This is a genomic window from Tsukamurella sp. 1534 (assembly GCF_000312385.1).
In the GTDB taxonomy this organism is placed as follows: domain Bacteria; phylum Actinomycetota; class Actinomycetes; order Mycobacteriales; family Mycobacteriaceae; genus Tsukamurella.
This window is the reverse complement of record NZ_HE997626.1, coordinates 1,538,711-1,596,381: the sequence shown is the minus strand read 5'-3', so window position 1 is coordinate 1,596,381 and position 57,671 is coordinate 1,538,711. Positions and strand designations below refer to the sequence as shown.

General features: G+C 71.9%; 48 protein-coding genes and 2 pseudogenes (1 of these 50 cut by a window edge). 27 read left to right on the top strand and 23 right to left on the bottom strand.

Going from position 1 to position 57,671, the window contains the following annotated elements; all coding sequences use genetic code 11:
* The 8 genes from BN39_RS07740 to BN39_RS07705 form a co-directional block, all read left to right on the top strand.
* Window positions 1-32 carry the 3' end of a penicillin-binding transpeptidase domain-containing protein gene (locus BN39_RS07740; RefSeq protein ID WP_019201809.1) on the top strand. Its footprint begins 1,717 nt before the window's first position, so only the last 32 of its 1,749 coding nucleotides appear in the window; its start codon lies off the left edge, out of view; its stop codon occupies window positions 30-32.
* A gap of 65 nt (window positions 33-97) precedes the next feature.
* Window positions 98-373, top strand: a complete 276-nt coding sequence (locus BN39_RS07735; RefSeq protein WP_148281435.1) for a hypothetical protein — start codon at window positions 98-100, stop codon at window positions 371-373.
* Between the two features lie 34 nt (window positions 374-407).
* Complete coding sequence (locus BN39_RS07730) at window positions 408-1,010, top strand: phosphoribosylanthranilate isomerase (RefSeq protein WP_019201807.1); 603 nt, start codon at window positions 408-410, stop codon at window positions 1,008-1,010.
* Between the two features lie 60 nt (window positions 1,011-1,070).
* Window positions 1,071-1,766, top strand: a complete 696-nt coding sequence (locus BN39_RS22170) for a hypothetical protein (RefSeq protein ID WP_019201806.1) — start codon at window positions 1,071-1,073, stop codon at window positions 1,764-1,766.
* Window positions 1,767-1,836: 70 nt separating this feature from the next.
* On the top strand, window positions 1,837-3,288 hold the full coding sequence (locus tag BN39_RS07720; protein WP_040766010.1) for a PepSY domain-containing protein: 1,452 nt from the start codon (window positions 1,837-1,839) through the stop codon (window positions 3,286-3,288).
* 63 nt (window positions 3,289-3,351) lie between these two features.
* Entirely contained in the window at window positions 3,352-3,861 is a 510-nt protein-coding gene (locus BN39_RS07715; protein WP_019201804.1) for a ferritin, read from the top strand.
* 121 nt (window positions 3,862-3,982) lie between these two features.
* Window positions 3,983-4,630, top strand: coding sequence for a TetR/AcrR family transcriptional regulator (locus BN39_RS07710; protein WP_019201803.1), 648 nt, complete (start codon window positions 3,983-3,985; stop codon window positions 4,628-4,630).
* On the top strand, window positions 4,623-6,146 hold the full coding sequence (locus BN39_RS07705; protein ID WP_019201802.1) for a glycosyltransferase family 39 protein: 1,524 nt from the start codon (window positions 4,623-4,625) through the stop codon (window positions 6,144-6,146). Before BN39_RS07710 ends, BN39_RS07705 begins: the two co-directional genes overlap by 8 nt.
* A gap of 7 nt (window positions 6,147-6,153) precedes the next feature.
* On the opposite strand, the gene BN39_RS07700 is transcribed toward BN39_RS07705, so the two are convergent.
* The 3 genes from BN39_RS07700 to BN39_RS07690 all read right to left on the bottom strand — a co-directional run bounded on the left by BN39_RS07700 (window position 6,154) and on the right by BN39_RS07690 (window position 9,481).
* Entirely contained in the window at window positions 6,154-7,581 is a 1,428-nt protein-coding gene (locus BN39_RS07700; protein WP_081586061.1) for an amino acid permease, read from the bottom strand.
* Between the two features lie 11 nt (window positions 7,582-7,592).
* Window positions 7,593-8,819 carry a Glu/Leu/Phe/Val dehydrogenase dimerization domain-containing protein gene (locus BN39_RS07695; RefSeq protein ID WP_019201800.1) on the bottom strand — a complete coding sequence of 409 codons (1,227 nt, stop codon included), beginning with the start codon at window positions 8,817-8,819 and terminating at the stop codon, window positions 7,593-7,595.
* 152 nt (window positions 8,820-8,971) lie between these two features.
* On the bottom strand, window positions 8,972-9,481 hold the full coding sequence (locus BN39_RS07690) for an Lrp/AsnC family transcriptional regulator (RefSeq protein WP_019201799.1): 510 nt from the start codon (window positions 9,479-9,481) through the stop codon (window positions 8,972-8,974).
* 186 nt (window positions 9,482-9,667) lie between these two features.
* Between BN39_RS07690 and hppD the strand changes: the two are divergent.
* The 4 genes and pseudogenes from hppD to fahA form a co-directional block, all read left to right on the top strand.
* Window positions 9,668-10,882, top strand: a pseudogene (hppD, locus tag BN39_RS07685) (4-hydroxyphenylpyruvate dioxygenase); the annotation flags it as partial.
* Window positions 10,883-10,908: 26 nt separating this feature from the next.
* Window positions 10,909-12,105, top strand: a complete 1,197-nt coding sequence (locus BN39_RS07680; protein WP_019201797.1) for a homogentisate 1,2-dioxygenase — start codon at window positions 10,909-10,911, stop codon at window positions 12,103-12,105.
* Entirely contained in the window at window positions 12,102-12,965 is an 864-nt protein-coding gene (locus BN39_RS07675; protein ID WP_019201796.1) for a hypothetical protein, read from the top strand. The genes BN39_RS07680 and BN39_RS07675 overlap by 4 nt, the downstream gene beginning before the upstream one ends.
* A gap of 28 nt (window positions 12,966-12,993) precedes the next feature.
* A complete protein-coding gene (gene fahA, locus BN39_RS07670) occupies window positions 12,994-14,190 on the top strand; it encodes a fumarylacetoacetase (RefSeq protein WP_019201795.1) in 1,197 nt (398 codons plus the stop codon).
* A 59-nt stretch (window positions 14,191-14,249) separates the two neighbouring features.
* Here the strand turns inward: fahA and BN39_RS07665 are convergent, their stop codons facing one another.
* Window positions 14,250-15,275 (bottom strand): aspartate-semialdehyde dehydrogenase, encoded by a 1,026-nt coding sequence (locus BN39_RS07665; RefSeq protein WP_040766007.1) that lies wholly within the window; start codon window positions 15,273-15,275, stop codon window positions 14,250-14,252.
* A 3-nt stretch (window positions 15,276-15,278) separates the two neighbouring features.
* A complete protein-coding gene (locus tag BN39_RS07660) occupies window positions 15,279-16,544 on the bottom strand; it encodes an aspartate kinase (protein ID WP_019201793.1) in 1,266 nt (421 codons plus the stop codon).
* 207 nt (window positions 16,545-16,751) lie between these two features.
* On the opposite strand from BN39_RS07660, the gene BN39_RS07655 reads away from it, so the two are divergent.
* Both BN39_RS07655 and BN39_RS07650 read left to right on the top strand, forming a co-directional pair.
* Window positions 16,752-17,480, top strand: a complete 729-nt coding sequence (locus BN39_RS07655; protein ID WP_019201792.1) for a hypothetical protein — start codon at window positions 16,752-16,754, stop codon at window positions 17,478-17,480.
* Between the two features lie 50 nt (window positions 17,481-17,530).
* The gene (locus BN39_RS07650) at window positions 17,531-18,763 is read left to right on the top strand and encodes a mannosyltransferase family protein (RefSeq protein ID WP_237741631.1); all 1,233 of its coding nucleotides are present in this window, start codon (window positions 17,531-17,533) and stop codon (window positions 18,761-18,763) included.
* A 149-nt stretch (window positions 18,764-18,912) separates the two neighbouring features.
* Here the strand turns inward: BN39_RS07650 and BN39_RS07645 are convergent, their stop codons facing one another.
* The 3 genes from BN39_RS07645 to BN39_RS07635 are packed head-to-tail and all read right to left on the bottom strand — an operon-like array spanning window position 18,913 to window position 31,413.
* Entirely contained in the window at window positions 18,913-19,116 is a 204-nt protein-coding gene (locus BN39_RS07645; protein ID WP_019201790.1) for an MbtH family protein, read from the bottom strand.
* Between the two features lie 52 nt (window positions 19,117-19,168).
* Window positions 19,169-20,008, bottom strand: coding sequence for an ABC transporter permease (locus BN39_RS07640; RefSeq protein WP_019201789.1), 840 nt, complete (start codon window positions 20,006-20,008; stop codon window positions 19,169-19,171).
* Window positions 20,005-31,413 carry a non-ribosomal peptide synthetase gene (locus BN39_RS07635; protein WP_019201788.1) on the bottom strand — a complete coding sequence of 3,803 codons (11,409 nt, stop codon included), beginning with the start codon at window positions 31,411-31,413 and terminating at the stop codon, window positions 20,005-20,007. The genes BN39_RS07640 and BN39_RS07635 overlap by 4 nt, the downstream gene beginning before the upstream one ends.
* A gap of 534 nt (window positions 31,414-31,947) precedes the next feature.
* Here BN39_RS07635 and leuA point away from each other — a divergent pair.
* Window positions 31,948-33,819 (top strand): 2-isopropylmalate synthase, encoded by a 1,872-nt coding sequence (leuA, locus tag BN39_RS07630; protein ID WP_019201787.1) that lies wholly within the window; start codon window positions 31,948-31,950, stop codon window positions 33,817-33,819.
* A 134-nt stretch (window positions 33,820-33,953) separates the two neighbouring features.
* Here the strand turns inward: leuA and BN39_RS07625 are convergent, their stop codons facing one another.
* The gene (locus BN39_RS07625; protein WP_040766900.1) at window positions 33,954-34,778 is read right to left on the bottom strand and encodes an alpha/beta fold hydrolase; all 825 of its coding nucleotides are present in this window, start codon (window positions 34,776-34,778) and stop codon (window positions 33,954-33,956) included.
* 53 nt (window positions 34,779-34,831) lie between these two features.
* On the opposite strand from BN39_RS07625, the gene BN39_RS07620 reads away from it, so the two are divergent.
* Complete coding sequence (locus BN39_RS07620; protein ID WP_040766003.1) at window positions 34,832-35,452, top strand: TetR/AcrR family transcriptional regulator; 621 nt, start codon at window positions 34,832-34,834, stop codon at window positions 35,450-35,452.
* Window positions 35,449-36,171: a polysaccharide deacetylase family protein gene (locus BN39_RS07615; protein WP_040766894.1), complete on the top strand. Its 723-nt coding sequence runs from the start codon at window positions 35,449-35,451 to the stop codon at window positions 36,169-36,171. The genes BN39_RS07620 and BN39_RS07615 overlap by 4 nt, the downstream gene beginning before the upstream one ends.
* Here the strand turns inward: BN39_RS07615 and BN39_RS07610 are convergent.
* Window positions 36,140-37,105 (bottom strand): DMT family transporter, encoded by a 966-nt coding sequence (locus tag BN39_RS07610; RefSeq protein WP_051158852.1) that lies wholly within the window; start codon window positions 37,103-37,105, stop codon window positions 36,140-36,142. The two genes, BN39_RS07615 and BN39_RS07610, sit on opposite strands and share 32 nt — an antisense overlap.
* Between BN39_RS07610 and BN39_RS07605 the strand changes: the two genes are divergently transcribed.
* Window positions 37,104-38,522, top strand: a complete 1,419-nt coding sequence (locus BN39_RS07605; RefSeq protein WP_040766001.1) for a PLP-dependent aminotransferase family protein — start codon at window positions 37,104-37,106, stop codon at window positions 38,520-38,522. The two genes, BN39_RS07610 and BN39_RS07605, sit on opposite strands and share 2 nt — an antisense overlap.
* On the opposite strand, the gene BN39_RS07600 is transcribed toward BN39_RS07605, so the two are convergent.
* Complete coding sequence (locus BN39_RS07600) at window positions 38,512-39,318, bottom strand: SDR family oxidoreductase (protein ID WP_019201781.1); 807 nt, start codon at window positions 39,316-39,318, stop codon at window positions 38,512-38,514. The two genes, BN39_RS07605 and BN39_RS07600, sit on opposite strands and share 11 nt — an antisense overlap.
* Window positions 39,315-41,030, bottom strand: coding sequence for an FAD-binding dehydrogenase (locus BN39_RS07595; protein WP_019201780.1), 1,716 nt, complete (start codon window positions 41,028-41,030; stop codon window positions 39,315-39,317). Before BN39_RS07595 ends, BN39_RS07600 begins: the two co-directional genes overlap by 4 nt.
* A gap of 101 nt (window positions 41,031-41,131) precedes the next feature.
* On the opposite strand from BN39_RS07595, the gene BN39_RS07590 reads away from it, so the two are divergent.
* Entirely contained in the window at window positions 41,132-41,716 is a 585-nt protein-coding gene (locus tag BN39_RS07590; protein ID WP_019201779.1) for a TetR/AcrR family transcriptional regulator, read from the top strand.
* Between the two features lie 24 nt (window positions 41,717-41,740).
* Window positions 41,741-42,925 carry a winged helix DNA-binding domain-containing protein gene (locus BN39_RS07585; protein WP_019201778.1) on the top strand — a complete coding sequence of 395 codons (1,185 nt, stop codon included), beginning with the start codon at window positions 41,741-41,743 and terminating at the stop codon, window positions 42,923-42,925.
* Here the strand turns inward: BN39_RS07585 and BN39_RS07580 are convergent.
* The gene (locus tag BN39_RS07580; RefSeq protein WP_019201777.1) at window positions 42,912-43,817 is read right to left on the bottom strand and encodes a LysR family transcriptional regulator; all 906 of its coding nucleotides are present in this window, start codon (window positions 43,815-43,817) and stop codon (window positions 42,912-42,914) included. The genes BN39_RS07585 and BN39_RS07580 overlap by 14 nt on opposite strands.
* Window positions 43,818-43,926: 109 nt before the next feature.
* Between BN39_RS07580 and BN39_RS07575 the strand changes: the two genes are divergently transcribed.
* Window positions 43,927-44,907, top strand: a complete 981-nt coding sequence (locus BN39_RS07575) for an EamA family transporter (protein WP_019201776.1) — start codon at window positions 43,927-43,929, stop codon at window positions 44,905-44,907.
* Here the strand turns inward: BN39_RS07575 and BN39_RS07570 are convergent.
* Together BN39_RS07570 and BN39_RS07565 are read right to left on the bottom strand one after the other, a co-directional pair.
* Complete coding sequence (locus BN39_RS07570; RefSeq protein WP_019201775.1) at window positions 44,891-45,640, bottom strand: bifunctional 2-polyprenyl-6-hydroxyphenol methylase/3-demethylubiquinol 3-O-methyltransferase UbiG; 750 nt, start codon at window positions 45,638-45,640, stop codon at window positions 44,891-44,893. The two genes, BN39_RS07575 and BN39_RS07570, sit on opposite strands and share 17 nt — an antisense overlap.
* A gap of 37 nt (window positions 45,641-45,677) precedes the next feature.
* Window positions 45,678-46,370 (bottom strand): metalloregulator ArsR/SmtB family transcription factor, encoded by a 693-nt coding sequence (locus BN39_RS07565; RefSeq protein WP_051158981.1) that lies wholly within the window; start codon window positions 46,368-46,370, stop codon window positions 45,678-45,680.
* A gap of 95 nt (window positions 46,371-46,465) precedes the next feature.
* On the opposite strand from BN39_RS07565, the gene BN39_RS07560 reads away from it, so the two are divergent.
* Genes BN39_RS07560 through BN39_RS07550 form a run of 3 tightly spaced genes read left to right on the top strand, consistent with a single transcriptional unit; the run spans window position 46,466 to window position 48,896 of the window.
* The gene (locus tag BN39_RS07560; protein WP_019201773.1) at window positions 46,466-46,903 is read left to right on the top strand and encodes a DoxX family membrane protein; all 438 of its coding nucleotides are present in this window, start codon (window positions 46,466-46,468) and stop codon (window positions 46,901-46,903) included.
* Window positions 46,904-46,920: 17 nt separating this feature from the next.
* Entirely contained in the window at window positions 46,921-48,162 is a 1,242-nt protein-coding gene (locus tag BN39_RS07555; RefSeq protein WP_019201772.1) for a Mur ligase family protein, read from the top strand.
* A gap of 26 nt (window positions 48,163-48,188) precedes the next feature.
* Entirely contained in the window at window positions 48,189-48,896 is a 708-nt protein-coding gene (locus tag BN39_RS07550; RefSeq protein ID WP_040766874.1) for a type 1 glutamine amidotransferase, read from the top strand.
* Between the two features lie 19 nt (window positions 48,897-48,915).
* On the opposite strand, the gene BN39_RS07545 is transcribed toward BN39_RS07550, so the two are convergent.
* The 5 genes from BN39_RS07545 to BN39_RS07525 are packed head-to-tail and all read right to left on the bottom strand — an operon-like array spanning window position 48,916 to window position 51,507.
* Entirely contained in the window at window positions 48,916-49,443 is a 528-nt protein-coding gene (locus BN39_RS07545; protein ID WP_019201770.1) for a methylated-DNA--[protein]-cysteine S-methyltransferase, read from the bottom strand.
* A complete protein-coding gene (locus BN39_RS07540; protein ID WP_019201769.1) occupies window positions 49,440-49,934 on the bottom strand; it encodes an SRPBCC family protein in 495 nt (164 codons plus the stop codon). The genes BN39_RS07545 and BN39_RS07540 overlap by 4 nt, the downstream gene beginning before the upstream one ends.
* A gap of 51 nt (window positions 49,935-49,985) precedes the next feature.
* Complete coding sequence (locus BN39_RS07535; RefSeq protein ID WP_019201768.1) at window positions 49,986-50,555, bottom strand: uridine kinase; 570 nt, start codon at window positions 50,553-50,555, stop codon at window positions 49,986-49,988.
* Between the two features lie 3 nt (window positions 50,556-50,558).
* Window positions 50,559-51,206 carry a recombination mediator RecR gene (gene recR / locus BN39_RS07530; RefSeq protein WP_019201767.1) on the bottom strand — a complete coding sequence of 216 codons (648 nt, stop codon included), beginning with the start codon at window positions 51,204-51,206 and terminating at the stop codon, window positions 50,559-50,561.
* Window positions 51,207-51,216: 10 nt separating this feature from the next.
* On the bottom strand, window positions 51,217-51,507 hold the full coding sequence (locus BN39_RS07525) for a YbaB/EbfC family nucleoid-associated protein (protein ID WP_086010288.1): 291 nt from the start codon (window positions 51,505-51,507) through the stop codon (window positions 51,217-51,219).
* A 114-nt stretch (window positions 51,508-51,621) separates the two neighbouring features.
* On the opposite strand from BN39_RS07525, the gene BN39_RS07520 reads away from it, so the two are divergent.
* Entirely contained in the window at window positions 51,622-52,440 is an 819-nt protein-coding gene (locus BN39_RS07520; RefSeq protein WP_040766865.1) for an Rv3717 family N-acetylmuramoyl-L-alanine amidase, read from the top strand.
* 32 nt (window positions 52,441-52,472) lie between these two features.
* Here BN39_RS07520 and BN39_RS07515 read toward each other — a convergent pair whose 3' ends face one another.
* Both BN39_RS07515 and BN39_RS07510 read right to left on the bottom strand, forming a co-directional pair.
* Window positions 52,473-53,390: a pseudouridine synthase gene (locus BN39_RS07515; protein WP_019201764.1), complete on the bottom strand. Its 918-nt coding sequence runs from the start codon at window positions 53,388-53,390 to the stop codon at window positions 52,473-52,475.
* 46 nt (window positions 53,391-53,436) lie between these two features.
* Window positions 53,437-53,886, bottom strand: coding sequence for an SRPBCC family protein (locus BN39_RS07510; protein ID WP_019201763.1), 450 nt, complete (start codon window positions 53,884-53,886; stop codon window positions 53,437-53,439).
* A gap of 141 nt (window positions 53,887-54,027) precedes the next feature.
* Between BN39_RS07510 and BN39_RS07505 the strand changes: the two genes are divergently transcribed.
* Window positions 54,028-55,425, top strand: a complete 1,398-nt coding sequence (locus BN39_RS07505; protein WP_040766856.1) for an FAD-binding oxidoreductase — start codon at window positions 54,028-54,030, stop codon at window positions 55,423-55,425.
* A 3-nt stretch (window positions 55,426-55,428) separates the two neighbouring features.
* Window positions 55,429-56,736: a class I SAM-dependent methyltransferase gene (locus tag BN39_RS07500; RefSeq protein WP_019201761.1), complete on the top strand. Its 1,308-nt coding sequence runs from the start codon at window positions 55,429-55,431 to the stop codon at window positions 56,734-56,736.
* On the opposite strand, the pseudogene BN39_RS07495 reads toward BN39_RS07500, so the two are convergent.
* Window positions 56,737-57,671, bottom strand: a pseudogene (locus BN39_RS07495) (DNA polymerase III subunit gamma/tau); the annotation flags it as partial. It lies immediately after the preceding gene.

Here is a 57,671-nt window from a genome sequence, read left to right as displayed (position 1 = left end):
TCCTGCGCGGCGCAGGTGGCGACCTGCCCTGATCCGGTGCGGATGAAAAACTCTCCGAATATCGATACAGTAAAGCGTCGATTTAATGGAGGTGTCCATGTCCACCCGTCTCACCGCCCGCCGCCTCGGCGCCGCGACCGCCGCCGCGTTCGGCCTGATCGGCGCGGGCCTCATCCTTCCGGGCGGCGCCGCGAACGCCCTCGAGCCCTGCCCGCCCGGCCAGACCCCGTTCTGGAACGGCAAGAACTGCGTCATGCAGCTGTGCACGCCGCCGTACAACCCCACGTTCCCGCCGTGCACCATGCCGATCCCCACGGCGCCGCCGGCGCCGGTACCCACGGCCCCGGGCGCGATCCCCGGTACGCCCTTCTGACCGGAGCCTGACCGGAGCACCTAAGCTCACCTGCATGTTCATCAAGGTGTGCGGCCTCCGGACAGCCGACACGGTGGACGCCGCGGTGGGCGCGGGCGTCGACGCCGTGGGCTTCGTGTTCGCGCCCGGCAGCGTCCGCGAGATCACCGCCGGGGCCGCGGCCGCCCTGGTCGCGCGGGTCCCCACCGGCGTGGAGACCGTCGGAGTGTTCCGCAAGCAGCCGATCGACGAGGTGCTGCGCCTGGCCCGCGCGGCGGGGATCGGGACGGTGCAACTGCACGGCGACGAGCCCGACGAGGACTTCGTCCGCGCGGCCGACGCGGGGTTCGCGACGATCCGCGCGGTCTCCGCCGCGCGCTACACCGCGACCCGCGGAACGGCGGGCGACGGGCGGCCGCAACGGCTCCTCATCGATGCCACCCGCCCGGGGTCCGGAGAGCCGTTCGACCCCGCGGACCTCCCCGCGCCGCCCGGAACCTTCTGGCTACTCGCGGGCGGGCTCACCCCCGAGAACGCCGCCGAGGCGATCGCCGCGTTCCACCCGTCCGGCGTGGACGTCTCCAGCGGCGTGGAATCGGCGCGCGGGGTGAAGGATCCGGAACGCATCCGGGCGTTCGTCCGCGCGGCGCGCACCTGACCGTCTGACCAGCCGGTTCCGCGCCGGGAACCGATCCCCTACAGGGAGTAGTATTCGCCCATGCGCACCCCCGCCGGCCCGCCCGCCACGGTTCGTGGCGCGATGGTCGGGCTGGTGTCGTTCGGGGCGAGCCTCGCGGCGCACGCCGCCGCGATGGCGGGCGCGACCGCGGGAGGAACGGCGGGCCATTCGATGCCCGCGGGCACCGGGGATCCCGGCAGCGCGGCGCACGGGACTCACGCCATGCCCGGGCACGCGATGACCGGCGGCGCCATGGATCACGCCGCGATGGGGCACGCGATGGCCGGGCACGCCATGCCGGGGGCGGCGCCGATTCCCGCGGGCCCCGCCTCCACGCTGATCCCTGCGATCCCGTCGACCTCGATCCTCCTGCTCGCCGCCGTCTGCGCCCTCCTCGGGGTTCTCGCGGCCCGCCCCCGTGCCGCCGGCCCCGCCACCGCGGGTGCGCTGGTGCTGGCCGGTCAGGGCGCGGGCCACCTCGCGCTCGGCGTCACGATGGGGCACCTGGGGATCACGCCGGCCATGGCGCTGGCGCACGTCGCCGCCGCGGCGGTGGCCGGGGCGGCGATCGCGGGCGCCGAGGCCGCGCTGCGCCTGGCCCTCGCGGCGCTCCGCCCGATCAGTCGCACCGCAACGGTGGTGCGGCGCACCGTCGTCGAGCGGGACTGGACGTTCCGCGCCGCACCCCTGCCCGTGGTCACCTGCCACGGTGCCCTGCGCGCCCCGCCCGCCTGACCTCACGCATCTCTTCTTCCCGCTCGGACGGCACCGCCGCCCGGGCTCTATCCACGTGAGGTGAAAACTCTTGTCCTTGTTGGAATCCACCGCCGACGATGCGTCGTCGGCGAACGACCCCGGCCCGCCCAGACGCGCGGGCTGGAGGGCCGCGATCATGCGGCTGCACTTCTACGCGGGCCTGTTGGTGGGCCCGTTCATCCTCATCGCGGCGATCAGCGGCGGGCTCTACGCGGCGGCGCCCACCGTCGAGCGGTTCGTGTACGCCGATCAGCTCGAGGCCTCGACGGCCGGTGCGCCGCAACCGCTCACGGCACAGGTCGCCGCCGCTCAACAGTCGCGGCCCGGCCTCCCGGTGGCGGCGGTGCGCACGGGCGACGGGCCCGATCGCACCACGCGGGTGCTGTTCGACGACCCGTCGCTCACCGACGGGCGGCAGCTCGCCGTCTTCGTCGACCCGGCGTCGGCGCGGGTGCAGGGCGCCCTCCCCGTGTACGGCTCGATCGAGGCGCTGCCGATCCGGTTCTGGGTGGACAGGTTGCACGTCGACCTGCACCTGGGCGCGGTGGGCCGCTTCTACAGCGAGCTGGCGGCGTCCTGGCTGTGGGTGGTCGCGCTCGGCGGCCTGTACCTGTGGTGGCGCAGCCGCCGCGGGAACGTGAAACGGATGCTCGCGTACGACCGGCGGGCCGGGGGCCGCGGCGGCCGGATGAGCCGGCACGCCGTGATCGGCACCTGGCTCCTGCTGGGTCTGCTGTTCTTCTCCGCGACGGGGCTCACGTGGTCCAAGTACGCGGGCGAGAACGTCGGGCAGTTGCGGGCGGAGCTCGGGTGGACGAAACCCACGCAGTCCACGTCCCTCTCGCCCGACGGTGCCGGTGGTTCCGCCGACGAGCACGCCGGGCACGGCGCGGCCGCGGCCGCGCCCGAGGTCGAGCCGGCCGTCGCGGACGAGACCCGCGCGCGGAACATCGCGCAGCTCGATCGCGCGGTGGCCGCGGCGACGGCGCGGGGAGTCGACGGGGCGGTGCAGGTTTCGGTACCGGCCGATCCGGGCACGGCGATCACCGTGGCCCAGACGCGGCAACCGTGGCGGTTCGGGATCGATTCGGCGACGGTGGATCCACGCTCCGGCGACGTGGTGTCGGTACTCGCGTTCGCGTCGTGGCCACTCCTGGCGAAGGCGACGGAGCTGTTGATCAACACCCACATGGGATGGCAGTTCGGTCTGATCAACCAGATCGGATTGGTTGCATTCGCAGCACTTCTCACGTCCGTGATCGTGCGGGGCTACCTCATGTGGTGGCAGCGCAGGCCGCGCGGCGGCGGGCTCGCTCCGCCGCCCGCGCGGGGCACGTGGCGGAGGATCGAACCGTCGCAGGCGATTCCGGCCGTACTGGCGGTCGTGTTCGTGGGCTGGTTCCTTCCCGTGCTGGGCGTCTCGCTGCTCGCCTTCGTGGTCCTCGACCTTGCGATAGGCGTGGCTAAGAGGGGTAGGGCTAGCCTAATAAATAGGCCCTGACCTGCACAAAGGGTCGCCTTGCCTGCGTTGCGGGGCAGGTCCCGCGGACTTACAGTCGAAGGCATGAAGCTCACGGACGCCCTCGAAGAGAAGTTCAACGACCAGATCACCCTCGAGTTCGAGGCGTCGCTGGTGTACCGCCAGCTCGCCATCGAGATGGAGATCCGGGACCTGCCCGGCATCGCCGGATGGCTGCGCCATCAGGCCGACGAGGAGATCGTGCACGCCAACAAGTGGATCGACCACCTGTCGGACCGCGGTAACCACCCGAAGATCGGCGCCTCCGCGGCGCCGAAGCTCGACGTGTCCACCGTCCTCGACGTGTTCGAGGCCGCGCTGGAGCACGAGCAGCGCGTCTCGGAGTCGATCCGCGAGCTCTACCGCGCCGCGAACGACGACATCGATTCCAAGGCCCTGATCCAGTGGTTCGTCAACGAGCAGGTCGAGGAGGAGGCGACGGTCAGCGAGATCGTCGGCCGCCTCAAGCTGATCGACGGTGACGGCCCGGGCCTGCTCCGCCTCGACGAGGAGCTGGCGTCCCGCCCCGCGCGGACCACCGAGAACGCGAAGTAGACCACCTCTGCAGCCCGGAACGGGGCCGCTCCCTCCTGGGAGCGGCCCCGTTCTCATGCGGGGACTTCCCAGGAATGACCCGTTGTGCTAATTTCTGACCATGCGGCCAGAAAATGAGACGATGGACCAGCCCCGGTCCTTCATCGAGGAGGCCCGCCGCCGGCAGATCATCGCCGCGGCGGTCGAGGTGCTGGCCGACGAGGGCTACGGCCGCGCGACGCTCGCGCGCATCGCCCGTCACGCCGGGATCTCCAAAGGCGTCATCTCGTACCACTTCGCCGGCAAGGACGAGCTCATGCGCGAGGTGGTCGTGCAGCTGTTCGTCTCGGGCGGGGAGTTCATGGCGCCGCTCCTCGCCGAGGCGCGCTCCTCCACCGACACTCTGCGCACCTACATCGCGGGAAATCTCGAGTACCTCAAGACCAACCGCCGATTCCTCGCCGCCATGATCGAGGTCGTCGTCAACCTGCGCGATCCGGACGGCACCCTGGCCTTCGGCCCGGACGACGGCGAAAAGGCCATGGTCGCACCACTTCTCGATATCCTCCGCGCCGGACAGGAGGCCGGCGAGTTCGGCGAATTCGACCCGTTGATCATGGCGCACCTCATCCGGGACTCGATCGACGGCGCCGCCGGCCACGCCGCGCGCAACCCCGAGCACGATCTGGACGCCCACGCGGAGCAGATGGTCCGCGTCTACCTCTCCGCGGTGAAGACGGCGCCGCCCAGCTCCGAGAACGCCCCCGGGCCGGAGGATCACGATGACTGAGACCGCACCCCACACCCCGTCCGCCCCGCCCGTCGAATCGCCCGGGCGGGACGGCCCCGCGCCCGTCGCCTGGTCGCTGGTCGTTCCGGTGATGATCCTCAGTGCCGTCGCCGCCGCGTTCGGCGCGAGCCGCTACCACCTGTTCGGCGACGAGCTGTACTTCATCGGCGCGGGGCACCACCTCTCGGTGAGCTACGCCGATCAGGGCCCCATCCTGCCGCTGCTCGCGCTCCTCGGCGACGCGATGCCGGGCGACTCCCTGATCCTGTTCCGGCTCCCGTCCCTCCTCGTCACCGTCGTCGGCGTCCTGCTCGCCGCACTCATCGCGCGGGAGCTGGGCGGCGGGCGGTTCGCACAGACGCTCACGGCGGCCGCGTACGCCACGTCGACGTTCCTGCTCCTGCAGTCCTCGCTGCTCGCGACGAACGCGATCGACACCCCGCTGTGGGTGGCCACCACCTGGCTGGTGGTGCGCTGGGTGCGCACCCGGCAGGACTGGCTGCTGTTCGCCGCGGGCGTCGTCACGGCGCTCGACATGCAGGTCAAATGGCTCATCCCGGTGTTCTGGGTATGCGCGATCGCCGCATCGCTGGTGTGGGGCCCGCGCGACCTGATCCGCAGGCCCGCCCTGTGGGCGGGCGGCGTGTTCACCGTGGTCACCATGATCCCGGCGCTACTCTGGCAGGCCGACCGCGGCTGGCCCTACCTGCAGCTGACCGGCCAGGTCGCGGAGGAGAGCCAGTACGCGGGCGGGCGGCTGCTGTTCGTGCCGATCATGCTGCTCACCGCCGGCGTGCTGGGCGCACCCCTGCTGCTGGGCGGGCTGTGGGCCCTCCTCCGGTCACCGAAGCTGCGGCCGTACCGATTCCTTGCCCCGGCGTTCGTGCTGTTGGTGATCGTCTTCGTGGTCACCGCGGGCCGCCCGTACTACCCGGGCGGCATGCTGCCGGTGATCATCGCGGCCGGCGCGGTCGCGTTCGAGGGCACCCGGTGGCCCCGTACCCGCTGGATCGCGGCCCCGCTCTCCCTGCTCGCGGCCGCCTCCATCCTGGTGAGCCTGCCGTTCGCGCCGGAATCGGAGATCGAGGAGCCGCAGTCGATCAAGGAGGCGGGGATGCAGATCAGCGTGTACGGACAGTTCGGCTGGCCCGAGCTGACGGACCAGGTGCAGCGGGCCGTGGCGGCGCTCCCCGAATCCGAACGGCCGCAGGCGATCGTCACCAGCTCCTACTGGCAGGCGGGTGCGCTCGACTACTACGGCCGCGGGCTGCCACCCGTGTTCAGCCCGAGCCGGGGGTACGGATTCTTCGGGCAGCCCGATGATTCCGCGACGACGGTACTGTGGGTCGTCGCGTCCGAGGCGGAGCAGCCGGGCGACATGTGCACACGATCGCGCGTACTCGGGAAGGTGCACCACCGGATCGGCATGCCCACCGCCTCCACGGACGTCGACATCCGCCTGTGCACGCCGCGCGCCCCCTGGTCACAGCAGTGGCCGCAGCTCCGCCGGATGTGACCCCGGGCTACCCCGCTTGTCGACCGGCGCCGCTGCGGCGCAACGAGACCCAGCTCGCCGCGGCGATCGCCGCGGTGAGCGCCCCCGTGGCCAGCAGCTGATTGCGGGCTGCGGTGTCGAACATCGCGAGGATCGCTACGCCCGCGAGCAGGGCCACCGCGAGGTAGGACAGGTACGGGAAGCCCCACATCTTCAGGGGCAGCGCGTCCTCGGTGCCCTCGCGCCGGGCGCGGTTGCGGAGCCGGATCTGCGAGACGCCCACGAAGGTCCAGAGCACCAGGATGGTGGAGCCGACCACGTTGAGCAGCAGCGGGAGCACCTTGTCCGGCGCGAGGTGGTTGAGCACCACGGTGAGGAAACCGAAAGCCACCGAGGCGAGCACCGCATTGCGCGGAACGGACCTCCGGGTGAGCGCCGAGAACACTCGCGGCGCCGCTCCCCGCTCGGACAGCGAGTAGATCATCCGGGAGGCGCTGAACAGCATCGCGTTGAGCGAGGACAGCAGGGCCACGACGATGATCAGCGACATCAACCCGGCGGCGCCGGGGACGTGTGCCGTCCGCAGCACCTCGACGAACGGGCCCGTCGCGAGCGAGGGTGAGTTCCACGGCACCACGGCCACGATGAGCACGACCGAGCCGACGTAGAACACGAGGATGCGCCACACGATGGTGCGGATCGCGCGTCCCGTGTTGCGGCGCGGGTCGGCGGTCTCCGCCGCCGCGATCGCCACGATCTCGGTGCCGCCGAACGCGAAGATCACGATGAGCAGGCCCGCGGCGACGCCGGTGACGCCGGTGGGCGCGAATCCCCCGTGCTCGAACAGGTTCGACGCCCCGGGCGATGTGCTGCCGGGCAGCCACCCGAACAGCAGCGCCAGGCCGACGCCGAGGAAGGCGAGTACCGCGACCACCTTGATGGCGGCGAACCAGTATTCGAAGGCGCCGAACGTGCCGACACCCACCAGGTTGATCGCCGTGAACAGCACCATGAACCCGAACGCCGCCGCCCACTGCGGCACCGCGGGGAAGGCGGCGCCCACGATCGCCGCGGCGGCCGTCGCCTCCGCGGCCACGACGGCGACCACCTGCACCCAGTACAGCCAGCCGATCGTCCTGCCCGCCACGGGGCCCAGCGCCTTCTCGGCGTGCACCGAGAAGGCGCCGCTGGCGGGGTCCGCGGCCACCAGCTCGCCCATCATGCGCATGACCAGCACCACGACGAGGCCGGCGATGAGGAACGACACGGCGACCGCCGGGCCCGCCACGCCGACGGCGGCACCGGAGCCGACGAACAGCCCGGTCCCGATCGCGCCGCCCAGGCTGATCATGATCAGCTGACGCGGCTTCATCCCCCGCCGCAGGTGCGTCCCCGCGGGTCGGTCCCCCGCCGCGCCGCCGCGCACCGTCGTCCCCGGCTTCTCCGCGAGCGTCATCTCCACTCCCCTCAGACCAGCTGGTCGAGTGCGATCTCGAACGCGGTGGCGGCCACCAGGGTCCGCTGCGCCGAGCGGGCGTGGCAGCGCTCCAGCGCGGCCCCGACGGTCCGCGACACGTCGCCGAAGATGGCCTCGTCGGACACCTCGACCTCGCCCTCCATGAGCATCGCGAAGGCGCGCGCCATCCCGCAGTTGGCGACGAAATCGGGGACCACGGCCACGTTCCGGTCGGCGTGCTCGTACACCGGGCCGTAGAAGATCTCGGGATCGGCGAAGGGCACGTTCGCGCCGCACGCGACCACCTCGAGGCCGGCGCCGATGAGTGCGTCCACCTGCTCGCGGGTCACCAGACGCGATGCGGCGCAGGGCAGGAAGACCTCGGCGCCCACGGACCACACCCGCTCCGCGGCCTCCTCGAAGGGGAGCACGTCGTCGGCGACCAGCTGGTTGCCGCGCTTGGCCAGGAACAGGTCGGTGATCTCGTCGGCGCTGATGCCCTCGGGCCGCACCAGACCGCCGTCGCGGTCGAGGATCCCGACGACGCGGGCGCCGGCCTGCGCCGCGTAGTACGCGGCCGCCGCACCCACGTTGCCCCAGCCCTGCACCACGACGCGCTTGCCCTCGAGAGTCCCGCCGTAGACGCGGTAGAAGTGCCGTACGGATTCGGCGACGCCCCACCCCGTGATGAGATCGGCCACGCTGTACCGGCGGCCGTGGTCGGGGGTGAACCGCGCGTCCTCGACGATCTTCGCGACGCCGAGCCGCAGCTGACCCACGCGCTGCACGTGATCGCGGCCGTCGGAAGCGAAGTGCCCGTTGACGACTCCCTCCTGCGGATGCCACAGGCCGTAGCTCTCCGTGATGGGGACGACCTCGAGCTTCTCGTCCACGTTGAGATCGCCGCCCGTGCCGTAGTACGCCTTGAGCAGCGGGGTGACCGCCTTGAACCAGCGGCGCAGCACCTCCTCCTTACGCGGGTCGGTGGGGTCGAAGTCGATCCCTGATTTGGCACCGCCGATGGCCGGGCCGGCCACCGTGAACTTGACCTCCATGGTCTTGGCGAGCGATTCCACCTCGCGCCGGTCGAGGCCGCGGCGCATGCGGGTCCCGCCGCCGGCGGCTCCCCCGCGCAGCGAGTTGATCACGGTCCATCCGCGGGCGGACGTCTCCGAGTCGTGCCACTCGAAGACGACCTCGGGTGCCTTCGATTCGAACCGGGTGAGCAGCTGCTTCATATCGCTCCTGGGGCTGGCCGCGCCGAGCGCGGAGGGGGTGTGAACCCGATCACTGTGTGGCGCATCACGTGATCCGCGCAACGATCGGCCGGCCCGGATCGCAGAATGCGCACCCGATGCACACCCGCGGGCCGCTCAGCTGATCAATCTGTTCAGCCGCGGTATCGGGGGGCCCGCGTCGCCGCGCGCCGGTCGAGCGTCCGCAGCAGCGGCATGGTCCGCAGGGGCACGATCTCGGACAGCACCACGATGCTGATGGACCGCGCCACGAGCGGCGACCGTCCGATCCGGATCAGGGTGTTCTGCAGGTCCTCGTGCGAGGCCGCTGCGACGCGGCACAGCACGTCGCTCGCGCCCGTCGTGGCGAACGCCTCCAGCACGTCGGGTATCGCGGCCAGTTCCTCGGCCACGGCGGAGAGCTCGCCCTGCGCGGTCTCCAACTGCACGAAGCACTGCACGGGAAAGCCGGCGGCGGCGAGATCCAGGTGCGGGTGGTAGCCGGAGATCACGCCCGCACCCTCCAGCTTCTTGAGCCTGGCCTGCACGGTGGCGCGGGCCACGCCGATCCGCCGCGAGGTCTCCAGCACCCCGATCTGCGGGTCGCGGTGCAGCGAGTCGAGCAGCGCGAAGTCGACGTCGTCGAGTTTCACGGGATCCAGCATGTGCGCGGTTCTCCTAGTCGATCTGTCTACTTCGATGCGCCGATCGGCGACGCCACACGGCACATTGGGCAGTCTCAGCTGTCGATATTGCTACAGCCGCGAACGGGGCCGATCGTAGTGATGCACGTTACATTCAGCCCGGAAGGTGACCAACCCATGACGACGAACGCCGCCCTCGAGCCCACCTCCCTCGAGCAGACCCTCACCGACGAGGAGAAGCTCGCCGGCCTCGACGCCGAGCAACTCCACCAGCTGGTGGGCCTGGTGTCGCACGACCCCGCCGCCGACGGCTTCCCGGTGAACGGGTGGGACTCGATCGTGTTCGTCGTGGGCAACGCCACGCAGACCGCGCACTACTACCAGTCGGCGTGGGGCATGGAGCTCGTCGCGTACCGCGGCCCCGAGCAGGGCGAGCGCGATCACAAGTCGTTCGTGCTCCGGTCGGGCTCGATCCGGTTCGTGATCAAGGGCGCCGTCAGCCCCGACAGCCCCCTGGTGGACCACCATGCCCGGCACGGCGACGGTGTCGTGGACATCGCGCTCGAGGTGCCCGACGTGGATCGCTGCATCGAGCACGCCCGCGCCACCGGCGCCACTGTGCTCGAGGAGCCGCACGACGTGTCCGACGAGCACGGCACCGTCCGGATCGGCGCCATCGCGACCTACGGCGAGACCCGGCACACCCTGGTCCAGCGCGTCGTCGGCGGCGAGCGCTACGCGGGCGCCTACCTCCCCGGGTACGTCGCGGCCACGAGCACCTTCCGCAAGCGCGACGGTGCGCCCAAGCGCATCTTCCAGGCGCTCGACCACATCGTGGGGAACGTCGAACTGGGCCGGATGGACGAGTGGGTCGGCTTCTACAACCGGGTCATGGGCTTCACCAACATGGCCGAGTTCATCGGCGACGACATCGCGACCGACTACTCCGCGCTCATGTCCAAGGTGGTCGCGAACGGCAACCACCGCGTGAAGTTCCCGCTCAACGAGCCGGCCATCGCCGCGAAGAAGTCGCAGATCGACGAGTACCTCGAGTACTACCGGGGCCCGGGCGCTCAGCACCTCGCCGTGGCGACGAACGACATCCTGGCGGCCGTCGACGCGCTGCGCGCGGAGGGCGTGGAGTTCCTCAACACCCCCGACGCCTATTACGACGATCCCGAGCTGCGCGCCCGCATCGGCCAGGTGCGGGTGCCCGTCGAGGAGCTGCGCGCTCGGGGCATCCTGGTGGACCGGGACGAGGACGGCTACCTGCTGCAGATCTTCACCAAGCCGCTCGGCGACCGCCCCACCGTGTTCTTCGAGATCATCGAACGTCACGGCTCGTTGGGCTTCGGCAAGGGCAACTTCAAGGCCCTGTTCGAGGCCATCGAGCGCGAGCAGGACCGCCGCGGCAACCTCTGACACCGCCGATTCGAGGAAGATTTCCCATGGCCCATTACCGCAGCGTCGGGCAGGTACCGCCCAAGCGCCACACCCAGTTCCGCCGGGACACCGGCGAGCTGTACTACGAGGAACTGGTCGGCGAGGAGGGCTTCTCCAGCGACTCCTCGCTGCTCTACCACCGCGGCATCCCGTCGGCGATCACGGAGGCCGCACCGTGGACTCCGGGCGACCTGAGCCTCGAGCCCAACGCGCCGCTGCTGCCCCGGCACCTGCGCCTGCACGACCTGTTCGACGGCGCGGCGGCCTCCGCCGCCGACGTGGTCACCGGCCGCCGCCTGGTGCTGGGCAACGCCGACGTGCGCATCTCGTACGCGGCGGCCGGGGCCCCGTCACCCCTGTACCGCAACGCGATCGGCGACGAGTGCGTGTACGTCGAGGAGGGCGCGGGCACCGTGGAGACGGTGTTCGGCACCCTCGACTTCCGGTCCGGGGATTACGTGCTCATCCCCCGCGCCACCACCCACCGTTGGGTCCCGTCGGAGGGAACCACCGTGCGCGCCTATGTGATCGAGGCGTGCGGCGGGGGCGGCGGGCACATCGCGCCACCGAAGCGGTACCTGTCGCGATACGGCCAGCTGCTCGAGCACTCGCCGTACTGCGAGCGCGACCTGCACGGCCCGTCGGAGCCCCTGCTGCGCGAGGGAATCGGCGTCGAGCTCCTGGTGAAGCACCGGGGCGGGACGGGCGTGGCCGGCACCCGGTACGTGCTCCCCTCGCATCCGTTCGACGTGGTCGGCTGGGACGGGTGTCTGTACCCGTACACCTTCAACGTGGCGGACTTCGAGCCCATCACGGGCCGGATCCATCAGCCCCCGCCCGTGCACCAGGTGTTCGAGGGCCACAACTTCGTGATCTGTAACTTCGTGCCGCGCAAGGTCGATTACCACCCGCTGTCCATCCCGGTGCCCTACTACCACTCCAACGTGGACTCCGACGAGGTCATGTTCTACGTGGCCGGCGATTACGAGGCGCGCAAGGGCACCGGCATCGGCCCCGGTTCGGTCTCGCTGCACCCGGGCGGCCACGCGCACGGCCCGCAGCCGGGCGCGATGGAGGGCAGCATCGGTCGCGAGAGCTTCGACGAACTCGCCGTCATGGTGGACACCTTCGCGCCGCTGCAGTTGGGCGAGGGAGCGCGGGCCACGGACGACGGTGTCTACTACCGCAGCTGGTCGCTGTGACCGGGGCGCTGCTGGCGGACCTGGTGGATGATGCCGGGTTGTTCCCGCCGACCGCGCTGCCGATGGCCGCGGCCCTGGAACGGCACCGCGCCGACCTCGCGGCCGGGGATCCGATGCTCACGCACCGGTTCCTGTGCCCCGCGGCCCGGCTCGGCGAGCTCCGCGGGCTGCTCACGGCCGACGACCGGATCCGCGTGGGGGTCATCCTGTCCGACGGGGCGCCGCACGACTGCGCCGCGGTCGTCGACGCGGATCCGCGGCTGCGCCTGGCACTCATCGAGACGCCGTGCACGCTCGCCGCCGTGGACCGCGTGGTGTACGCCGCCACCGCCCCGGGCGTCCCCGTCTACGTCGAGGCGGCCGATCGGGACGAGGGACCGCGCCTCGCCGCCGCGCTCGCGGGTACCTCTGCCGGGCTGAAGATCCGGTGCGGCGGCGTCCGCGCCGAGCTCTTCCCCTCCGCTGAGCTGATCGCGGCGGCCCTGGTGGCCGCCGCGGAGGCGGGCGTGCCGGTGAAGGCCACGGCGGGCCTGCATCACGCTGTGCGGCACACGGATCCGGCCACCGGATTCCTGCACCACGGATACCTCAACCTGGTGGTCGCCGCGGCGCGCGCGGCCGCCGGCGCCGGAGCGGCCGAGGTCGCCGCAGCCGTACTCGTCACCGACGGTGAGGCCCTGGCCTCGGAAGCCGCCGCGCTCGGTCCCGACGCCACGGCCGCGACCCGGAGCCTGTTCGTCGCGTACGGATCCTGCAGTACCGCGACCCCGGTCGATGAGGCCGCCGCACTGGGCCTCTCCCCTGCGGTCGGCGCCGCCGCGCACGGCCGCCCTCGCACCATCGACCCCGCATCCCTCTGACCGCACACCACTGATCAAGGACCACACTGTGACCACCACCTGGGCCCCCGTCCCCGCCGGCTCCGGATTCGGCGTCGACAACCTTCCCTACGGCGTGTTCACGCCCGCCGGCGGCGACCCGCGCGTCGGCGTGCGGATCGGCGACCACGTCCTGGATCTCGCCGCGGCGCTGAATGATCCGGTATTCTCGGCGGACTCGCTCAACCCGTTCCTCGCGCTCGGTCCCGCCGCGTGGCGCGGTGTACGCGCCGAGATCGTCGCGCTGCTCACCGATCCCGCCGGGGAGGCGGCGCACGCCGCGGCCCTCCACCCGCTCGCGGACGTCGCGCTCCGGCTTCCGTTCGAGGTCGCCGATTACGTGGACTTCTACGCCAGCGAGCAGCACGCCACCAACCTCGGACGCATGTTCCGGCCGGATGCCGCTGCGCTGCTACCGAACTGGAAGCATCTGCCCGTGGGCTACCACGGCCGCGCGGGCACTGTCGTCTCCTCCGGGACCCCGGTGGTCCGGCCCGCCGGGCAGCGGAAGGCACCGTCGGACGAAGCGCCGGTGTTCGGGCCCTCCGTGCGTCTCGACATCGAGGCGGAGCTCGGCTTCGTGGTCGGCGCGCCGAGCGAGGCCGGAAAGCCCGTGGGCACCGGCGGTTTCGCCGAGCACGTGTTCGGCGTGTGCCTGGTCAACGATTGGTCCGCCCGCGACATCCAGGCGTGGGAGTACGTGCCGCTGGGCCCGTTCCTGGGCAAGAGCTTCGCGACCTCGGTCTCACCGTGGGTCGTGCCGCTGGAGGCGCTCGGCGCCGCGCGCACGGCGACTCCCGCGCAGGACCTGGCCCCGCTGCCGCACCTGGTCGACGAGGAGCCGTGGGGCCTGGACATCGCTCTCGAGGTGGAGCTCAACGGCCAGATCGTCTCCCGCCCACCGTACGGGCAGATGTACTGGTCCCCCGCGCAGATGCTCGCGCACATGACGTCGAACGGCGCCCGGCTCCGCACCGGCGACCTGTTCGCCTCCGGCACGATCTCCGGCCCCGAGCGCGATCAGCGCGGCTCGTTCATCGAGCTCACCTGGAACGGCGCGGAGCCGCTCCGCCTGGCCGACGGGACCGAGCGCACGTTCCTGGAGGACGGTGACACCGTCACCCTCCGCGCCACCGCGCCGGCGCCCGGCGGCGGGCGCATCGATCTCGGCGAGGTGACGGGGCGGATCGCCCCGTCGCCCGCCTGACCCGGGGGAACGACGAACGGCCCACGGAGCGCTCTCCGTGGGCCGTTCGTTCCGTTCTGTCAGACCAGCAGTTCCGCGATCTGGACAGTGTTGAGCGCCGCGCCCTTCCGCAGGTTGTCGCCGCTGATGAACAGCGCGAGGCCGCGCCCCTCCGGCGCGCCCGGATCCTGACGGATGCGGCCGACCAGCGAATCGTCGGCGCCCGCGGCGGCGAGCGGCGTGGGCACGTCGACGAGCTTCACCCCGGCCGCAGAGCCCAGCAGCTCCTGCGCCCTCTCCACCGACAGGGGTTGTGCGAACTCGGCGTTGATCGACAGCGAGTGGCCGGTGAACACCGGCACGCGCACGCAGGTGCCGCTCACCAGCAGGTCCGGCAGGCCCAGGATCTTGCGCGACTCGTTGCGCAGCTTCTGGTCCTCGTCGGTCTCGCCGGAGCCGTCGTCCACGATGGCGCCGGCCAGCGGAAGCACGTTGAAGGCGATCGGCGCCACGTACTTGTTCGGCGCGGGGAACTCGACGGCCGAACCGTCGTGCACCAGCTTCTCCGCGTCGTCGGCCACCGCGCGCACCTGGGTGGCGAGCTCCTCGACGCCGGCCAGGCCCGATCCGGACACGGCCTGGTACGAGGAGACGATGAGCCGCTGCAAGCCCGCCTCGTCGTGCAGCACCTTGAGCACCGGCATCGCCGCCATGGTGGTGCAGTTCGGGTTGGCGATGATGCCCTTCTTCAGGTCCTTGACCTGCTCCGGGTTCACCTCCGAGACCACGAGCGGCACGTCGGGGTCCTTGCGGAAGGCGCTCGAGTTGTCGATCACCGTGACGCCGGCGGCGGCGAACCGCGGCGCCTGCACCCGGGACATCGTGGCGCCCGCGCTGAACAGCGCGATGTCGAGCCCCGTCGGGTCCGCGGTCTCGGCGTCCTCCACGACGATCTCGCGGTCGCCGAAGGGCAGCTTCTTACCCGCCGACCGCGAGGACGCGAAGAACCGCACCTCGTCGGCCGGGAAGTTCCGGTCCAGCAGCAGCTGGCGCATGACGGCGCCCACCTGGCCGGTGGCGCCGACGACTCCTACGCGTACACCCATGCCCTATCGCCCCGTTCCGGCGTAGACGGTGGCCTCTTCGTCGGTGCCGAGGTCGAAGGCGTCGTGCAGGACCTTGACGGCCTCGTCGAGCTCGGTGTCGCGGATCAGCACCGAGATGCGGATCTCCGAGGTGGAGATGAGCTCGATGTTGATGCCGGCCTGCGACAGCGCCTCACAGAAGGTGGCCGTGACGCCCGGGTGGCTCTTCATACCGGCGCCGACCAGCGAGACCTTGCCGACGTGGTCGTCGTAGACGACCGAGTCGAAGCCGACCTCCTTGCGCAGTGCCTCGAGCTTCTCGACGCCGAGCGGGCCCAGCTCGCGCGGCAGCGTGAACGTGATGTCGGTGCGGCCGGTGTCGATCTTCGACACGTTCTGCAGCACCATGTCGATGTTGATCTCGGCGTCGGCGATGGCGCGGAACACGCGCGCGGCGTAGCCGGGCTTGTCCTCCAGGCCGACGACGGTGATCTTGGCCTCGCTGCGATCGTGGGCGACGCCGGTGAGAATTGCCTCTTCCACGGGGATGTCCTCCATTGAGCCGGCCACGATGGTGCCGGGCTTGGTCGAGTACGACGAGCGCACATGAACGGGAACGTTGGCGCCGCGGGCGTATTCCACGCAGCGGAGCATGAGCACCTTCGCGCCGCAGGCGGCCATCTCCAGCATCTCCTCGAAGGAGACCTTGTCGAGATGCCGCGCGTTGGGCACGATGCGCGGGTCTGCGGTGTAGATGCCGTCGACGTCGGTGTAGATCTCGCAGACGTCGGCGTTGAGAGCGGCGGCGAGCGCCACCGCGGTCGTGTCGGAGCCGCCGCGGCCGAGCGTGGTGACGTCCTTGGTGTCCTGGGAGACGCCCTGGAAGCCGGCGACGAGCACGATCTTGCCGTCGTCGATGGCGGCCTGGACGCGGCCCGGGGTGACGTCGATGATCTTCGCGGCGCCGTGCTTGCTCGTGGTGATCACGCCGGCCTGCGAGCCCGTGAAGGACTGCGCCTCGGCGCCGAGCGAGTGGATCGCCATGGCGACGAGCGCGTTGGAGATGCGCTCGCCCGAGGTGAGCAGCATGTCCATCTCACGCGCGGGCGGCGCGGGGCAGACCTGGTTCGCGAGGTCGAGGAGCTCATCGGTGGTGTCGCCCATGGCGGACACCACGACGACCACGTCGTTTCCGGCGCGCTTCGTCTCCACGATCCGTTCGGCCACGCGGCGGATCCGTTCGGCGGAGGCGACGGAACTGCCCCCGTACTTCTGGACGACGAGTGCCACTGGAAACCTTTCCGTTGCGCGCGTAGTTGCCCCTCGATCTTACCGACCAGGGTTTCTTCGTCCCCAGGGTGTCGTCCGGGCCTCCCGATTCCCGCCGTTCGACGGTGCCCGGCGACGACCGCGCGGGAGGCGGCGTCCAAGCGGTGCGCAACCCGCCGTTCAGCGCGGATGCGGATAATCGGCGGGACGGCGACGCGAGGAGAACCGATGAACCCGTACGGCGGAGGCCAGAGCCCCGGGCAGCACCCCGGGCAGCACCCCGGTGGCCCGTACCAGCAGCCCGGGCCGTACCAGCCCACCGTGCAGCAACCGGCGCAGCAGCCCGGCTACCAGCAGGGCTGGTATCCGCCGGGACAGCAGCCGGGGCCCCAGGGGTTCGGCCCGCAGCCCGGGCCTCCCCCGGGCCCGCCGGGTGGCGGCGGGAAGAAGGGGCTGGTGATCGTCCTGACCACGGTGGTCGCGGTCCTCGCGGTCGCCGCCGCGGTCGGCGCCGGCCTGGCGCTGCGCGACGACGACGCCCAGACGGCCTCGCCCGTCACGTTCGGGACGGCACCGCCGACCTCGGGCGCGCCCACCAGCACCTCGCCGGCGCCGGCGAGCACGACGCCCGCCCCGCAGTCCGACGGGTTCGTCACCACCACCCCGCCGACCACCGCCGCGGCGGGCGGCACGACGTCCGTGCCGGTGAAGCTCAAGGCGACCGGCAGCGGACCGGGCGTCATCGCGTTCGGCGGCGTCCCGGCCGAGCAGATCCCCGCGGTCGGCGGGCTGCCGTGGGAATGGCAGGGCAGCCTGAACCTGGGAGAGAAGATGACGATGGAGGTCAACGGCACCGGCCCCGTGTCCTGTTCGATCTCCGTGGACGGCAAGGAGCTGAGCAACCGGACCGGCACCGACCGGGTCACGTGCGGGATCGTGCGCAAAGCCGCCCCGTGACCGCCGCCGGCGCGCGTCGTCCCGCGGCTCCGCGCCGGCGCCTCGGTACGATGCAACGCGTGCCGACCGCCCCCGACCTCGCCGAAGCCGACGCGAAAGCCCAGGCCGATGCGGCGCCGCGCACCCTGATCGACCGCACCCGCTCGGTCTGGGTGCCCATCGCCTACTACCTCGCGATCCGCGGTATCGGGCTGGCCGTGCTCGCGCGGTTCGCTCAGCTCCGCAACCAGAACCTCGCCGACCTGCTCACCGCGTGGGACGGCAAGTGGATGATCGGCCTGGCCACCTACGGCTACAACGACATGCCGTGGCGGTTCGTGGACGCGCGCGGCGAACACACGGCCGACACCGCGTACGCCTTCTTCCCCGGTTTCCCGATGCTGGTGCGGGCCGTCGCCCAGTTGCCCGGCTTCGACGCCTACCGCGCCGCCCTCACCGTGAACCTGCTGCTCGGTTGCGCCGCGGCGGTGGCCGCCTACCGGCTGGGCCGGTTGTGCGTCGAGTACATGCCGCAGATCTCCGATCGGTACGCCGAGCGCGCCGGCCTGATGACGACGGTGCTGTTCGCCGCGGCCCCGATGTCGATCGTGCTCACGATGGCCTACACCGAGGCCCTGTACTGCGCCCTCGCCGGCTGGGCGCTGGTGGGGGTCCTGGAGCGCAAGTGGATCGTGGCCGGGATCTGCACGCTGCTCGCCGGGTTCTGCCGTCCCACGTCGATCGTGCTCATCGGGGTGGTCGCGCTCGCGGCACTGCTCGCGGTGATCACGACGAGCGGCGCCGAGCGGATCCGGGCCGGCCTGTGCATCCTGCTCACGCCGGTGGGATGGGTGACGTACCTGCTCATCGTCGCGCAACACACGGGAAGCCTCACGGGGTGGTTCCGCGTCCAGACGGACGGCTGGGGCACGACGTTCGACCTGGGGGTGCAGACGTGGCAGTTCGTCAACTACACCCTCATCAACGGCTCCGACATCGCCGATCTCTCGGTGGTCGCGCTGCTCGCCGCGTCGATCGTCCTCATCGTGATCGCGATCCGCGCGCGCATGCCGTGGCCCGTCACGCTCTACGGGACGCTCGTCGTGATCTCGCTGCTGGGCTCCGGCGGGCTGATGATGTCGCGGCCGCGGCTCCTGCTGCCCGCGTTCGTGCTCCTGGTGCCGATCGCCGTCGCGCTCGCGCGTACGTCGAAGCCCGCCAGAGCCTGGACGTGCGTCGGGATCGTGACGGTCACCTGCTGGTACGGCGCGCACATGGTCAGCGTGTACCCGCACGCCGTGTGACGGGCCGGTACCCAGCGGGCGTCCGCGGCCCCGGCGCACGACGGCCTCCCGCGGCGCACCGTCGCGCCCGGTGAGGCGGCACGAGGGGGCGACGGGGAGGCCGGCGTCGGTCGGGCGCGGGCGCGCCCTGTGGCGTGAGCGGCTGCGGGTCAGGCGCGCAGGCTGAGCGGGCGGATGTCCGTCCAGGCGTTCTCGATGTACTCGAGGCACTCGGTGCGCGACCGGCCGCCCTCCCCGAAGGTCACGGTCCATCCGTTCGGCGCCTCGCGGAACGTCGGCCACAGCGAATGCTGGCCCTCGTCGTTGACGAGGACGAGGAACTCGCCGGATTCGTTGTCGAAGGGGTTGTTCATTTTTCGTGACTCCTTGTTCGGAGGGATATGGGGACGGGTGGTCTGTGGGCCGCTAGTGCCGCATGTAGGCGCGGGCGGCGAGCGGCACGAGGATGACGATCATCGCGACGGAGCTGATGGCCGCGTACGCGGTCGCGTGCTCCGACGCCCAGTTGATGGGCTCGTCCATCACGGGTTTGGGGCTCAGCGGGTTTCCGAACGCCTCGCGCAGGGAGCGGGCCATCGCGGTCACCGGATTCCACGCCGCGATGGTGCGCAGCGGTCCGGGGAGGTCGCCCGCGGCGATGAACGCCGAGGAGATGAAGGCGATGGGGAACATCACGATCATCAGGGCGGCCTGCGCGGACTCCGGCGTCGACACCATGAGCCCGATGAGGGCACCCAGCCAGGACATCGCGAAACCGAACAGCAGGAGCACGGCCAGCGAGAGCAACGCGTCGCCCCAGTCGCCGCGCATCCGCCAGCCCACGATGAGTCCGACGCCGAGCATCACGGCGATGCTGATCACGTTGACCACGAGGTCGGAGACGGTGCGCCCCACCATGATCGACAGGCGGGACATGGGCAGCGAACAGAACCGGTCGATGATGCCGTTCTTCATGTCGGACGCGACGCCGATCGCGGTGGTCGCGGAGGCGAAGGCGACCGTCTGCACCAGGATGCCGCCGAGCAGGAACTCCCGGTAGTGGGCGCCGCCCACCTCGCCGCCCAGCGCGGAGCCGAACACGTAGCTGAACAGCAGCACGAACATGATCGGCTGCACGGTGGCCGCCAGCAGCAGCTGCGGGATGCGCACCAGCGTCGTGAGGTTGCGCCGGGTCATCACGGCGCAGTCGCTGACGAAACCGGCGAGCGAGGACTGCCGCTCCTGCGGGAAGGTGATCGCGGTCATCGGTTCGACTCCTCCGAGCTCGACTTGTTCGCGTCCTCGCCGGTGAGGGCGAAGAACACGTCGTCCAGGGTGGCCTCGCGGACCATCGCGGTCTCGGCCTGGACACCCGCCTCGCGCAGGTCGTCCAGGACGGCGACCAGCTTGTGCTGCCCGTCCGCCACGCGGATCGCGCACAGCCCGGAGGCCTCGCGGATCGCGGTGCCGTCGATCGCGTGCCGCGCCAGGATCGGCCACGCGGTGACGCGATCCCGTTCCCGCAACCCGATCTGGATCAGGTCCGCCGCCGCAGCCGATTTCAGCTCAGGGACGGTGCCGCTGCGGATGATCCGGCCCTGGTCGATGATCGTCACCAGGTCGGCGAGGATCTCCGCCTCGTCCAGGTACTGCGTGGTGAGCAGCACGGAGATCCCGTCCTCCTTGCTCAGCCGCGCGATCACGTCCCACACGTCCTTGCGGCTGCGCGGGTCGAGGCCGGTGGTGGGCTCGTCGAGCACCACGAGCCGCGGCCGGGCGATGATCGCGCCCGCCAGGTCCAGGCGCCGGCGCATACCGCCCGAGTAGGTGCCCGACGGGCGGTCGGCGGCGTTGGTGAGCCGGAACTGCTTGAGCAGCTCGATGGCCCGCGCCTTCGCCGACGTCTTGTCGAAACCGTAGAGCCGGGCGAACATCTCGAGGTTCTCGCGGCCGGTGAGGTTCTCGTCGACGGCCGAGTACTGGCCCGAGAGGCCGATGATCGAGCGGGCCTTGCGGGGGTCGGCGAGCGCGTCGACACCGTCGATCGTCACCGTGCCCGACGAGGGCTTCATGAGCGTCGAGATGATCTTCACGGTGGTCGTCTTGCCGGCGCCGTTCGGGCCCAGCAGCGCGTGCACACTGCCCGGCGCGATGTCCAGATCGACCCCGTTGAGCGCGTAGACGGCCTTCTTGCCACGGCCGTACTTGCGCGCGAGGCCGCGCACGCTCACCAGCGGCGTGGAATCGTCGATGGTCTTGCTCTTCGACGCGACCACGGCCGTGTAGTTGCCCGTGAGGAACACGTTCATCGTGCGCGCGATCTCGTCGATCGCGGGTGCCGATCCCAGCTGGTTGTGCGTCGCCTCGATGTCGTGCACCTGCACCAGGCCGGTCACGAACGGGCGCCACAGCTGCGGCACCAGCCCGCCGACGGGCTGCTGCGTCGCGCGGAACACCAGTACGTTGCCGTCGTACTCACGCGGGAGGTGCGAGTAGCCGAGCAGCGTGTTGTGCTTGTAATTCGACAGCAGCCGCTCCATCTGGCCGCGGGAGAGCTCCCGCGCGGGGCCGCCGGCGGTGGCCAGCAGGTCCAGCGCGTCGTCGGCGGTGAGCTCGGCGTCCTCGGGGACGTCGAGGCCGACGAACTCGCGCAACAGCGCCGCGATGGACATCTCCTCGCGCGGACCGCGGTAGTCGTTGAGCGGGTACGCGTCCATGAGCGCGAGGTTCACCTTCTCGCCCAGGCCCCGCAGCTCCACCGCCATCTCGTGCGCGATGAGCCCGCCGAGGCTCCACCCCAGCAGGTTGTACGGGCCGTGGGGACGGCTCGCCCGGATCGCGCGCACGTAGTTGCGCGCGAGCTCCTTGATGGAGTCCGCGGGCGGCATCGGGTGCGAGATCCCCGGCGCCTGCAGCCCGATGATCGGGATGCTCGGATCCAGGCTGCTGCTGAGCCCCAGGTAGTTCCACGCCAGGCCGACCGCGGGGTGCACGCAGTACAGGGGGTCCACGCCGGCGGTTCCGGCGCGCAGAGGCAGGATCGGGTCGGTGATGGCGGTGTCGGAATCCGCCGCCACCCCGGTGATCACGGCCGTCGTCTCGACGGGCGCCGGCGCGCCGGCGAGGCGCGCCGCGATCGAGCCCACGGTGGCGTCCTCGAAGAACCAGCGGATGCTGGCGTCCTCCGCGTCGAACTTCTCGCGCAGCCGGTCCACCGCGATCGCGGCCTGCAGCGAGGTGCCGCCCGCCGCGAAGAAGTCGTCCTCCGGGGCGAGGGACGCCGCGCCGAGCACGTCCGCCAGGATCTCCGCGACGGCGGTTTCGAGCCCCGCGGACGACGCCGGCGCCGGGACCGCGCGCAGCGGCGTGGGTTTCGCGCCCTGCGCCGCCCGCGTGCTGGGCTCCGCCTTCGGGCCCGGCTTCGGATCCGGCGCCGATTCCGGCTCGGGTTCGGGCTCGGAGTCCGGCTTCGGCGCGATGCGCTCCGCGGGGGCGAGGGACACCAGACCGGCGAGCGAGGACGGCACCTCGAGCTCCGGCTCGGCCGAATCCCGCGTCTCGGCGCGCTCCGCGCTCACCGGCGGCAGGGCCTTGAGGTCGGTCTTGCCGTGCGCGGTGAGCGGCACCTCGTCGATCCGCTGGAACACCGTCGGGACCATGTGGCGCGGAAGGCGATCCGAGACGTGCTCGCGCAGTGCCTCGGCGGTGAGCACGCCGTCCGCCACGTAGTACGCGACCAGCCTGGCCGCGGCCTGCGCCGCGAGCGAACCGTCGCCGCGGTCCACGACGACCACCGCCTGGCGTACCGCGGGGTGGCTCTCGACGGCCGCCGCGACCTCGCCGGGCTCCACCCGGAATCCCCGCACCTTGAGCTGATCGTCGCTGCGGCCGACGAACTCGAGCACGGGCTCGCCGGCGTCGTCGGCGCGCCAGCGCACCAGGTCGCCCGTCCGGTACATCCGCTTGTAGCCCTGCGCATCGTTGTACGGGTTGGCCACGAACCGGGATGCGGTGAGGTCGGGGCGGTCCAGGTAGCCGTGCGCCACACCGGGTCCCGCGACGTACAGCTCGCCGACGGTGCCCGGCGCCACCAGGTTGAGGCGTTCATCGCAGATCATCAGCTGCGCATCGCTGACGGCGCTGCCGATGCCCACGTTGTCGGGGTCGACCTGCCCCATGGTGGCGGCGATCGTCACCTCGGTGGGGCCGTAGGCGTTGATCAGGATGCGACCGTGCGACCACCGCCGCGCCAGCTCGCTCTGCAGGGCGTCGCCGCCCACGCTCAGCGCCTCGAGCAGCGGGAGGTCCCGCTCCGGCACGGTGGCGAGGGCCGCAGGGGTGATGAACGCGTGGGTGACCTCGTTCTCCGCCAGGAACTCCCCCAGCGGGGAGCCGCCGTAGAGGGTCGTCGGCGCCACCACGAGCTCCGCCCTCGACCAGGTCGCCAGCAGGAGCTCCAGGATCGACGCGTCGAAGCTCGGCGAGGCGAAGTGGAGGACCCGCGCGCCGTTGCCCACGGCGTGCCGGCGCACCAGGGTGTCCGCCATCGCGGCGAGCCCGCGATGCGCCACGACGACGCCCTTGGGGCGCCCGGTGGAGCCGGACGTGTAGATCACGTAGGCGGGGTCGTCGACCGCGACGGCCGGCTGTTCCGCCGACGGGCGCTGGACGCGGGAGGTGGACTGGTCCACCGTCACCCACTCCACGTCCCCCGGCAGGCCCGCCTGCGCCTCGCGGACCGTCAGGCCGAGCGCGGGTCGGGCATCGTCGAGGATGTACCGGATCCGCTCGGCCGGGTAGCTCGGGTCGATCGGCACGTACACGGCGCCGGCCCGGGCGACCGCCCAGAACGCGACGACGGAGGCCGCGGACCGCGGAACGGCCACGGCCACCCTGGTTCCGGGCCCGACGCCGAGGCTGCCGAGGCGGTTCGCGAGCGCCGAGACGGCGGAGTCGAGCTCGGCGTAGGTGTACGTGAGGGTGCCGTCGCGCAGGGCCGGACCTGCCGGGCGCTGCCGCACGGCACGCGCCAGGATGTCCGACATCGTCTGCGGCTCCACCGAACTCGTGGCGCGGAGGAACAGCTCCTCCTCAGTGGGAAGCAGTACCGGCAGATCGGCGACGGGTGTGTCCGGATGGGCCACGCCGGCCATGGCGAGCCGCACCAGGCGGGCGACGATGCCCTCCGCGGTGCCCGGCTTGTACAGGTCGCTGCGGTAGCGCAGGTTGAACCGGAGGCCGTCCTCCACCTCGCGCACCTCGAAGGTGGCGTCGAAGGTGGTGGTCGCGGCGGCGAGCGGGAGCGGATCCAACTCGAAGACGCCGGCTCCGTCGGTCGTGATCACGCTCAGCGGGTCACCGAGGTTCTGATGGCTCAGCACCACCTGGAACACCGGGTGCCGGTCGCGGCTGCGCGGCGGTGCGAGGGCCTCGATGACCCGCTCGAACGGCGCGGTCGCGTGCACGAGGTCGTCGAGGTCGCCGCTCCGGATGCGGTCGACCAGCGCGCCGAAGCTCTCGGTCCCGGTGACCCGGGTCCGCAGCGCCACCGTGTTGACGAACATGCCGACCACGTCGCGCAGCCTGCGATCGGTCCGGCCGATCACCGGGGTACCGACCACCACGTCGTCGGATCCGTTGACGCGGTGCAACAACGCGGCGAGGGCCGCGTGCAGGACCATGAACATCGAGACACCGCGCCGGCCGGCGAAGTCCGCCAAAGCATCCCGGTCCGCCTGCGGCAGCACCAAGGCCACCTCGCCCGCGTCCGTGGAGCCGATCGTCGGCCGCGGCCCGTCGGCGGGGAACGAGCTCTCCTCGGGGATGCCCGCCAGGCGCTCGGCGAAGTAGTCCACCGCGCCGGCGTCCTTGTCGACCTGACCGCGTTGCCACACGGCGTAATCGGCGTACTGCAACGGCAGCTCCGCCCAGTGCGGCTCGCCGCCGCCGGTCCGCGCCAGGTAGGCCGTCATGAGGTCGCGGGTCAGCGGGACCACGGAGGCCCCGTCGGCGGCGATGTGGTGCACCGCGATGGCGAGGATCGACCCCTTGCCGGTGGGTGCCGTCATCACTCGCAGCGGCAGATCGCGGTTCAGCGCGAACGGGCGCGCGACGAACTCCTCGATCGCGGCCTCCTGGCCCGCGACGCCGGACGTCGCCGTGCCGAATTCGGCCGCGAAGGACTGCACCTCGGTGGAGTTCGCGGAGAGGATCTCCTGGTACGGCCCCTCGGAGCCGGAGGGATAGCGGGTCCGGAGGCTCTCGTGCCGAGCGAGCACGTCGCGCAGCGCGGCGTCGAGCACGCCCTTGTCGACGGGGCGGCTGGCCAGGAAGGCGGCGCCGATGTTGTAGGTCGGGCCCGGGTCGATCTTGTTCTGCAGCCACATCCGCTCCTGTGCGGACGACAGCGGCATCCGGTCGCCGCGCTGCACTCGGCGCAGGCCCTGGTCCTCGAGGGCGTCCTCATCGGTGATCCGGTCGGGATCTCCGGTCAGTGCCGACGCGATGGCCGACGGGGTGCGCAGATCGAACACCGTGCGCACCTCGATACCGTTGCCCAGCAACCCCACGAGCTCGTTGGCGGAGAGCGAGTTCCCGCCGAGGTCGAAGAAGTCGTCGTCCACGCCGATCGCGTTGTTGCCCAGCACCTTGCGGAACGCCTCGACAACGCGCGCCTCGCCCGGAGTGGTCGGGGTGGCGGCGGTGTCGCCGGTGCCGCCGAACCGCGGCGCGGGCAGGGCGGCGTTGTCGAGCTTGCCGGTGCTGCCCATCGGTACCGCGTCGATCGGGACGACCGCGGCGGGCACCATGAAGCCCGGCAGGCGGGTGCGCACGAACGCGCGCACCGAGTTCGGTTCGATCGAGACGCCCTTGACGTACGCGACGAGCGCGGGCTCTCCGTCGGGTCCCGGGCGGACCTGTGTGGTCACGAAGTCGACGCCCGGCATCGTGCCGATGGTCGCATCGATCTCGCCCAGCTCGATCCGGATACCGCGGATCTTCACCTGGAAGTCGTTGCGGCCCACGAAGTCGACGACCAGCTTGCCGGCGTCGTCGCGGGTCCAGCGCACCACGTCGCCGGTGCGGTACATGCGATCACCGGGTGCGCCGTACGGGTTCGCGACGAACCGCGACGCGGTGAGCTGCGGGCGGCGGTGGTAGCCGCGCGCCAGTTGCGGTCCCGCCACGTAGAGCTCGCCGGCCATGCCCACGGGCACGGGGCGCAGTTCCTCGTCGAGGACGAGCAGGCCCTGGCCGCGGACCGGCGGGCCGATCGGCACCCGCCCGTCCCCGGAGAGGGCGTCCGAGATCGCGGTCATGATCGTGGTCTCGGTGGGCCCGTAGCCGTTGTGCAGGCGCCGGCCGGCGCTCCACTTGGCTGCGAGCCCCGGGTTGATCGCCTCGCCGCCCGCGAGTACGTGACTCCACGACGGCACGGCCGCGGGGTCGAGGGTGGCCAGCGTGGAGGGCGTCAGGAAACCGTGCGTCACACCGTGATCGGCGATGACGCGTTCCAGTTCCCTACCTCCGGTGGTGCCCGGAGGCACGATGACCAGCGGGGCTCCGACGCGGATCGCCAGGAGGTGTTCGAGGACGGTGGCGTCGAACGCGGTGGACGCGAAGGCCATCACGCGGGTGTCTGCGCCGGTCTGCAGGCGCACGTGCAGTTCCTCGGCGAAGTTCGCGAGGCCGCGGTGGGTGACCACGGTGCCCTTCGGCTTCCCGGTGGAGCCGGAGGTGTAGATGACGTACGCGGCGTCGTCCAGGTTGGGCACGATCTGCGGGTCGTACCCGTCTCCGTCGAGGCGGTCCAGGGCCACCCAGTTCAGGCCGGGAGCGCCGCCGGTCGCGGTGACGCCCACACGGGCGCGGACGTCCTCGGCGATGTAATCGCGGCGTTCCTGCGGGTACTTCGGGTCGACGGGCGCGACCGCGGCGCCGGCCAGCGTGATGCCCCAGAAGGCGGTGACCGACGAGATGGAGCGGGGCAGATCCGTGAGCACGGCCTCGCCCGGGCGCGATCCCGCGGCGAGGACCGCCGCGGCAACGGTGCGGGCGTCGGCGTACAGCTCGCGGTAGGTGAGCACGCGGTCGCCCTCGATGACGGCGGGGCGGTTGGCGTAGGTGCGGGCCGCCTCGCGGATGAGCTGCCCGAGCGGGGTGCGGAAGTCTGCGTCGACGCCCCGCACCGGGGTGAGCTCGGCGAAGCGCTCCTCCGTCATGATCGGCAGGTCGGCGATGGTCAGCTGCGGATCGCGGCCCGCCGCGGTGAGCACGGAGACCAGCGCGTCGAGGATCGATTCGGCCTGCTCGGCGCGGTACAGCTCGGACGCGTACCGCAGCTCGATGGTGCCGTCGCCGGCCAGGGTGACCTCGAGGTCGAACCGGGCGATGGGCACGTCGACCGGCACCACCTCCACGTCGATCCCGGCCATCGGGAAGTGCTGGGTGTCGAACGGCCGCTGGTTGAGCATCACCTGGAAGATCGGGTGCCGGCCGGCGGCGCGGGGCGGGTCGACCAGCTCCAGCACCGATTCGAACGGCAGGTCCGAATGATCGAGCGCATCGAGGTCGCCGCGGCTGACGGCGGCGAGGTGCTGGGCGAACGTCATGGTCCGCGGTGTGCGGGTGCGCAGCGGGATCGAGTTGACGAACATCCCCACGAGCCCGTCGAGCTCCGCCTCGCCGCGGCCCGCGACGGCCGTGCCGATCACCAGGTCCTCCTGGCCGGACAGCCGCGAGATCGCCGCCGCGAGCGCCGCGTGCACCACGATGAACGGGGTGGTGGTGTGTGCCCGCGCGAGGCCGGCGACGCCGGCCCAGATCTCGGGCGCGACGCGGGTGTCGATCGTCTTGGCGCCCGAGACCACCCCGCCGGAACGCGGGACCGCAGCGGGCGGAACCGATTCCGCGGGCGGGTTGGCGAGGGTGTTCGCCCAGAAGGTGTCCAGCGCGTGACGGGGGGCGCCGGTGAGCCGGTGCTTGTAGATGCGCGCGTGCTGGGTGTAGGTGCGCGGCAGCGGCGGGAACTTCGGCGCCTTCCCACGCGTCCGCGATGCGTACGCCATCGCGAGCTCGCCCGCGAGCGGCATCATCGACCAACCGTCCGCCGCGATGTGATGGATCACCAGCACCAGCACCTGGTGCCGCGGATCGATCTTGTAGATCCGCGCCCGGATCGGCACGTCCGCCGCCAGATCGAAGGGATCCCCGGCGTACTCGGTCGCGGCCGAGGTGAGCTGGTCGAGGGGCAGGGTGCGCTCGGTGAACGGCACCAGGTTCGGGCCGGCGGGCAGCACCTGCACCTCCGGTTCCCCCGAGGTGGGGCCGTTGCGGTAGACGGTGCGCAGCGGCGTGTGCCGCGCCACCACGTCGCCGAGCGCCAGGCGCAGGGCGGAGACGTCCACGTCGCCGCGCAGGTGCAGGGCGACCGGAATGTGGTAGGAGCCGTCGGGGCTCACCCGGTTGCGCACCCACATCTGGTGCTGCGCGGGAAGCAGTTCCGCCGCCTCCTCGAAGTCGGGTGCCGCCGCGGCGGATTCGGGGGCGGCCTCCGGTTCGGCCCCCGCGAACGAGGCGATCGCCTGCGCGGCGGGCACGGGGGTGCCGCCGATCGCGGCCGCGAGGCCCTCGACCGTGGGGCCGGCGAACACCGTCGCCACGCTGACCCGGCTGCCGGTGGCCGAGCCCAGGCGGGCGGCGATCCTGGTGGCGGACAGCGAGTTCCCGCCCAGATCGAACAGGGTCGTGGAGACGTTCAGGTTGTCCTTGTCGACGCCGGGGATCACCTCGGCGAACGCGGCGGCCACGAGCCTCTCCGCGTCGGTCGACGGTGCGCGTCCCGCCGTCTCGGCGACGACGGCGCGGTCGGGCTGCGGGAGCAGCTTGTGGTCGACCTTGCCGTTGACCGTGAGCGGGAACTCGTCGATCACGATGATGTGGGCCGGGACCATGTACGCGGGCAGCTCCGCCGTGATGCCCGCGGTGATCGCGACGGCGTCGGCGGTGCCGGTGACGTAGCTGACGAGTTCGGCGGTCGCGGTGTCGTCGCCGAGGACCACGGTGACGGCGCGCTCGGTGCCCGGAACGCGCATGACGGCGGCGTCGATCTCCCCGAGCTCGATGCGGAATCCGCGCAGCTTGACCTGGGAGTCGATGCGGCCCAGGAACTCCAGGGCGCCGTCGCGGTCCCAGCGGACGAGGTCGCCCGATCGGTACATGCGGCTGCCGTCGGCACGGAAGGGATCGGCGACGAAGCGTTCCGCCGTCATCCGCGGGTTGCCGTGGTAGCCGCGCGCGACGCCGGGCCCGGAGATGTAGAGCTCGCCGGCCACGCCGATCGGGCTGGGGCGCAACGACGGATCGAGCACGTACAGGCGGGTGCCGGGAATCGGGCCGCCGAGGCGCACGGGCCCGTCGCCCGACAGCGCGCCGAGGGTCACCGCGATCGTGGTCTCGGTGGGGCCGTAGACGTTGACCAGGGTGCGCCCCGGTGCCCACTTCTCGACCAGCGCCTGCGGGACGGTGTCGCCGCCCACGCCGAGAGAGGTGAGCTCGGGCAGCTGCCCGGGCTCGAGGGTGGCGAGCGCGGCGGGGGTGATGAAACCGCCGTTCACGCCGCCCTTCTCGAGAACCTCGCCGAGCTCGTCGCCGCCGTACACGTCCGGCGGCACCACGACCAGGGCCGATGCGCCCTGCACCGCCATGAGCAGTTCGAGCACGGACGCGTCGAATCCCGGCGAAACGAAGTGCATCACGCGGGCGCCGTCGCGCAGGCCGTGTGCGCACACGAGTTCCGCCGCGAGGCCGGACAGCCCGCGGTGAGTGACGCTGACGCCCTTGGGGCGGCCGGTCGAGCCGGAGGTGAAGATCAGGTACGCGGGGTTGTCGAGGGAGATCTCGGGCCAGTCCGCGTCGCTGCTGCCGGCGTTCGCTCCCGGGCCCCACACGCGGGCCAGGTCCGACGGTGCGAGCGTGGCCACGGGCGCGGCGGCGGCAGCGATGTGCGCGGCGCGGTCGGCGGGCAGGCGCGGGTCGATCGGGACGAACGCGGCACCGGTCTTGGCGACGGCCCAGACCGCGATGACGGACTCCAGCGAGCGCGGGATGCGCAGCGCGACGCGCTCCTCCGGCCGCGCGCCCACCGTCATGAGGTAGCGCGCCAGCCGGTCGCTGTACTGGTCCAGGTCGGCGTAGGTGATGGTGCGATCGCCGTCGACGACCGCCACGCCGTCCGGATGGTCGGCGGCGGCGCGGCGCAGCAGATCGGGCAGCGGCACCGAAGGGCCCGCGGCCTCCCGCGCGTCCTCGTCCGCCCCGGCGAACCGGAGCCAGTCGGCCTCCTCGCCCTCGGATCCGACGGCCAGCGCCGAGAGCGGCGTGGAGCCCGCCGCGGCCGCGAATCGCTCGAGGTAGTCCATGAAGCGCGCGTGATGGGCGTGCAGGTCGTCGAGGGAGTGGCCGGCCGGGTTGGCCTCCATGTCGATGCGCAGAGCGCCCTGTTCCGACTCGTACACGGTGACGGCGATGTCCTCGGCGGGCCCGGAGGTGAGCAGGTTGAGGTGTCCCTCGGTCTCCCCCAGCGTGATGGCGGTGGAGAACATCATGATGTTGATGGTGTCGCCGAAGGTGGAGCCGACGACGCCGTCGCGCAGCGTCGGGGCCTCCATCCGGGCGGCCGGATACAGCTGGTGGCGCAGCCCGTTGCGCAGGTCGAGCCCGGTGCCGTCGATGACGTCCGAGACGGTGGCGCCCGCGCCCGCGCGCACGGGCACGGGGAGCACGTTGGCGGTCATGCCCGTGGAGCCGCGGAGCGCGGCGGTGGTGCGCGCGGCCACGGGCACCGACAGCGAGATCTCGTCGCGGCCCGCGACGGCGGCGATGTACGCACCGAACGCGGCGATCACGAGGCCCGTGCGGTTCGTGCCCAGGCGCTCGGCCGCGGCCTCCAACCTGGCGCCGGCCTCCGCGGACGGGGTCCCGTTGTGCCGCAGGTTGATCGGCGACGGCGCGGCGATCCTCCGGCCGAGGCCCGCGGCCTCGGGAAGGGTGGCGACCACGCCGGCCCAGTACTCGCCGTCCCCCTCGGAGCGCGGCGAATCGAGGTACTTCCTCTCGGCGGCGACGAAGCCGTCGGGGCCGAGCGGGGTGGGCCGGAGCGGCGGCACCTCGGCCCCGGTGACGTACGCCGTGTACAGCTCGGCGACGCGCCGCTGCAGCGTGGACGCGCCGTAACCGTCGATCACCACGTGGTGGGCGCGCGCGTACCAGAACCAGCGCTTCTCGCCGATCCGGATGAGGCTGTTGATGATGAGGTCGTCGGTGGCCAGGTCGAGCGGGCGGGTGTACTCCGCGCGCATCCACTCGACCGCCGCCGCCACGCGCTCCTCCTCTGACGCGTCGCCGAAGTCGAGCTCGACGATCGACGCGGCCCCGTCGATCGATCGGTCCACGCGCTGCACGGGCGCCCCGGACTCGTCGACGTCGATCCGGATGTACGGGGAGACGAACTCGTCGGACGCGGCCCGGGTGGCGGCGCGCATCTGATCGAGGTCCAGATCGCCGTGGAAATCGACGTACTGCGCAACGGTGTACGCCACGTCGGGCGACATCTGCTGGCTGAGCCACATTCCGTACTGGGCTCCGGTCAAGGAGTGCACCTCGTGCTCCACCAAGCTCTCCTAGGGTCGTTGCACAACAGGGTGAGTTGCAATCGCAAGATTGTAGGGATGGATCGCTTGAAATTGCAACATCATCAAGTGAAGTTGCGGTACAGCGATCTTCCGGAGAACTGCCTGGTGAAGCGAAGGGCCGGGTACCGAAGTTTACTGGCGAGTAGGCCGTGTGCAGTTTTCCCTGTTCATCAGATCGTGACCTGACGCCGAGAATGCGTCATCCTGAACTATTTCTTTCAAAGCTTCTCGAAGAGTTCATCAGAACGTGTTCTACGTCACATCGCCGGGCGGGTGCGGAACCCGGCGAATCGGCCTCACTTCCGCCCGGGGCGTGGCGTGCGATACATTCGACCCGTGCAGCGGCGCGCTCTTCTCCTCGGTTGCCGCGGCGGGGCCTGATCCAGACCGGCTCCCCGTCGCGGGGTTGAGCCGTGGTCACGCGGACGTGCCGGTCGAGAGACCTCCTGGCCATCCGGCCGCCTGAAGTCCCTGCGATCCGCGGGGACGAACCGAGAAAGTAGCCTCGACATCATGAGCCCTGCAGCCGATTCCTTCACCTCCGGCGTATCCAAGATCTCCGCCCCCGCCGGCCCCCGCACCCCGGACCAGCCCGCGTGGAACGCCCAGCGCTCGAGCGCGATGCCCGCGCACCGGTACCGCTCGTTCGCCGACGAGGTCGAGTCCGTCGCCCTGCCCGACCGCACGTGGCCCGACAACGTGGCCACCACCGCGCCCCTGTGGTGCGCCGTGGACCTCCGCGACGGCAACCAGGCGCTGATCGACCCCATGAGCCCCGCCCGCAAGCGGCGCATGTTCGATCTCCTGGTCCGCATGGGCTACAAGGAGATCGAGGTCGGCTTCCCCTCCGCGAGCCAGACCGATTTCGATTTCGTCCGCGAGATCATCGAGGACGGCGCGATCCCCGACGACGTGACCATCCAGGTCCTGGTCCAGTGCCGCGACGAGCTGATCGAGCGCACCTTCCTGGCCTGCCAGGGCGCGAAGAACGTGATCGTGCACTTCTACAACTCCACCTCGGTACTGCAGCGCCGCGTGGTGTTCCGCGCCGATAAGGCCGCGATCAAGAAGATCGCCACCGACGCCGCGCACAAGGTCCGCGAGGTGGAGAAGAACTACCCGGACACCAACTGGCGCTACGAGTACTCCCCCGAGTCGTACACCGGCACCGAGCTGTCCTTCGCCAAGGAGGTCTGCGACGCGGTCACCGAGATCATCGCGCCGACGCCCGAGAACCCGATGATCCTCAACCTGCCCGCCACCGTCGAGATGGCCACCCCGAACGTCTACGCCGACTCGATCGAGTGGATGAGCCGCAACCTGGCGCGGCGCGAGTCGGTGATCCTCTCGCTGCACCCGCACAACGACCGCGGCGAGGGCGTCGCGGCCGCGGAGCTCGGCTACCTGGCAGGCGCGGACCGCATCGAGGGCTGCCTGTTCGGCAACGGCGAGCGCACCGGCAACGTCTGCCTGGTCACGCTGGGCCTGAACCTGTTCAGCCGCGGCGTGGACCCCCAGATCAACTTCTCCGACATCGACGAGATCCGGCGCACCGTCGAGTACTGCAACCAGCTGCCCGTGCCGGAGCGGCACCCGTACGGCGGCGACCTGGTCTACACCGCGTTCTCCGGCAGCCACCAGGACGCGATCAACAAGGGCCTGGACCAGATGAAGGTGGATGCCGACGACGCCGACAAGGACGTCGACGACATCCTGTGGCAGGTGCCCTACCTGCCGATCGACCCCAAGGACGTGGGGCGCAACTACGAGGCCGTGATCCGCGTGAACAGCCAGTCCGGCAAGGGCGGCGTCGCCTACATCATGAAGACCGATCACGGCCTGCAGCTGCCCCGCCGGCTGCAGATCGAGTTCAGCCAGTCGGTGCAGAAGATCACCGACGGCGAGGGCGGCGAGGTCACGCCGAAGGAGATGTGGGACGTCTTCGCGGGCGAGTACATCGACCCGATCCGTCCGCTGGAGCGGATGCGCCAGAAGGTCACCGCGTCGGAGGTGGACGGTGGCGTCGACCGCATCGACGCCGTGGTCAAGGTGGACGGCAAGGAGCAGGAGATCTCCGGCGAGGGCAACGGCCCGCTCGCCGCGTTCGTCGACGCCGTGAGCACCGTCGGGTTCGACGTCCGGGTGCTCGACTACAGCGAGCACGCCCTGTCCGCGGGCGACGACGCGCAGGCCGCCGCGTACGTCGAGGCGATCGTCCGAGTGGGCGACGAGGACCGCACGGTGTGGGGCGTGGGCATCGCACCGTCGATCACCACGGCCTCGCTGCGCGCGGTGGTCTCCTCGGTGAACCGCGCGCACGGCACCGTGGGGGTGCCGGACGACGCGCCGGCGGGCGAGGCGTCGACCCGGACGTGGGCTCCGTAGCCGCCCACCAACCCCGTCGCCGCCCTAGAGGGAGCGCCTCTCCCCAGGCCCCGGCGTTCCTCCCCATGTCCGCGGACATGGGGAGAAGCGCTGCGCCTGGGGAGAACGCGTCCCGCTAGGGAATGCGGCGACGGTCAGCGCGTGAGGAAGCCCGCGAGTTCGGCTGCGACAGTGCGGGGCTGGTCGAGCATCGAGAGGACGTAGGCGTCGTCGACTTCGACGAGGCGCGCGTTCGGGATGAGGTCCGCCAGCATGCGGCCGTGTTCGCGGGGCATCACCCTGCCCGCGGAGGACCACAGGATCAGCGCGTCTCCGCCGAACCTCCTCAGCGCCTCCGTGTTCGCGATCAGGTCGCGGCGGCGGGAGCGGGCGTACTTGAGCAGATCCCGCCGCACACCCCGCTGCCGGATACCGGGTTCCGTCCATCCGCGTACGAGCTCCGCCGGCAGCGGGCGGCGGGCCATGTGGCCGAACAGCAGGGGCAGCCGCATGATCCACGGGATCCGCATCTGGCGCAGCCCCAGGGAGAGGGCGCCGGGTATCCACGCGACGACGGTCGCGGTCTTCCCCGGGAGCCCGGGCGGGAAGTTGTCGAAGGCCTCGCACGGCAGGGCGACGATCCGGCCGACCCGCTCATCCAGCCCGTAGGCGGTGAGGAACAGTCCCCCGCCCCAGTCGCTGTGCACCAGCGTCACGTCCCGCAGGTCGAGGGCCGCGAGGAAGTCGGCTATCAGCGCGTTGAGACCGCGCATGCTCAGGTCGGCGTCGGCCCGGAGCGGCTCGGGATGGGAGCCCAGCGGCAGGTCCGGGCGGATCCAGCGGAACCCGTCGGGCAGCAGGTCCATCACCGGGTCCCACACGGTGCGGTTCATGAGCAGGCCGTGCAGGAGCACGACCGGCGGGCCGTCCCCCGCATCGGCGTAGTGCACGCGTCCGGCGGGAAGATCGACGGTGGGCACGGCCACCACCTCCTAGAATGCTCGTTCTAGAATGTTTGCTCTAGGCTAGGGCCATGGAAGGGAGCACGTCAACCACCACGCGCGACCGATTGGTCGCCGCGATGACCGAGTGCCTGCGCCGGAGGGGCTATGCGGGCACGTCGGTCAAAGAACTCACCGCGAGCGCGGGAGTCACGGTCGGGTCGATGTACCACCACTTCCCGAACGGGAAGCCCGACGTCGCCGCCGCGGCCCTCAGCACATCGGGCGCGGCCTACATGGAGCTGCTGCCCATGCTGCTGGACCAGGAGCCGAACCTCCCCGCGGCGGTCGCCGCCGCGTTCGAGGCCGCCGCCGAGCAGATCGAGGGCACGGGGTGGATCAACATGTGCCCGGTGGGCACCGTCGCGGGCGAGATCGCGGACAGCGAGCCCCGGTTGCGTGAGGTCGCGGCCGAGGTGATGACGGCGTGGAGCGCCGGCGGGGCCCGGTACTTCCGGGCCCGCGGGCTCGCCCCGGACGACGCCGATCGGTTCACGCTCGCCGTCCTCTCGTCCCTGGAGGGCGCGTTCATCCTCAGCCGTACGCTGCGCTCGACCGCGCCGCTCCACGCGGCCGGCCGGGCGATGGCCGGGCACGCGGACGCCCTGCTCCGGGCGCGCACCGTCGACGGGGTGCCGCCGTGCGCCGGATGACGCGTCGCGGCAGGGTCCTCGTAGCCGTTCCGCTGGTGATCGCGTGCGTCCTCGCGCTGCTGTACGGCCTTCTGGCCGTGAGCAAGTCGCGATCGTTCCAGTTCTTCGGCGAGATCGTGAACCGGGTCGAGACGGACCAGCGCGTCGTCGCGCTCACGTTCGACGACGCCCCCACCGAGCGCACCGCCGAGGTCCTCGACGTGCTCGCGGCCGCGCGCGTTCCGGCCACGTTCTACGCGATCGGGCGGAACCTCGAAGAGCGCCCGGACCTCGGCCGGCGGATCGTCGGGGCCGGCCACGAGCTCGGGAACCACACCTACGACCACCGGAGAATGCTGGGCACCCACGAGACTCCCGGCTACGTCCGCGATCAGCTGGACCGCACCGACGCCCGGATCCGAGAGGCCGGGTACTCCGGCGCCATCACCTTCCGGCCGCCCAACGGCAAGAAGCTCCTCGGGCTCCCCTGGGAACTGTCGCGTCGCGGTACGACGACGGTGACCTGGGACGTGGAGCCGGACACGTTCCACGCCGGCGACGCGGCCGCGATCGAGCGGTACACGCTGGACGGTGTTCGCCCGGGTTCGATCGTGCTCCTGCATCCGTTCTGCGAGGAGGGATGTCGCGCCGACCGCGAGGCCCTCCCGAGGATCGTCGACCGGCTCCGGGCGGACGGATACCGCTTCGTCACCGTCGGCGACCTGCTGCGGCTGCGGTGACGCCCGGCCCCGCGCTGCGCGAACGCACGGCGATCGCCGCGCAGGCGACGACCACGAGACCTCCCAGTACCGTCGGCCATCCGATGTGCTCGCCGAGTAGCACTGCCGCCCAGTCCATCCCCAGCACGGGCTGCGTCAGCTGCACCTGGCTCACGGTGGTCATCGGTCCGATCGCGAGCCCGCGGTACCACGCGAAGAACCCGAGATACATGCTCACGACGCCGAGATAGGCGAAGGCGGCCCAGCCCGCCGTCGTTCCCGATGGCAGTCCGTCGCGCGCCGCGACCGCCGTGAGGAGCACCATCACCGGCGCCGATACGACGAGAGCCCACGAGATCGTCTGCCACGCACCGAGCTCGCGCGCGAGGAGACCTCCCTCGGCGTACCCGATCGCGGCCGCGATCACGGCGCCGAACAGCAGCAGGTCGGCCGGCCGGACGGCACCGACTCCCCCGCCCTGGACCGCGGCGAAGCCGACCGCGCACACCGCGCCGAGCGCCGCCGCCACCCAGAACGCCGGCGGGGGCCGCTCCCCGGCCCGCCGTACCGCGGCGACGGCGGTCGCCGCGGGGAGCACGGCGATCACGACGGCCGCGTGCGAGGCGGAGGCGGTGGTGAGTGCGAAGGAGGTCAGCACGGGGAAGCCGATCACCACCCCGAGGGCGACGACGGCGACGCGGATCCACTGACCCCCGCGCGGTAGCGCCTGCCGGGTGACCACCAGCGCCACCGCCGCGAGCGCCGCGGCGACGACGGCGCGCCCGGCCCCCACGAACAGCGGCGGCAGGCCCCCGTCCATCACCGCGACCCGCGTGAACGGGACGGTGAACGAGAAGGCGAGCACGCCGAGGAAGCCCCACAGCAATCCGGACCGGGAGCGATTCGGCGGTATCGGTCGCGCCTCAGAGAGAGTAGCGCTATCGTAGTGGTTCATGTCTGACGATAGCAGTGGCGCTCGGCTCGCGACAGCCCTGCGGGCGTGGATCGCCACCTCCCCGCCCGGAGCGAAGCTGCCGTCCACGCGCAGCCTGGTCGCGGAACACCGGGTGAGCCCGGTGACGGTGCAGCGGGCGCTGCGCGCCCTCACCGCCCAGGGCGTGGTCGAGAGCCGGCCCGGCGTCGGCACCTTCGTCCGCGGGACCCGGGTCGCGAGCCCGGTCGACTTCGGCTGGCAGACGGCGGCTCTCGGGGTGCAGGGGCGCCGCGCACCGTCGCACCCCTCCGCGCTGCAGACCGCCGACGGCGACGCCATCGGCCTGCATTCCGGCTATCCGGACCGGGAACTGTTGCCGGAGCGCCTGGTCCGTGCCGCGTTCGCGCGCGCCGCCCGGGGCGAGGCGCTGCTCGGCAGGCCGCCCACGGCCGGGCTGCCCGAGCTCCGCTCCTGGTTCGCGGCCGAGCTCGAGGCCGCGACGCCCGCGGGCACCACCCCCGCGGCCGCACGCGACGTGGTGGTGACGCCCGGCAGCCAGAGCGGGTTGCTCACGGCGTTCCGGGCACTCGTCGGGGCGGGCCGCCCGCTCCTCGTGGAATCGCCCACGTACTGGGGCGCCATCCTCGCCGCGCGACAGGCGGGCGTGCAGATGGTGCCGGTGCCCAGCGGACCGTCGGGCCCCGATCCCGCCGTGCTGGAACGGATCCTGGCGGAGACCGGGGCGCGCGCGTTCTACGCGCAGCCCACGTTCGCGAGCCCGACCGGAGCCCGCTGGGACGCCAACCGGGCGGAGCGCGTGCTCGAGGTGGTGCGCGCCGCCGGCGCGTTCGTCATCGAGGACGACTACGCCAAGGACTTCGGCATCGACGCCGATCCGGTGCCCCTCGCCACCCGGGACGGGTCCGGCCACGTGGTGTACATCCGCTCGCTGAGCAAGTCCGTCGCGCCGGTCGTGCGGGTCGCGGCGATCGTGGCCCGGGGGCCCGCCCGGGACCGGATCCTCGCCGACACCCAGGCGGATTCGATGTACGTCAGCGGGATCCTGCAGTCCGTCGCGCTCGACGTGGTGACGCAACCGGCGTGGCGCTCGCACGTGCGGCGCGTGGGCCGACAGCTCGGCGAGCGCCGCGACCTGCTGCTGCGATCGCTGCGGGAGCACGCGCCCACGGCCACGATCGAGGCGGTGCCGCGCGGCGGACTCGCGCTGTGGGCGCGGCTGCCCGACGACGCGGATCTCGCCGCCGTCGTGGAGCGGTGCCGACGGGACGGCCTGATCGTGGGTGCCGGCGACGAGTGGTTCCCCGCGGAGCCCACGGCGAACCACCTGCGCCTGGCGTACGCCGGCCCGCAGCCGGAGCGGTTCGAGGAGGCGGCCCGCATCCTCGGCTCCGCCCTCTCCGAGCCCGCTACCGCCTGAGTCCGTGCTTGCGGGCGACGATGGAGGAGACCACCTCGACGGGGACGAGACGCTTGAGCAGGAACACGAGCGGGGCGTTGCTGCCCACCGCGTAGAACTCGCGGGGCTTGCCCGCCTCGATCGCCGCGACGATCACCGAGGCCACCTTCTGCGGCGCGATCCCCGCCTTCTCGTTCGCGTCGAGGTTCTCGATCATGGTGTCGAAGTCCTTGCGGTACACCGAGTCCTCGGCGACGTACTTCGTGCGCCGCTCCCCTATCCCGGTGGCGATCGATCCCGGCTCGACGGTGGACACCCAGACACCGAACGGCGACAACTCCTGCCGCGCCGCGGACGCGAAGCCCTTGAGCGCGGCCTTGGCGGCGACGTACGAGCCGCGATACGCCAGGGGGAAACTCGCGAGCATGGAGCCCACCATGATCACCCGGCCGTGGCCGCGCGAGCGCATGCCCGGCAGGAGCCTCTGGGTGAGCTGGACCGCCCCGAACACGTTGGTCTGGAACAGCCGGTCCACGGCATCGGCGGGCAGCTCCTCGAGCGGACCGGACTGGCTCTCGCCCGCGTTGTTGACCACCACGTCCACGTCGCCGGCCGCCGCGGCGCAGGCGGCGATCGAGTCCCGGTCGGCGAGGTCCAGCGCAAGGTACTCCACGCCCGCGATCCGCTTGTCCGCAGGGATCGTGCCGGGGTCGCGACTGGTGCCGAGAACCCGGTATCCCTTGGCCGCCAGTGCCTTCGCCACCTCGTAGCCGATGCCCGACGATGCGCCGGTCACCAGCGCGGTACGCCCGTTCATGCCTGTCCCTCCGTCGTCGTGATCCCGGTCGCCGCGGCGGCGGCGCGCCCCGCGGTCATCCCGGAGAAGATGCAGCCGCCGAGGAAGGTGCCCTCGAGGGCGTTGTACCCGTGTACCCCGCCGCCTCCGAAGCCGGCGACCTCGCCCGCGGCGTACAGGCCGGGAACGGGCGCACCGTCGGGCCCCAGGACCCGCGCCGAGAGATCCGTCTCGAGCCCGCCGAGCGTCTTGCGGGAGAGGATGTTCAGCCGGACGGCGATCAGCGGCCCGTGCTCGGGATCGAGGATGCGGTGCGGTTTCGCGACCCGCACCACCTTGTCGCCCAGGTAGTTCCGGGCGTTGCTCATCGCCTGCAGCTGGGCGTCCTTGCTGAACGGGTTGGCGATCTCCCGGTCGCGCGCCTCGATCTGCCGCCGCAGGTGCTCCTCGTCGACGTGGCCGCCGCGCCCGATCCTGTTCATGCCCTCGACGAGCTCGGCGAGCGTGTCCGCCACGACGAAGTCCTCGCCGTGCTGCTTGAAGGCCTCCACGGGGCCGGGCGCACCCTTGGATTTCACCCTGCCCAGCGCGAGCTTGACGTCCTTCTCCGTGATGTCCGGGTTCTGCTCGGAGCCGGAGAGCGCGAACTCCTTCTCGATGATCGTCTCCGTGAGCACGAACCACGAGTAGTCGTAGCCGGTGTCGAGGATCGCCTTCATCGTGGAATTGGTGTCGAAACCCGGGAAGTTCGGCGCACGGAAGCGGTTTCCGTTCGCGTCGAACCACAGCGACGACGGGCCGGGGATGATGCGGATGGCGTGCTTCGGCCAGATCGGGTCCCAGTTGTGGATGCCCTCGGTGTAGGCCCACACGCGGTCGCGGTTGACGATGTTCGCGCCCGCCGCCTCCGAGATCCCCAGCATCCGGCCGTCCACGTGCGCGGGAACGCCCGCGATCATCGTCTCCGGGAACGGCCCCAGCCGCTCGGCCGGCCAGTACTTGCGCATGAGGTCGAAGTCGTGGCCGATGCCGCCCGAGGTGACCAGGACCGCGGGTGCGCGGAACTCGAAGCCGCCCACGGTCTCCCGCGAGCTGGCGACGCCCCGATCGAGGTCCGTGGGCTCGAGGACGGCTCCGCGCACCCCGACGATCGCGCCGTCGCCGTCGCGGAGCAGTTCGTCCACGCGGTGCCGGAACGCGAAGCGCACCGATCCGCTGCGCTCGGCACGCTCCACCGGCTCCCGGAACACGCGGACCACCTCGGGCCCGGTGCCCCAGGTGAGGTGGAAGCGGGGCACCGAGTTGCCGTGTCCGTCGGCGGCGCCGCCGCCGCGCTCTGCCCACCCCACCACCGGCGTGATCCCGAGCCCGAGCCGGCGGAGGTAGTCCCGCTTGCGGTGGGTCGCGAATTCGACGTAGGCCTTCGCCCAGCGGCGGGGCCAGAGATCCTCCTCGCGGTCGAACCCCGCGGAGCCCATCCAATCCTGCAGCGCGAGCTCGTACGAATCCTTGATGCCGAGCCGGCGCTGCTCCGGCGAGTCGACGAGGAACAGCCCGCCGAGGCTCCAGAACGCCTGGCCGCCGAGGTTGTTGCGGTTCTCCTGGTCCAGGATCAGCACCCGGCGCCCCACGCGCGAGAGCTCGTACGCGGCGACGAGGCCCGCGAGCCCGGCCCCCACCACGATCGCGTCCGGGCGGAACTCCGCCGAATCCGTCGATGCCGTCCCGGCCATCCGCACACCCTCTCGTCGAGTTCCGCATAAGTAGACTAACCCGTCTATTTATCGCTATCATGGCACGCAGCCCCCCTCAGGTCAACGGATGCGAGGTGAGGATGGCCAAGGGCGAACAGACCCGGGCGCGCACCGTCGAGACGTTCCTCGACGCGGGACTGGAGGTGTTCGCGGAGCGCGGGTTCCATACCGCCTCCATGGACGACATCTGCCACCGCGCGGGCCTGTCCCGCGGCGCGTTCTACTCGAACTTCGCGGGCAAGGAGGCCTTCTTCCTGGCCCTGTTCGATCGCCACGCCGAGCGCCAGGTGGGCCGGATCGCCGCCGCGATCGAATCCGCCGGATCCCTCGAGGCCGCCATCACGGCCACGGTGGACGCCGCCGCCCCGGACGATCCGGAGGAACGCCGGTGGTTCCTGGTATCCACCGAGTTCACCATCCACGCCGCCCGGAACGCCGCTGCCGCCGACCACCTCGCCCAGCGGGACCGGGCGATCCGCGACCGGCTCTCGCACGCGCTCGCCCGGTTCGACGTGGCCCCGCACGACGCGGACCTGCTCGCCCGGTACGCCGTCGCCCTCTACGAGGGGGCGCAGTTGAGCAACGTGGTGGACGGCGACGCCGCGGCCACCCGCGAACTGCTCACCCGGTTCGTCCCCGCGGGTCTGGCGGCGCTGCGCGGCTGACGCGCCGCGCTACCGTGGACAGCGGTGCGACACGTCACGAGGGATCAGGTCATCGGGTACCGCCTGCAGGCGCACGGACTGCGCGAGCGGCGGGCCGAATCGCCTGCGGCCGTGTCCGCCCGGTGCGGCCTGCAGGACAGCCCACCGGGGTCGGGCCTGCTGGCCCTGCACGCCCGCGCCGACGGCGTGGGCCCGGGCACCGTCGACGACGCTCTCGAGGGCCGCACCCTGCTCCGCACGTGGTCGCTGCGCGGCGCGCCGTACCTGATCCCCACCGACGGTGCCGCCGTGTACACGACCGGGGTCCTGCCCGCGGGCGACGCCGCGACGCGGCACTTCATCCTCGGTGCGGGCCCGTCGCTCGACGCGCTGGAGATGTCCGCCGACGAGGCCGTGGAGGCGACGGCGGCCGCGGTCCGGCGGGTGCTACGGGGCCGCCGCCTCGCCATCGGCGCCCTGGGCGCCGAGGTGGCGCAGGCCATCGCTCCGGAACTCACCGCGGCGCAACGGAAGACGTGGGAATCCGAGGGACCGCACGCCCCCGGGCAGCCCGTCGGCGAGGCGATCGTGCACTTCTGCGTCCGGATCCTCACGCTGCGCGGCATCGTGTGCTTCGCGCCGCGCGAGGACGGCACGGCACCGTTCGTACTCGTCGACGAATGGCTCGGACACCCGCTCCCCGAGATCCCTACCGGGCACGCGCGCACCGAACTCGTCCGGCGCTTCCTGCGCTGCCACGGCCCCGCCACCCGCGCCGGCTTCGCCGCCTGGCTCGGCGTCCGGTCCGGCGACGCCGCACCGTGGTGGTCGCTCCTCGCCGACGAGATCGAGCCCGTCGACCTGGACGGCCGACGCACGTGGGTCCACGTCGCGGACGCCGAATCCCTCGACGCTGCACCGGATCCCGCCGGGACACGGCTCCTCCCGCCGCACGACCCCTACACCCGGGTCACGGACCGGGACACCATCGTCGCGCCCGAGCACCAGCGGGCGGTGTGGCGCACCGTCGGCGATCCCGGCGCGCTCCTGCTGGACGGGCGGATCGCCGGCACCTGGCGGCCGCGCAAACGCGGAGACCGCCTGGGGCTCACCGTCGAGACGTTCGCGCCGCTCCCGCGGCGGGCGCGCACCGTCATCGAGGAGGAGGCGCACGCCGTCGGGCGGGTGCGCGGTGCGACCGCGATGGAGGTCGCGTTCACCGGGCCGTGACCGACGCGACGGCCGCGACCTCGTCGTCGAGCGCCCGCAGCACGGCGGCCACCGCCGGCCGACGGTGCGCGCCCGGCCGCGTCGCGACCTCCAGGATCCTGGCGGCGCGCACACCCGCGATCTCCAGCCCGCGCACCCCCGGATGGGTGACGGCGTGCCGGGCCACGAGCGCGACCCCGACGCCGCCCGCCACGAGCGATTGGATGGTGTGGAAGTCGTTGATCCGCTGGATCACCCGAGGCTGCACCCCGGTGAGCGTCGCGAGCGAGCGGAGAACGTCGTCCACCGGGAAGCCGTCGCGCACGCTGATCCAGTCGAGACCGGACAGCTGCTCCGCCTCGACCCTGCCCGCGGCGGCGAGTGGGTGATCGAGCGGGACCACGAGATCGATGGGCTCCCGCATCAACTCCCGGGAGGCGATGCGCGGGCCGCCCAGCGGCGCCGCGCGCTCGTCGCGGTGCGCGACCACCACATCGGCGTCGGCGAGCATCGTCGGGAGGTCGGTGCCCGGCAGGTCCGGGTCCGACGCGGCCACCTGCACACCCGCCGCCGCCGTCCGCCGCAGCACGCCGGGCAGAAGGAGCTCCGCCGCCGAGGGGAACAACGACAGCCGCACCACGCCGACGGGCGTGGAGCGGTAGCGATCCATCTCCGCGCGCGCCCGGTCGAGCTCGCCCAGAACGGATTCCGCGCGCACCACGAGCGCGAGCCCCGCATCGGTGAGCCGGACCCGCCGGCCGTCCGGCTCCAACAGGTCGACGCCCGCCTCGCGAGCCAGGACCTTGAGCTGCTGGGACACCGCCGACGGGGTCATGTCCAGGGCGCGCGCGGTCGCGGCGACAGTGCCGCGGTCGGCGAGCTCGCGCAGGATCCGCAGCCGGTGGACGTCCATGGCCCTGAGGTTACGCCGGACCGGCCGACTCTTTAGTTAAGCGATCCTGAACGGTAGCTGCAGAAGTATTCGATTGTCCTGAGTTATGGCGGGCGGAAGAGTGGGGCCCATGACCCCGCGCCACCGCCTCGTCGCCCTCACCGTGGTCGTGCTGTGGGGCCTGAACTTCCTCGCCATCCGCTACGCGCTCGACTACTTCCCGCCACTGTTCCTGGGCGCGCTCCGGTTCGCCGTGCTCGCCGTCCCGGTGTTGCTCTTCGTGCGGCCGCCGAAGGGTCCGGTGAAGTGGCTGCTGCTGTACGGGATCGGCTCGGGCACCTTCCAGTTCGGCCTGTTGTTCACGGCGATGCGCATCGGCATGCCGACAGGGCTCGCGTCCCTGGTGCTGCAGTCGTCGGCGCCGTTCACCGTGCTGCTGGGCGCCGTCCTGTTGCGCGAGAAGCTCGCCGTCCGGCAGATCGCGGGGATCAGCATCGCCGTCATCGGGATGCTGTTGATCGTCGCGGACCGCGCGGATGCCGCGGCCGGCGTCGGCGTGCTCGGCGTCGCGCTCACCCTGCTCGGCGGGCTGAGCTGGGCCTTCGGCAACATCGGCCAGCGGCTCGCGGCACCGTCGGAGCCGTTCCGGTTCACCCTCTGGATGTCGGTGATCCCGCCGATCCCGATGCTGGCGCTCAGCGCCGCCGTCGAGGGGCCCACCACCGGCTGGAATGCTCTGGCCCACAGTCTCGACGGTGCGCCCGGCCTGCTCGCGCTGCTGGGTGTCGCGTACATCGCGGTGATGAGCACCGTCGTCGGCTACGGACTGTGGGGCGGGCTCATGGCGCGGTACCCGGCGTCCACCGTTGCGCCGGCCACGCTCCTGGTTCCCGTCGTGGGGATCGCGGCGAGCGCCGTCGTGCTCGGCGAGCACCCGACGCTGTTGGCCCTGGCCGGCGCCGCGACCGTGATCGGCGGCTGCCTCCTCGGGATGCTGCGGCGACCGGCGCCTGCGGGCCCCCGCGGCGGAGCCTCGGTGGATTCCGGCGGGGACGAGGCGGCGAGTCCCCGCAGGGACGCACCGAAGATCGGGACTAGCGCTGTGCGATGAGAGTGGTGGTGCCGGCGACGAGCTCGACGTCACCGTCGCCGATGACCTCGGCGAGAGCCGCGCGCAGGGCGGCCCGGCGGTCCTCCGGCAGGGTCGAGTGCGCGGAGTAGGTGAAGACGAGGTCCAACCAGCGGCCGGCGGACTGCGTCTCGATCCAGGAGTCCTCCCGCTCGCTCACCGTGAATCCGTCCGCCTCGAACCGGCCGCGGAGTTCGGCCATCCGGTACATCTGGTCGTGCGGGGAGCCCGCGCCCGCGGCCTCGACGTTGACGTAATCGGGGCTCGCGGCGCGCAGCGCCTCGTTCGCCGGGCGCGTCGGCCGCAGCCTGTTCCACAGCAGCGCCACCCGCCCGCCCGGATTGAGCAGCGCAGCCAGCCGCGGGATCGCGCGGTCGGCGTCCACCCAGTGGAAGGACTGCCCGAAGGTGACCAGGTCGAACGTGCGGCCCGCGGCGTCCCACTCCTTGAACGTCGCGACCTCGGCGGGCACGCCCGAGGCCCGCGCGACGCCGGCCATAGCACCGTCGGGCTCCACCGCTAGGACGTCGACGCCCCGGTCCCGCAGCTGCCGGGCGAGGATTCCGGTTCCGGCCCCGATGTCGGCGGCGGTCCGCGCACCGTCGGCGATCGCGTCGACGGTGGCGGCGGCGTAACGCGGGCGCAGGCGGTCGTAGTCGGCGGCGATCGCCCCGAACGAGAGGGCCCGGTTCCGGTCTTCGTGCAGTTCGGCCATGGGCCCAGGGTGCCTCACGCCGGCGCATGACAGGCCATCAGGCCGGTCGTAGCACCACGCAACACCGGTCGGGCGCGGGCTCGAGGGCGCAGGCGAGAAGCTCGCCGTCGAGCTCCGACGCGACCCCGTCGACCAGCGCGTGATTCATGCCGCACACCAGCTCCGTCTGCTCCTGCGCAAGTGCGTGGAACGGGCAGTTGACCAGCGTCAGCTCGTCCTCGTCGACCCGCGGCTCGTAGCCGTACCCGGCGAGGGCGCGCCGGGCCGTGTCGAGGGCCTGCGCGGCGTCGGCCGGGCGGCCGAACTCGGTGGCCGCCGCCGCGCCGAGCCGCCGACCGTGGCCGGCGGCGAGCCGTTCCAGGGCCGCCGCCGCGGATTCCCCGGTCCGCACCGAGTCGGCGATCGCTTCGGCCATCAACCGTCCCGCGAGGGCGTACTCGCGCTCCGGCAGCGAGACGGAGACCTCGCCCGGCGCCCGGCGGTACAGCTTCGACGTGCGGCCGGCGCCGGGCCCGGTGCGGCCGGTGATCCGCGCGAATTCGGCGTCGAGGAGCCCCTCCCTCTCGAGCCGGTCGAGGTGGAACTTCGCCTTGTGCACCGGGATGTCCAGCGCGGCCGCCGCCTCGTCGCGCCCCACGGGACCGGGCTGCACGCACACGTAGAGGTACAGCTCACGGCGCACGGGATCGTCGAGTGCACCGATGCGGGACACCCTGTCGCGGAAGGACAGCACAACTCCACCTCTAACGGAGAAAAGTATTGACGTAAGAACCGCCGCGGTTCTAACGTCAATATTACTCACCGTTAGATCTGGAGGAACCGGAAATGACCACCCTCACCCGCCGCACCGGCGACCCCGCCTTCCAGGCGTACCTACTGCTCCGCACCGTGTTCACGGTGGCCCCGGTCCTCTTCGGCCTCGACAAGTTCACCAACCTCATGACGGACTGGCCCCGGTACCTGGCCCCGTGGATCGACGACCTGCTGCCCGGCACCGCCGCCCAGGCGATGTACGCGGTCGGTGTGATCGAGATCCTCGCCGGCGTCGTCGTCGCAGTGGCGCCCCGCTTCGGCGCGTACGTCGTGGCGGCGTGGCTGGCCGGGATCATCGTCGACCTCCTGACCCTCGGCGACTACTACGACGTGGCCCTCCGCGACTTCGGCCTGCTGGTCGGCGCCCTGGCCCTCGGCCGGCTCGCGCAGGCCGCGCATTCGGCGGCCGCGAGCGCACCGTCGACGCTCCGGGACCCGGCCGCGGCCTGACCTCTATCCTGGAGCGCATGCCCGGACTCCCCCTCCGCGCCCGAACGGCGCTGCTCGCCGCCCGCTCCGCAGCCTGGGCGTCGCAACGCGCCGGGCGGGGCAAGGGCTCGATGATCGGTGGGCTCATCGCCCTCAAGATCGAGCCGAACCTCATGACCCGGCTCGCCGCCGGCAAGCGCACCGCCGTCGTCACCGGCACGAACGGCAAGTCGACCACCACCCGGATGACGACGGCCGCGCTCGCCACGCTCGGCGGCGAGATCGCCACCCAGGCGGACGGTGCCAACATGGACGCCGGGATCGTCGCCGCGCTCACCGCGCACCAGCGGGCGCCGCTCGCCGCGCTCGAGGTGGACGAGTTGCACGTGCCGCACGTGCTCGACGCCGTGGACGCCGAGGCACTGGTGCTGCTCAACCTCTCCCGCGATCAGCTGGACCGCGTCGGGGAGATCAACGCCATCGAGCGCCGGCTGCGCGCCGGCGTGGACGCGCACCCCGAGCTCACCGTCGTGGCCAACTGCGACGACGTGCTCGTGACGTCGGTCGCCTACGACGCGAAGAACGTCGTGTGGGTGGCAGCGGGCGGCGGCTGGACGAGCGACTCCGTCTCCTGCCCCCGCTCGGGCGAGCCGATCGTCCGCGAGGGCGAGCACTGGTACTCGACGGGCACCGACTTCTCCCGGCCCGCACCGGACTGGTGGGTGGACGACGAGAACATCCACGGCCCCGACGGTTTCACCGCGCCCCTCGTGCTCAAGCTGCCCGGCCGCGCCAACCGCGGCAACGCCGCACAGGCGGTGGCCGCGGCGGTGGCCATGGGCGCGGATCCCGCGAAGGCGGTCGAGGCGGTCGGCACCGTCGGCGAGGTCGCGGGCCGCTATTCGACGGTGACCGTCGGCGAGCACACCGTACGCATGCTGCTGGCCAAGAACCCCGCGGGCTGGCAGGAGGCCATGTCGATGATCGACGGCACCGCCGAGGGCCTGGTCATCGCCGTGAACGGGCAGGTACCCGACGGCGAGGACCTGTCCTGGCTGTGGGACGTGCAGTTCGAGCGGTTCGACAACGCGAAGGTGGTGGCGTCCGGCGAGCGCGGCGCCGACCTCGCGGTGCGGCTCACGTATGCGGGCGCCGAGCACTCCCTCGTCGCCGATCCGGTCGCGGCCATCGCGTCGTGCCCGCCCGGGCGGGTGGAGGTGCTGGCCAACTACACGGCCTTCCGGGACCTGAACACCGCACTGGAAGGGCGCCGCGCGTGATCGACTTCTCCGGATCCACAACGCGGATCAGCGAATCCACGCTCGTCATCGGGCTCGTGCTGCCGGACGTGATGGGCACCTACGGCGACGGCGGCAACGCCCTGGTGCTGCGGCAGCGGGCGCGGCTGCGCGGCATCGAGGCCGAGGTCCTGCCGATCACCCTGGCCGATCCGGTGCCCGCGTCGTGCGACGTGTACACCCTGGGCGGCGCGGAGGACTACGCGCAGCGCCTGGCCACGCGGCACCTCACCAAACACCCCGGGATGCAGGAGGCCGCCGCGAAGGGCGCCCCCGTGCTGGCGATCTGCGCCGCGATCCAGGTACTCGGCCACTGGTACGAGACGTCCGAGGGCGAACGGGTGGACGGCATCTCGATGTTCGACCTGACCACCACGCCCCAGCAGACCCGGTCCATCGGCGAGATCGCGGGCGAGCCGCTGCTCGACGGGCTCACCCAGCCGCTCACCGGTTTCGAGAACCACCGCGGCGGCTCGGCCCTGGGCGCCGCCGCCGCACCGCTCATGCGGGTGGTCCGGGGCACGGGCAACGGTGCGGGCGTCGCGGTCGACGGTGTCGTCCAGGGCAGCGTGCTCGGCACGTACATGCACGGACCGGCGCTCGCCCGGAACCCGGAGCTGGCGGACTACCTGCTGGAGAAGGCGACGGGGCGCGCGTTGGAGCCGCTGGACCTCCCCGACGTGGACCTCCTGCGCCGCGAGCGCCTCCGGAGGTAACCCGGAGAGTTCCCCGGCGTCACCAGAGGCCCAGCACCGCTTGCTCGTTCGCGAGGAGACGCATCTTGGTGGCGACGCCGCCGGACGCGGAGAAGCCACCCGTGCGCCCGTCCGCCGCCGTGATCCTGTGGCAGGGCACGATCGGCGGGAAGGGGTTCTCCCCCAACGCCCGCCCCACCGCGCGGGCGGAACCCGGGAGCCCGATCTCGGTGGCGATCTCCCCGTAGGTCCGGGTGGATCCGGGCGGGATCCTGCGCGCCACGTCGTAGACCGCGCGCTGGAAATCGTTGAGGCCCTGCATGTCCAGCGCCACCCAGGAGAGGTCGTCGTCGAGGTTCGCACCGGCGACGAGAAGGACCACCGCGGCGATCACCCGCCCGACCTCCTCCGGCGGCTCGGATTCCGGCGATCCGCCGGCGGCGAGATGATCGCGCATCGCCTCGTCCGACGCCTCGGGGAGCCGGGCGGCGGTGACGGCACCGTCGGCGCCCCAGGCGATCCCGCACCGCCCGACGGCGGTGTCGAAGAGCGCGAACCCCGGCGTCACGGGGCGGCCGCCGCGGCGATCGCGTCGAGGTTGGCCTCCATGCCCGTGCGCCAGACGCCGAGCCGGAAGTCGATGATCCGCGCCTCTTTCCCGGGATTCGCCGCGACGAAGCCGGCGAACGGCGAGCGCCCGTCCCCGACCCGCGCCCACTGCCGGACCAGCGCACCGCCGCGGGCGGGATCGACCTCGAAACCCCAGGTGGCCCACGGCTCCTCACCCTCGGGGCCGACGGACCAGACCCAACGGCGGCCGTCCTCGACATCGGTGACCACGGAGTCGGTCGTCCAGTCGCCCAGCTCCTCGTTGCGGTTGTGCCCGCGGAAACGCGCCCCCACCGCCACGCCCGTGGCACCGTCGAGCCACTCGACCCGCTGCAGCTCCCCGGCGACGCGGGTGGGCAGCTCGATGTCGGTGACCAACTCCCACGCCCGCTCCGGCGTGCAGGCCACCGCGCGGGTGACCTCGATGATCGGGTTGTCGCGCAGTCTCATGCCCCGATCCTATGACGCGCGAATCTTCGCTCCAGCGGCCCGACGCGGCCATTATGTCCGCGCCTCGCCTCCTGAGTGCATTTTCGCGAACGGCGCGATCGGCACGCAGCGCTCGCGCGTGCCGTCGACCGCGAACCAGCCGGACTCGAACTCCTGCCAGCGACGCAGGTGCTCCCGCTCCGCCTCGCCGTCGCGGGCCACGCTCCGCTCCAGCCGCTCGGCGGCGGTGCCGCCCTCCAGCCACAGCGCGAGGCCGAGCCTGCGGGCGAACGAGCGGCGCGCGCTGGACACGCCCTCGATCACCACGAGCGGCGCCCACGGCAGCCGGACCTCGGGGCCGGGCCGCGGCGTACCGTCGCGCCAGACCATCGGCCGGTAGTGCGCGTCCCAGCCGCGCGAGAAGGGAAGCAGGATCTCCTCGACCATGCGAGGCCACCAGGCGACGGGGTCGTCCCAGGTGGCGTAGTCGTCGGTGCGGACCAGGGCCGTGCGCGCGCCCGCGGCGCGCAGCTCCTCGACGAGGCCCTGGGCGTACGTCGACTTCCCCGCCCCGGACAGGCCGTCGACGGCGACGGTCCCCTCGCGGCCGCCCAGCCGCTGCACCACCTCCGCGGCGTCCACGGATCAGCTCGGCGGGGACTCTTCGAGCACCCGCGGGGGCTCGGCGAGGGAGCGGCGGCCGGACATCGCGCGGCCGAGGGTGAGCTCATCGGCGAACTCCAGCTCCGCGCCCATCGGCAGGCCGGCGGCGGGCCGGGTCACGGTGAGACCCGGGAAGTCCTTGAGCATGCGCACCAGGAACGCCGCGGTGGCCTCGCCCTCCGTGTTGGGGTCGGTCGCGATGATCACCTCGTCGACGTCCACCCCGTCGACGGGGGTGCCCAGCCGCACGAGCAGCTCGCGGATCCGCAGCTTGTCCGGGCCGACGCTCTTGATCGGGTTCAGGGCGCCGCCGAGCACGTGGTAGAGCCCGCGGTACTCGCGGGTGCGCTCCACCGCCTGGACGTCCTTCGCCTCCTCGACGACGCAGATCTTGGAGGCGTCGCGGCGCGGATCGGAGCAGATCCGGCACCGTTCCTCGGCGGCGACGTTGCCGCACACCTCGCAGTAGCGCACGTCGTTGCGCACCCGGGTGAGGGCATGGGTGAGCCGGTCGATGTCGCCGGGCTGCACCCCCAGGAGGTGGAACGCGATGCGCTGGGCGCCGCGCGGCCCGACTCCCGGGAGCTTGGCGAGCTCGTCGATCAGCTCTTGAACTGGGCCTTCGTACACGGGCCGTCCGTCAGAACGGCAGGCCGCCCGAGAGCGGCCCCATCTTCTGCTGCGCCAGTTCGGCGGTGTTGTTCGACAGGTCGGTCAGCGCGCCCAGGACCAGGTCCTGCAGCGTCTCCACATCCTCCGGGTCGACCACCTTGGGGTCGATCACCACGGACTGGACCTGGCCGTCACCCGTCGCGGTCACCTTCACCAGGCCTCCGCCTGCCTGACCCTCGACCGTGGTGGCCTGGATCTCGGCCTGTGCCGCCATCAGCTGCTGCTGCATGGCGCCGACCTGGGCCATCAGGTCTTCCATCGAGCCCTCGGGCTGCATGCCGTCTCCCCTCTGCCGGTCATCGACCCGCATGTCCGATTCTTGTTACTAGTGTTACCACTGCGGCGGTTGAGGCGGTACGCTTCGCTCGTGAACATGCGCAGCGCCGTCCTCGTGGCCGCGGGCCTGGTCCCGGCCCTGATCCTCTCCGGCTGCACCATCGGTGACGCCGGACAGCGGCGGGACGCGGCCGCACCCACCAGCCTATCGCTCTCCGAGCCGGGCCTGGTGAACAACGCGGCGCCGCTCGCCGCCGGCTCCCTGACCGGCAAGAAGATCTTCCTCGACCCGGGACACAACGGCGCGAACGACGGCTCGCTGAGCCGCCAGGTGCCCACCGGCCGCGGCGGCACCAAGGACTGCCAGACCACCGGCACCACCGGCGTGAACGGCCTGGCCGAGCACACCTTCAACTACGCCGTGGCCTACCAGCTCTACCAGGTGCTCACCGGCGCGGGCGCGCAGGTGATGATGTCCCGCAACGACGACAAGTCGGTCGGCTCCTGCGTGGACGCCCGGGCCGAGGCCGCCAACAAGTGGGGCGCCGACGCCGCGGTATCCATCCACGCCGACGGCTCCGCCCCCGGTAACCGCGGGTTTCACGTGAATCTGTCCGATCCGCCGCTGAACCCCGCGCAGACGACCGCGAGCCCCGCCCTGGCCAAGAGCCTGCGCGACGCCCTCGTCTCGGGCGGCTTCACGCCCGCCGCGTACATCGGCAAGGACGGCCTGTACCCGCGCTCGGACCTGGCCGGACTGAACCTCGCGACCGTCCCGTCGGTGCTGGTCGAGGCCGGGAACCTCAAGGACCCGGCCGAGGCCGCGACGTTCGCCTCGCCGCAGGGGCAGCAGCGGCTGGCGCAGGCCGTGGCCGCCGGCCTCGCCGCCTACCTGGGCGGCGGTCAGACCCGCTAGCACCCCGCCCCCGCGGGCGGCGTTTCCCGGGACTACGAGCCCTGTGGAGGGATGGTGGACCCGGATTCCGCACCGTGCGGGACGGCCAGCTCCCGCGCGCTGGTGAACTCGCGCTCGGCGCCGTCGACCGGGTCGGTGAAGGACAGCCGCCGCGCCAGCAGCCGCAGCGGATCCGCGAAGTCGCCGTCCACCACGTCGCGCTGTTCGGGATAGAGCGGATCCCCCAGGATGGGTATCCCCAGCCGCGCCATGTGCAGGCGCAGCTGGTGCGTCTTCCCGGTCTCCGGGCGCAGGCGGTACCTGCCGACGGCGCCGGACGCGGTCGCGATCTCGGCCTCCAGCTCCACGTGCGAGCGCGCGTTCACGGGCCCCTCCACCTCGTAGGCGCGCATGATCCCCGGCGTCTTCTCGATCCGGGATTCGACGGTGGCGGGCAGGTCCAGGCCCGCGCGGAGCGGGGCCAGCGCGGCGTACTCCTTGCGCGCCCGCCCGGTGGCGAACAGCTGCTGGTACGCGCCTCGCACCTCGGGGTCCCGGGTGAACAGCAGCACACCCGCAGTCAGCCGGTCCAGACGGTGCGCGGGCGAGAGGCGCGGCTCTCCCAGCTCGCGCCGCAACCGCACCAGCGCGCTCTGCACCACGCGCGCGCCGCGCGGCATGGTGGCCAGGTAGTGCGGCTTGTCCACCACCACGATCCGCTCGTCGGCGTGCAGGATCGGCATGGCGAACGGCACGTCGATCTCGTACGGCAGTTCGCGGTACATCCACACCGCCTGCCGGGCCGCGACCGTCGAGGACGGGGCCAGGGACGCACCGTCGGACGTGACGACGGTGCCCGACGCGCACTCCGCGAGCACGTACGCCGAGGTGCCCGGGAACCGGGCCTCGAGCACGTCGCCGAGCGTCCGGCCCGCCTCCTCCTCCGCGATCACGAGGCGGGTGGCGTCCACCCCGTCGCGCAGGGGCAGCGGCGGGACGGGCGCCCTCCGGTGGCGCCTAGCCGTTGGACTCGACCTGCACCTTGAGGTTGGTGAGCAGCTCGTCGTAGATGCGGCCGAGCCCCTTGGGGGCGAAGGTCTTCTCGAAGAAGCCGCCGATGCCGCCGGCGCCCTGCCACGTGGTGGTGACGGTGACCGAGGTCCCGTCACCGGCACCGTCCGCGGCGACGACCCGGTAGGTGGTGACCATCGACGAGTTCGCGTCCGTCTCGGTGACGGTGTCGCCGTCGACGGTGACCGTGGCCTTGACGTCGCGCGAGCGCTTCTCGGTGGCCTGCAGGGTCCATGCGGCGACGGTGCCCGCGCCCTGGCCGCCCTCGAGCACGCGATAGTCGTGGTAGTTCGGCGGCAGGATCTCGCCACGGCGGGTGTAATCCTCGATCGCGGCGCGCACCGTCTCCGGGGAGGCGGCGATGGTGGTGGACTTGGTGGCGGTTACCTGGGCCAACGTTCCTATCCTCTGCTCGGGGTTTCGAACTCAGCCTAACCAATCGGGTCCGGGGCGCGCGCGTCGCGGCCGGGAGGTATAGCGTCGGTAATCGTGAGCGCTCGCAACGACCCGCAGGCCCGCACACCGACCACGGTCCCGATCGGCGGCGAGGCCGCGTACGCCGAGGGCCTCGCCCGCCTGGAGGCCAGCTACCGGGCCATTCCGGCCGAATCCCGGGTCCGCCTCGCGAAGAAGACCTCGAATCTCTTCCGCGCCAGGGCCGCGACCGACGCCCCGGGCCTGGAGGTCTCCGGCCTGGGGGCCGTGGTCTCGATCGATCCGGACGCGCGGACCGCGGACGTCGGCGGCGTGTGCACCTACCAGGACTTCGTCGCCGCGACACTGCCTTTCGGCCTCGCGCCCACCGTGGTGCCGCAGCTCAAGACCATCACCCTGGGCGGCGCGGTCACGGGCATGGGAATCGAGTCCAGCTCGTTCCGCGCGGGACTCCCGCACGAGGCGGTGCGGTCGATGGACATCCTCACCGGCGCCGGCGAGGTGGTGACCGCGACCCCCGACGGACCCAACGCGGATCTGTACTTCGGTTTCCCGAATTCGTACGGCACGCTGGGCTATTCGACGCGGCTGACCGTGGATCTGGAACCCGTCCGGCGGTTCGTCGAGCTGCGGCACGTGCGCTTCCACGACCTGCACGAGTTGCAGGCGACGATGGACGCCGTCGTCGGCGCCGGGGCCCACGACGGCGAACCCGTCGACTACCTCGACGGCGTGGTGTTCTCCCGGGACGAGGCGTACCTCACCCTGGGGCGGAAGACCGACGACGACGGCCCCGTCAGCGACTACACCGGGATGGACGTCTACTACCGGTCGCTGCAGCACGCCGACGGGGTGCTGCGCGACCGGCTCACGACCCACGACTACCTGTGGCGCTGGGACACCGACTGGTTCTGGTGCTCCCGAGCCTTCGGCGCACAGAACCCCAGGATCCGCCGGATGTGGCCGAAACACCTGCTGCGCAGCAGCTTCTACTGGAAGCTCGTGGCGCTGGACCGGCGCTGGGACATCGGCGACAAGCTCTCGGCGCGCAAGGGCGAGCCTCCCGGCGAGCGCGTGGTGCAGGACATCGAGGTGGAGATCGGCAAGATCACCGACTTCCTGGACTGGTTCCTCGACGAGATCCCGATCGAACCGATCTGGTTGTGCCCGTTGCGCCTCCGCGAACCCGCGCCCGCCGGCGCCGACCCGGAGCGGCCGTGGCCGCTCTACCCGCTGGAACCCCGGAGGACGTACGTGAACGTGGGGTTCTGGTCCGCAGTCCCCAAGCAGCCCGGCCAGATCGACGGCCGCGCGAACCGGCTGATCGAGAAGAGGGTCTCGGAACTCGGAGGGCACAAATCGCTCTACTCCGAAGCCTTCTACGGGCGCGACGAGTTCGACGCCCTCTACGGCGGCCCGGACTTGGAACAGTTGAAGTCCCGTTACGACCCGGCCGGACGCCTGCTGGGCCTGTACGACAAGACAGTCAGGAGGCAGTGAAAAATGACGCGCCACACACATACCGAGCATCTCCCGAAGCTGACCCTCGCCGAGATCATCGAGAAGGCCGCCGGCGGAAGGCTCGCGATCCGGGTGAAGGCCTACGACGGCTCGTCGGCCGGGCCGGACGACGCGGAGTACGGGCTCGACCTGATGACCCCGCGCGGCACCACCTACCTCGCGACCTCCCCCAACGACATGGGTCTCGCCCGCGCCTACATCGCGGGCGATCTCGAGCTCACGGGCGCCCACCCCGGCGATCCGTACGCGGCGCTCAAGGCGCTGTCGGACGACCTGCAGTTCGCGAAGCCGGGGCCGAAGCTGATCGCGCAGATCGCCCGTTCGGTGGGGGCCGAGCGGATGATCCCCGTGCCGCCGCCGCCCCAGGAGGCCATCCCGCGCTGGCGCCGGATCGCGGAGGGACTGCGGCACAGCAAGTCCCGCGACGCCGAGGTGATCCACCACCACTACGACGTCTCTAACCGGTTCTACGAGATGGTCCTCGGACCGTCGATGACCTACACGTGCGCCTGCTACCCCGACGCCGGCGCGACGCTCGAGCAGGCGCAGGAGAACAAGTACCGCCTCGTGTTCGAGAAGCTGCGTCTCAAACCGGGCGACCGGCTGCTGGACGTGGGCTGCGGGTGGGGCGGCATGGTGCTCTACGCCGCCCGCCGCGGAGTCCACGCCATCGGCGCCACCCTGTCGAAGGAACAGGCGCACTGGGCGCAGGCGGCGATCGAGGCCGAGGGGCTCGGCGAGTTCGCCGAGGTGCGGTTCAGCGACTACCGCGACGTGCCGGAGAGCGAATTCGACGCGATCAGCTCCATCGGCCTCACCGAGCACATCGGCGTGCACAACTACCCGTCGTACTTCACATCACTGCGGGGAAAGCTGAAAACCGGTGGGCTGCTTCTCAATCACACGATCACCCGGCACGACAACAAGCTGTCGGGCAAGGGCGGCCAGTTCATCGACCGGTACATCTTCCCCGACGGGGAGCTCACCGGTTCCGGCCGTGTGATCGCCGCGATCCAGGACGTGGGCGGGATGGAGGTGCGGCACGAGGAGAACCTCCGCGAGCACTACGCGAAGACCCTCGCCGCCTGGGGACGCAACCTGGTCGATCACTGGGACGATGCCGTCGCGGAGGTCGGCCTGGGCACCGCGCGGGTGTGGGGCCTGTACATGGCCGGATCGCGACTGGGCTTCGAGCGCAACGTGGTTCAGCTGCACCAGGTGCTCGCGGTGAAGCTGGACGACAAGGGCGGCGCGGGCGATCTGCCCCTGCGCCCGTGGTGGGAGGCCTGATCAGATCGGGCGGGCGCCGAGCTCGTTCTTGAGGAGCTCCAGCGCCACCTCCTCGGGGTCGCGGCGCGGCGCGCTGCCGCCCCCGCCCGTCGCGTCCTCGCGGTGCGCGTCCGCCATCATCTCCTCCTCGGAGACCTCGGCGGGTTCCGGCTCGGGTTCGGGCTCCGGGGGCAGCGGGATGTCGTCGTGGTGCGACGGTGCGCGGTTCTCCCGGCCGGCAGGGCGCGGATCCGGCTGGCCGCCGCGTTGCTCCCCCGCGCGGCTGCGTCGCTCGAAAGTGGGCGGCGCCTTGCGCTGCGGCTCGGGAGCCGCGCGCTGCGGCTGCTGCGGAGCGCCCTGCTGCGGCGCGCCGGAGCCGTCACCCACCTCGACGTTCCACTGCGTGCCGAACACCTCACGCACCGCCTCGCGGACGTTGCCCACGTGCTGCGGATCGCTGAACCGGCCGAGCAGCGCCGGGATCGGCAGCGCGAGATGCAACGTGTCGCCGGCGAGCCCCGCCACCTGCATGTTGGTCATCAGCGTGGCCGTGACCTTGCTGCGACCGCTCACGGCGCGCAGCACCTTGGGCCAGGCCGTGCGGACCTCGTCGAGCGACGGTCCCGCCGCCTGCGCGGCCTGGGCGGCCGGTCCGGGCGATGCCGGCTGGGGTTCGGGCGGGGCCTCGGGCCGGCGCTCGGGCTCCGGTGCCACGGCCCGAACCGGCTCCGGCGCAGACTGTTCCGGCTGCGGGGCACGCGGCTCGGGTGCCGTGACCGCCTCCGCGGCGGGGGCCGCGGGTTCGGGGCTCGTGGCGGCGGGGGCGGCCTCCGCGGGCGCCGACGGGGCCGAGGGCGACTGCGCCGCGGGTTCCGTGGCAGGCTCCGGCTCGGACGGGCGGCGGTGCAGCACCGGCTCCGATTCGACGGCGGGCGCCGGCTCGAACGCCGCCGGGG

Bases quoted from the DNA above. Each gene is read 5' to 3' on its own strand.
- BN39_RS07700 (WP_081586061.1), bottom strand. From the start codon at position 7,581: ATGACGCTCGCGGAGAAGCCGGGGACGACGGTGCGCGGCGGCGCGGCG.
- BN39_RS07595 (WP_019201780.1), bottom strand. From the start codon at position 41,030: ATGGCCGGGACGGCATCGACGGATTCGGCGGAGTTCCGCCCGGACGCG.
- BN39_RS07735 (WP_148281435.1), top strand. From the start codon at position 98: ATGTCCACCCGTCTCACCGCCCGCCGCCTCGGCGCCGCGACCGCCGCC.
- BN39_RS07525 (WP_086010288.1), bottom strand. From the start codon at position 51,507: ATGGAAGACCTGATGGCCCAGGTCGGCGCCATGCAGCAGCAGCTGATG.
- BN39_RS07580 (WP_019201777.1), bottom strand. From the start codon at position 43,817: ATGGACGTCCACCGGCTGCGGATCCTGCGCGAGCTCGCCGACCGCGGC.
- BN39_RS07705 (WP_019201802.1), top strand. From the start codon at position 4,623: ATGACTGAGACCGCACCCCACACCCCGTCCGCCCCGCCCGTCGAATCG.
- leuA (WP_019201787.1), top strand. From the start codon at position 31,948: ATGAGCCCTGCAGCCGATTCCTTCACCTCCGGCGTATCCAAGATCTCC.
- BN39_RS07540 (WP_019201769.1), bottom strand. From the start codon at position 49,934: ATGAGACTGCGCGACAACCCGATCATCGAGGTCACCCGCGCGGTGGCC.
- BN39_RS22170 (WP_019201806.1), top strand. From the start codon at position 1,071: ATGCGCACCCCCGCCGGCCCGCCCGCCACGGTTCGTGGCGCGATGGTC.
- BN39_RS07690 (WP_019201799.1), bottom strand. From the start codon at position 9,481: ATGCTGGATCCCGTGAAACTCGACGACGTCGACTTCGCGCTGCTCGAC.
- BN39_RS07680 (WP_019201797.1), top strand. From the start codon at position 10,909: ATGGCCCATTACCGCAGCGTCGGGCAGGTACCGCCCAAGCGCCACACC.
- BN39_RS07640 (WP_019201789.1), bottom strand. From the start codon at position 20,008: ATGACCGCGATCACCTTCCCGCAGGAGCGGCAGTCCTCGCTCGCCGGT.
- BN39_RS07710 (WP_019201803.1), top strand. From the start codon at position 3,983: ATGGACCAGCCCCGGTCCTTCATCGAGGAGGCCCGCCGCCGGCAGATC.
- BN39_RS07600 (WP_019201781.1), bottom strand. From the start codon at position 39,318: ATGAACGGGCGTACCGCGCTGGTGACCGGCGCATCGTCGGGCATCGGC.
- BN39_RS07610 (WP_051158852.1), bottom strand. From the start codon at position 37,105: ATGAACCACTACGATAGCGCTACTCTCTCTGAGGCGCGACCGATACCG.
- BN39_RS07730 (WP_019201807.1), top strand. From the start codon at position 408: ATGTTCATCAAGGTGTGCGGCCTCCGGACAGCCGACACGGTGGACGCC.
- BN39_RS07665 (WP_040766007.1), bottom strand. From the start codon at position 15,275: ATGGGTGTACGCGTAGGAGTCGTCGGCGCCACCGGCCAGGTGGGCGCC.
- BN39_RS07620 (WP_040766003.1), top strand. From the start codon at position 34,832: ATGGAAGGGAGCACGTCAACCACCACGCGCGACCGATTGGTCGCCGCG.
- BN39_RS07570 (WP_019201775.1), bottom strand. From the start codon at position 45,640: ATGGCCGAACTGCACGAAGACCGGAACCGGGCCCTCTCGTTCGGGGCG.
- BN39_RS07575 (WP_019201776.1), top strand. From the start codon at position 43,927: ATGACCCCGCGCCACCGCCTCGTCGCCCTCACCGTGGTCGTGCTGTGG.
- BN39_RS07650 (WP_237741631.1), top strand. From the start codon at position 17,531: ATGCAACGCGTGCCGACCGCCCCCGACCTCGCCGAAGCCGACGCGAAA.
- BN39_RS07500 (WP_019201761.1), top strand. From the start codon at position 55,429: ATGACGCGCCACACACATACCGAGCATCTCCCGAAGCTGACCCTCGCC.
- BN39_RS07560 (WP_019201773.1), top strand. From the start codon at position 46,466: ATGACCACCCTCACCCGCCGCACCGGCGACCCCGCCTTCCAGGCGTAC.
- BN39_RS07715 (WP_019201804.1), top strand. From the start codon at position 3,352: ATGAAGCTCACGGACGCCCTCGAAGAGAAGTTCAACGACCAGATCACC.
- BN39_RS07645 (WP_019201790.1), bottom strand. From the start codon at position 19,116: ATGAACAACCCCTTCGACAACGAATCCGGCGAGTTCCTCGTCCTCGTC.
- BN39_RS07615 (WP_040766894.1), top strand. From the start codon at position 35,449: ATGACGCGTCGCGGCAGGGTCCTCGTAGCCGTTCCGCTGGTGATCGCG.
- BN39_RS07590 (WP_019201779.1), top strand. From the start codon at position 41,132: ATGGCCAAGGGCGAACAGACCCGGGCGCGCACCGTCGAGACGTTCCTC.
- BN39_RS07520 (WP_040766865.1), top strand. From the start codon at position 51,622: ATGCGCAGCGCCGTCCTCGTGGCCGCGGGCCTGGTCCCGGCCCTGATC.
- BN39_RS07655 (WP_019201792.1), top strand. From the start codon at position 16,752: ATGAACCCGTACGGCGGAGGCCAGAGCCCCGGGCAGCACCCCGGGCAG.
- BN39_RS07605 (WP_040766001.1), top strand. From the start codon at position 37,104: ATGTCTGACGATAGCAGTGGCGCTCGGCTCGCGACAGCCCTGCGGGCG.
- BN39_RS07555 (WP_019201772.1), top strand. From the start codon at position 46,921: ATGCCCGGACTCCCCCTCCGCGCCCGAACGGCGCTGCTCGCCGCCCGC.
- BN39_RS07695 (WP_019201800.1), bottom strand. From the start codon at position 8,819: ATGAAGCAGCTGCTCACCCGGTTCGAATCGAAGGCACCCGAGGTCGTC.